The organism is Streptomyces sp. NPDC001443, assembly GCF_053597355.1.
Genome location: NZ_JBSFIA010000057.1, coordinates 1 through 41,749, shown reverse-complemented (window position 1 = coordinate 41,749; position 41,749 = coordinate 1). Strand labels below are relative to the sequence as shown.

At 70.5% G+C, this 41,749-nt stretch carries 36 protein-coding genes and 3 pseudogenes; 23 read left to right on the top strand and 16 right to left on the bottom strand.

All coding sequences use genetic code 11. The annotated features are described in order from the left end of the window. Window positions 1-502 precede the first annotated feature (502 nt). Both ACWC24_RS38085 and ACWC24_RS38080 read left to right on the top strand, forming a co-directional pair. A complete protein-coding gene (locus tag ACWC24_RS38085) occupies window positions 503-1,441 on the top strand; it encodes a DUF1918 domain-containing protein (RefSeq protein WP_450667493.1) in 939 nt (312 codons plus the stop codon). A 37-nt stretch (window positions 1,442-1,478) separates the two neighbouring features. After that, a complete protein-coding gene (locus ACWC24_RS38080; protein ID WP_450667492.1) occupies window positions 1,479-3,878 on the top strand; it encodes a glycoside hydrolase family 65 protein in 2,400 nt (799 codons plus the stop codon). Between the two features lie 379 nt (window positions 3,879-4,257). Here the strand turns inward: ACWC24_RS38080 and ACWC24_RS38075 are convergent, their stop codons facing one another. Beyond that, window positions 4,258-4,551, bottom strand: coding sequence for a hypothetical protein (locus ACWC24_RS38075; RefSeq protein ID WP_450667491.1), 294 nt, complete (start codon window positions 4,549-4,551; stop codon window positions 4,258-4,260). A gap of 166 nt (window positions 4,552-4,717) precedes the next feature. On the opposite strand from ACWC24_RS38075, the pseudogene ACWC24_RS38070 reads away from it, so the two are divergent. Both ACWC24_RS38070 and ACWC24_RS38065 read left to right on the top strand, forming a co-directional pair. After that, a pseudogene (locus tag ACWC24_RS38070) lies at window positions 4,718-5,083 on the top strand (class I SAM-dependent methyltransferase); the annotation flags it as partial. A gap of 182 nt (window positions 5,084-5,265) precedes the next feature. Beyond that, window positions 5,266-5,535 (top strand): hypothetical protein, encoded by a 270-nt coding sequence (locus tag ACWC24_RS38065; RefSeq protein WP_450667497.1) that lies wholly within the window; start codon window positions 5,266-5,268, stop codon window positions 5,533-5,535. A 30-nt stretch (window positions 5,536-5,565) separates the two neighbouring features. On the opposite strand, the gene ACWC24_RS38060 is transcribed toward ACWC24_RS38065, so the two are convergent. Then, window positions 5,566-5,937 (bottom strand): cupin domain-containing protein, encoded by a 372-nt coding sequence (locus tag ACWC24_RS38060; protein ID WP_450667490.1) that lies wholly within the window; start codon window positions 5,935-5,937, stop codon window positions 5,566-5,568. A gap of 137 nt (window positions 5,938-6,074) precedes the next feature. Between ACWC24_RS38060 and ACWC24_RS38055 the strand changes: the two genes are divergently transcribed. The 4 genes from ACWC24_RS38055 to ACWC24_RS38040 all read left to right on the top strand — a co-directional run bounded on the left by ACWC24_RS38055 (window position 6,075) and on the right by ACWC24_RS38040 (window position 9,562). Continuing rightward, on the top strand, window positions 6,075-6,332 hold the full coding sequence (locus ACWC24_RS38055) for a hypothetical protein (RefSeq protein WP_450667489.1): 258 nt from the start codon (window positions 6,075-6,077) through the stop codon (window positions 6,330-6,332). A 74-nt stretch (window positions 6,333-6,406) separates the two neighbouring features. After that, window positions 6,407-7,432, top strand: a complete 1,026-nt coding sequence (locus tag ACWC24_RS38050) for a hypothetical protein (RefSeq protein WP_450667488.1) — start codon at window positions 6,407-6,409, stop codon at window positions 7,430-7,432. 108 nt (window positions 7,433-7,540) lie between these two features. Next, the gene (locus tag ACWC24_RS38045) at window positions 7,541-8,431 is read left to right on the top strand and encodes a DUF6424 family protein (RefSeq protein WP_450667487.1); all 891 of its coding nucleotides are present in this window, start codon (window positions 7,541-7,543) and stop codon (window positions 8,429-8,431) included. A 15-nt stretch (window positions 8,432-8,446) separates the two neighbouring features. Beyond that, window positions 8,447-9,562 (top strand): DUF2235 domain-containing protein, encoded by a 1,116-nt coding sequence (locus ACWC24_RS38040; protein ID WP_450667486.1) that lies wholly within the window; start codon window positions 8,447-8,449, stop codon window positions 9,560-9,562. Window positions 9,563-9,602: 40 nt separating this feature from the next. On the opposite strand, the pseudogene ACWC24_RS38035 reads toward ACWC24_RS38040, so the two are convergent. The 4 genes and pseudogenes from ACWC24_RS38035 to ACWC24_RS38020 all read right to left on the bottom strand — a co-directional run. Further along, window positions 9,603-9,887, bottom strand: a pseudogene (locus ACWC24_RS38035) (M23 family metallopeptidase); the annotation flags it as partial. 108 nt (window positions 9,888-9,995) lie between these two features. Further along, window positions 9,996-10,310 (bottom strand): annotated as a pseudogene (locus ACWC24_RS38030) (peptidoglycan-binding protein); the annotation flags it as partial. After that, the gene (locus tag ACWC24_RS38025; protein WP_450667485.1) at window positions 10,268-10,960 is read right to left on the bottom strand and encodes a transglycosylase SLT domain-containing protein; all 693 of its coding nucleotides are present in this window, start codon (window positions 10,958-10,960) and stop codon (window positions 10,268-10,270) included. The pseudogene ACWC24_RS38030 and the gene ACWC24_RS38025, both read right to left, overlap by 43 nt. 131 nt (window positions 10,961-11,091) lie before the next feature. After that, complete coding sequence (locus ACWC24_RS38020; RefSeq protein WP_450667484.1) at window positions 11,092-11,772, bottom strand: peptidoglycan-binding protein; 681 nt, start codon at window positions 11,770-11,772, stop codon at window positions 11,092-11,094. Between the two features lie 650 nt (window positions 11,773-12,422). Here ACWC24_RS38020 and ACWC24_RS38015 point away from each other — a divergent pair. Both ACWC24_RS38015 and ACWC24_RS38010 read left to right on the top strand, forming a co-directional pair. Beyond that, a complete protein-coding gene (locus ACWC24_RS38015) occupies window positions 12,423-13,499 on the top strand; it encodes a M4 family metallopeptidase (RefSeq protein WP_450667483.1) in 1,077 nt (358 codons plus the stop codon). A 518-nt stretch (window positions 13,500-14,017) separates the two neighbouring features. Beyond that, the gene (locus ACWC24_RS38010; RefSeq protein WP_450667482.1) at window positions 14,018-15,241 is read left to right on the top strand and encodes a hypothetical protein; all 1,224 of its coding nucleotides are present in this window, start codon (window positions 14,018-14,020) and stop codon (window positions 15,239-15,241) included. Here ACWC24_RS38010 and ACWC24_RS38005 read toward each other — a convergent pair. From ACWC24_RS38005 to ACWC24_RS37995, 3 genes are all read right to left on the bottom strand, one after another. Then, the gene (locus tag ACWC24_RS38005) at window positions 15,228-17,036 is read right to left on the bottom strand and encodes an asparagine synthase-related protein (RefSeq protein ID WP_450667481.1); all 1,809 of its coding nucleotides are present in this window, start codon (window positions 17,034-17,036) and stop codon (window positions 15,228-15,230) included. The two genes, ACWC24_RS38010 and ACWC24_RS38005, sit on opposite strands and share 14 nt — an antisense overlap. A 1-nt stretch (window position 17,037) precedes the next feature. Beyond that, on the bottom strand, window positions 17,038-17,661 hold the full coding sequence (locus tag ACWC24_RS38000; RefSeq protein ID WP_450667480.1) for a lasso peptide biosynthesis B2 protein: 624 nt from the start codon (window positions 17,659-17,661) through the stop codon (window positions 17,038-17,040). A gap of 540 nt (window positions 17,662-18,201) precedes the next feature. Further along, window positions 18,202-18,945: a DUF4232 domain-containing protein gene (locus ACWC24_RS37995; protein WP_450667479.1), complete on the bottom strand. Its 744-nt coding sequence runs from the start codon at window positions 18,943-18,945 to the stop codon at window positions 18,202-18,204. Between the two features lie 608 nt (window positions 18,946-19,553). Between ACWC24_RS37995 and ACWC24_RS37990 the strand changes: the two genes are divergently transcribed. The 4 genes from ACWC24_RS37990 (at window position 19,554) to ACWC24_RS37975 (ending at window position 24,007) form a co-directional block, all read left to right on the top strand. Beyond that, window positions 19,554-20,624, top strand: coding sequence for an MBL fold metallo-hydrolase (locus tag ACWC24_RS37990; RefSeq protein ID WP_450667478.1), 1,071 nt, complete (start codon window positions 19,554-19,556; stop codon window positions 20,622-20,624). 213 nt (window positions 20,625-20,837) lie between these two features. Then, window positions 20,838-21,665, top strand: a complete 828-nt coding sequence (locus ACWC24_RS37985) for an alpha/beta fold hydrolase (protein ID WP_450667477.1) — start codon at window positions 20,838-20,840, stop codon at window positions 21,663-21,665. A gap of 356 nt (window positions 21,666-22,021) precedes the next feature. Further along, window positions 22,022-22,903, top strand: coding sequence for an RNA polymerase sigma-70 factor (locus ACWC24_RS37980; protein WP_450667496.1), 882 nt, complete (start codon window positions 22,022-22,024; stop codon window positions 22,901-22,903). Between the two features lie 237 nt (window positions 22,904-23,140). Continuing rightward, window positions 23,141-24,007, top strand: coding sequence for an endonuclease/exonuclease/phosphatase family protein (locus ACWC24_RS37975; RefSeq protein ID WP_450667495.1), 867 nt, complete (start codon window positions 23,141-23,143; stop codon window positions 24,005-24,007). 54 nt (window positions 24,008-24,061) lie between these two features. On the opposite strand, the gene ACWC24_RS37970 is transcribed toward ACWC24_RS37975, so the two are convergent. Then, window positions 24,062-26,326, bottom strand: coding sequence for a glycoside hydrolase family 3 C-terminal domain-containing protein (locus ACWC24_RS37970; protein ID WP_450667476.1), 2,265 nt, complete (start codon window positions 26,324-26,326; stop codon window positions 24,062-24,064). A 194-nt stretch (window positions 26,327-26,520) separates the two neighbouring features. Between ACWC24_RS37970 and ACWC24_RS37965 the strand changes: the two genes are divergently transcribed. Next, window positions 26,521-27,162, top strand: a complete 642-nt coding sequence (locus ACWC24_RS37965) for a TetR/AcrR family transcriptional regulator (RefSeq protein ID WP_450667475.1) — start codon at window positions 26,521-26,523, stop codon at window positions 27,160-27,162. A 20-nt stretch (window positions 27,163-27,182) separates the two neighbouring features. Here the strand turns inward: ACWC24_RS37965 and ACWC24_RS37960 are convergent, their stop codons facing one another. Next, on the bottom strand, window positions 27,183-28,904 hold the full coding sequence (locus ACWC24_RS37960; RefSeq protein ID WP_450667474.1) for an MFS transporter: 1,722 nt from the start codon (window positions 28,902-28,904) through the stop codon (window positions 27,183-27,185). An 84-nt stretch (window positions 28,905-28,988) separates the two neighbouring features. Continuing rightward, window positions 28,989-29,447 (bottom strand): MarR family winged helix-turn-helix transcriptional regulator, encoded by a 459-nt coding sequence (locus tag ACWC24_RS37955; protein ID WP_450667473.1) that lies wholly within the window; start codon window positions 29,445-29,447, stop codon window positions 28,989-28,991. A 279-nt stretch (window positions 29,448-29,726) separates the two neighbouring features. Between ACWC24_RS37955 and ACWC24_RS37950 the strand changes: the two genes are divergently transcribed. Continuing rightward, window positions 29,727-30,320 (top strand): hypothetical protein, encoded by a 594-nt coding sequence (locus tag ACWC24_RS37950; protein ID WP_450667472.1) that lies wholly within the window; start codon window positions 29,727-29,729, stop codon window positions 30,318-30,320. Between the two features lie 93 nt (window positions 30,321-30,413). On the opposite strand, the gene ACWC24_RS37945 is transcribed toward ACWC24_RS37950, so the two are convergent. Next, a complete protein-coding gene (locus tag ACWC24_RS37945; protein WP_450667471.1) occupies window positions 30,414-30,953 on the bottom strand; it encodes a 2'-5' RNA ligase family protein in 540 nt (179 codons plus the stop codon). 228 nt (window positions 30,954-31,181) lie between these two features. Next, the gene (locus tag ACWC24_RS37940) at window positions 31,182-31,499 is read right to left on the bottom strand and encodes a hypothetical protein (RefSeq protein ID WP_450667470.1); all 318 of its coding nucleotides are present in this window, start codon (window positions 31,497-31,499) and stop codon (window positions 31,182-31,184) included. Window positions 31,500-31,844: 345 nt separating this feature from the next. Here ACWC24_RS37940 and ACWC24_RS37935 point away from each other — a divergent pair, with 345 nt between their 5' ends. From ACWC24_RS37935 to ACWC24_RS37920, 4 genes are all read left to right on the top strand, one after another. Then, window positions 31,845-33,482 (top strand): multicopper oxidase family protein, encoded by a 1,638-nt coding sequence (locus tag ACWC24_RS37935; RefSeq protein ID WP_450667469.1) that lies wholly within the window; start codon window positions 31,845-31,847, stop codon window positions 33,480-33,482. Window positions 33,483-33,577: 95 nt separating this feature from the next. Further along, on the top strand, window positions 33,578-34,159 hold the full coding sequence (locus tag ACWC24_RS37930) for a suppressor of fused domain protein (protein ID WP_450667468.1): 582 nt from the start codon (window positions 33,578-33,580) through the stop codon (window positions 34,157-34,159). Between the two features lie 168 nt (window positions 34,160-34,327). Beyond that, the gene (locus ACWC24_RS37925) at window positions 34,328-35,071 is read left to right on the top strand and encodes a trimeric intracellular cation channel family protein (RefSeq protein ID WP_450667467.1); all 744 of its coding nucleotides are present in this window, start codon (window positions 34,328-34,330) and stop codon (window positions 35,069-35,071) included. Next, on the top strand, window positions 35,055-36,320 hold the full coding sequence (locus ACWC24_RS37920; RefSeq protein ID WP_450667466.1) for an amidohydrolase: 1,266 nt from the start codon (window positions 35,055-35,057) through the stop codon (window positions 36,318-36,320). The genes ACWC24_RS37925 and ACWC24_RS37920 overlap by 17 nt, the downstream gene beginning before the upstream one ends. 84 nt (window positions 36,321-36,404) lie before the next feature. Here the strand turns inward: ACWC24_RS37920 and ACWC24_RS37915 are convergent, their stop codons facing one another. Next, entirely contained in the window at window positions 36,405-37,427 is a 1,023-nt protein-coding gene (locus tag ACWC24_RS37915) for a DUF6215 domain-containing protein (protein WP_450667465.1), read from the bottom strand. A gap of 168 nt (window positions 37,428-37,595) precedes the next feature. On the opposite strand from ACWC24_RS37915, the gene ACWC24_RS37910 reads away from it, so the two are divergent. After that, entirely contained in the window at window positions 37,596-38,390 is a 795-nt protein-coding gene (locus tag ACWC24_RS37910; protein WP_450667464.1) for an amidohydrolase family protein, read from the top strand. Here ACWC24_RS37910 and ACWC24_RS37905 read toward each other — a convergent pair. After that, window positions 38,344-39,060 (bottom strand): TetR/AcrR family transcriptional regulator, encoded by a 717-nt coding sequence (locus ACWC24_RS37905; RefSeq protein ID WP_450667463.1) that lies wholly within the window; start codon window positions 39,058-39,060, stop codon window positions 38,344-38,346. The genes ACWC24_RS37910 and ACWC24_RS37905 overlap by 47 nt on opposite strands. Window positions 39,061-39,237: 177 nt before the next feature. Here ACWC24_RS37905 and ACWC24_RS37900 point away from each other — a divergent pair, with 177 nt between their 5' ends. Both ACWC24_RS37900 and ACWC24_RS37895 read left to right on the top strand, forming a co-directional pair. Further along, window positions 39,238-40,893, top strand: a complete 1,656-nt coding sequence (locus tag ACWC24_RS37900) for a CocE/NonD family hydrolase (protein WP_450667494.1) — start codon at window positions 39,238-39,240, stop codon at window positions 40,891-40,893. A 213-nt stretch (window positions 40,894-41,106) separates the two neighbouring features. Next, window positions 41,107-41,749: GAF domain-containing protein (locus tag ACWC24_RS37895; protein WP_450667462.1), on the top strand; the 643-nt coding region annotated here is incomplete at its 3' end.

The following is a 41,749-nucleotide window of genomic DNA, read 5'->3' as shown; positions in this document are numbered from 1 at the left end:
GCGGCGACGACGGCGGTCACGGTGAGGGCCTTCTTCGGGCTGGCGATGCGGCGGATGGCGGCGAGGGACACGGAGTACCACTTTCTTCGGGGACAGGGAGTCGCTCGCTCGCCGGGGGGCCGAGTGTGTTCCGGTCCTGGCGTGCGTCGGCACCGTGACCCTGGGGGGTCGTGGTGCCTGGCGACGTCCTCAAGACAAGCAGGCTCGAGAGGCGTCCGCAATGACCCCTTTTACTAGTTGTGGCCGCATTGGGGTGTTTGCCGGTTGGTGTGAGCTGGCTCTCAATCCGCAGGTCAAAGCGTGTGTGCGTGCCTAAACATGTCCCTTTTCGTCCACTATCGTGGTTAGTGGGTGACGTGGGTCATGTGGGGTGCTTCACCGGTTCCGCGACACTGTGCGCACGGGGGATCACGGTGCGGGTGCGCGTCTCGGCCTCGTCGGCGGCCCAGCGGGCGGCGGCTTCCCTCTCGTACGAAGCTGGAGACAACGGAGGGCGGTCATCATGCGAGCTCATCTCGGCGACCAGCTCGTCGTCGAAAGCACGAAGCCCGGCACGGCCCGGCGCGACGGGGAGATCGTGGGACTCCATCACACGGACGGCACACCGCCGTACGAGGTGCGCTGGTCGGACACGGACGAGGTGGTGCTTGTGTTCCCCGGGCCCGACGCGCACATCCACCGTCCTGAGCACGGAGAGCGCGGGACGGCTCATGGGGCCGCCGATTCAGGCACCAGTGCGGCGGAGACCGGTGCGACGGTGGCGGCATTGCTGAGTGACCCGACGGCCGGTGTCCCCGCCCCGGGTGACATCGGGCGGCGTGTGGCTGTCGAACGCCGCAGACAGGGACTCGCCGTCGAGGAGGCGGCCCGCCGCGCACGGATGTCGCCCCGCTACCTGTCGTACCTCGAGGAACACCCGGCAGACCCGACCACGGCGGCTCTCGTCAGGCTGGCCGACGCACTGGGCACGACCGCGGCCGTGCTGCGCGGAGGGGGAGTCGACCGACCGCCGGGGCAGAGCCACGCGCTGCTGCACCCACTGATCGAGGACCTCGACCCGGGTGAGTGCCGCGCCCTGCTCTCGACCCACGGTGTGGGACGGGTCGCGCTGTCGGCGCCCGACGGCCGCCCGGCGGTCGTCCCGGTCAACTACGAGGTCGTCGACGACGTGATCGCCTTCAGGACCGCCCCCGGCTCGCTGCCCGCGACGGCCGTCGGAGCGGAGGTCGCCTTCGAGGTCGACCACGTGGACGACTTCCTGAGCCAGGGCTGGAGCGTGCTCGCCGTCGGCCCGGCGAGCGAGGTCATGGATCCCGACGTCGTGCGCGGGCTCACCGAGCGGGCGCACACCACGCCCTGGGCGGGTGGTGGCCGCGGGATGTGGGTGATGATCCGGCCCACGAGCCTCACCGGCCGCAGGATCACCGCGGCGGACCGGTAGCGCGGCCCGGTGCTGCCGACCGGGAAGAGAGCGTGGGATGTCGGAGTGGACATGGGAGTGGGAGGGCTACGACCCGGGGAGCGAGCAGCTGCGTGAATCCCTGTGCACGCTCGGGAACGGCTACTTCGCCACACGGGGTGCGGTGCCCGAGTGCCGGGCGGGGCTGGTGCACTGTCCCGGAACCTATGTGGCCGGGTGCTACAACCGCCTGGAGTCGACGGTGGTGGGACGGCAGGTGGTGAACGAGGATCTGGTCAACCTGCCGAACTGGCTTCTCCTGCGCTTCCGCGTACGTCGTGACGGCGGAGCGTGGGACGCCTGGTTCACCCCGGACAGGCACCCGGTACTCGGCCACCGGCACACCTTGGATCTGCGCCACGCCACGCTCACCCGTGTTTTCCGCCACCGGGTGGACGGGACGGGAGTGCTCGCCGTCGAACAGTCCCGTCTGGTGCACATGGGGGAGCCCCACCTTGCCGCGCTGCGGACCGTCTTCTCGGCCGAGGGCTGGTCGGGCACGGTCGAGATCGAATCCGGTATCGACGGCGACGTGATCAATGGCAACGTGCACCGCTACCGGGACCTCGAACGCCGCCAGCTGACCGGTGTGCGCACCGGCTCCCAGGAGCCCGGCACGATCTGGCTGACCTGCCGCACCAGCACCTCCGGCGTCCAGATCGCCACGGCGGCCCGTACGGCCGTCGCCGGCCCCACCCCGGTCACGTCCGTGTTCCCCTCGGCCCGTCGCCGAGCCGCGCACCGTCTCGTGGTCCCGCTCGTCCCCGGCCGGCCCGTCACCGTGGAGAAGACCGTCGCCCTGCACACCTCCCGCGACACGGCGATCGGCGACCCGCTCGGCGCGGCGATCGACCGGGTGGCCACGGCGGCGGACTTCCCGGGGCTGCTGGACTCCCACGCCGCCGCCTGGGAACGGCTGTGGCGGCGCGCGGAGATCCAGGTGCCCGGCCGGGCCAGCCACGTCCTGCGGCTCCACCTCTTCCACCTCCTGCAGACGCTGTCACCGCACACCGCGGACCTGGACGTGGGCGTCCCGGCCAGGGGACTGCACGGTGAGGCGTACCGCGGCCATGTCTTCTGGGACGAGCTGTTCGTCCTGCCGTTCCTCAACCTGCACTTCCCCGAGGTCTCCAGGGCGCTGCTGGACTACCGCCACCGGCGCCTGCCACGGGCCTGCCGGGCGGCCGCCGAGGCCGGCCGGGCCGGGGCGATGTACCCGTGGCAGAGCGGCAGCGACGGCCGCGAGGAGAGCCAGGCGTGGCATCTGAACCCCGCGTCGGGACGCTGGCTGCCCGACCACTCCAGGCTCCAGCACCATGTGGGCTCCGCGATCGCCTACAACGTCTGGCAGTACTGCGAGGCCACCGGCGACACGGAGTACCTGCACACCAAGGGCGGGGAGATGCTTCTGCAGGTCGCCCGGTTCTGGGCCGGCCTCGCGATCCTGGACCCCGGCACGGGCCGCTACCGCATCCGGGGCGTGGTCGGCCCCGACGAATACCACGACGCCTACCCGGGCGCCGTCCGGCCGGGACTGGACGACAACACCTATACGAACGTCACCGCCGCCTGGGTCCTCGTCCGTGCCCTGGACCTGCTGCGGCGCCTGCCCGCCTGGCGCAGGGAAGAACTGTGCGACCGCGTCCGGCTGGACGCCGACGAACCGGCCCGGTGGGACGACGTCTCCCGCCGGCTGCGGATCCCGTTCCACCGGGGCGTCATCAGCCAGTTCGAGGGCTACGGCGATCTCGCCGAGCTGGACTGGGACACCTACCGGGCCCGGTACGACAGCATCCGGCGGCTGGACCGGATCCTGGAGGCCGAGGGCGACACGGTCAACCGCTACCAGGCGTCCAAGCAGGCCGACGTCCTCATGCTCGCCCATCTGTTCCCGCCCGCCGAACTCGGGCGGCTCTTCGCGCGTCTCGGCCACCACGTGGACGACGAGGTCTGGCGCAGGACGGTCGACTACTACCTGCGTCGCACCAGCCACGGCTCCACCCTCAGCGGGCTGGTCCACGGCCTGGTGCTGGCCAGGGCCCGCCGGGCGGAGGCCTGGCAGTACGTCCAGGAAGCCCTGGAGGCCGACATCGCCGACATCCAGGGCGGTACGACCGGTGAAGGCATCCATCTCGGAGCGATGGCCGGCACCCTCGACCTGATCCAGCGCGGCCTGACCGGACTGGAGCCCCGCGAGGACGCCCTCCGGTTCGACCCGGTACCGCTGCCGGCACTCTCCGAGTACGGCTTCTCGCTGCGCTACCGAGGCCACGGGGACGTGGGCGTACGGTGCCGGAGCGGACAGCTGGAGATCAGCGTGCCGGACCCGGAGGAGTCACCGCTGCGCGTGGTCCTGGCCGACCGGGCCGTGACCGTGACGCCAGGGAAGACCTGCACGCTCGTAGTCCCGGCGGACTGAGACACCCCACCGCCCCCGCCGCCGTCACCGGCCGCTACGGACAACTCGGCCGGCTCACGCTCTTGTTCACGGCCGGGGTTCCCTGCCCGGGGAGGTGCGGGAGGTCTCGGAAGCCGGGCGGGTCGGGGAGGGGGTGTCCGGTGCGGTGACACCGAAGAGGCGCAGTTGGAGGGCGAGGCCTGCAACGCACCGCCCAGCCGGGGGCTGGACGGCATGGCGTTGAAGGGGCCGTTGAGGTGCCCCTGGGTGTCGGTCAGGGCGAAGAGGCGGGGACCGGCGGCGCGCGGGCCGCCGGTGATCTCCTCGTACGGGGCTCGTTGTACGGGCGAGAGCCGGTCGGGGCGGAACAGGGACAGCCGGCCGCTGAGAGGTGTGGACGTCATCGCAGGCCGGCCGTCTCGCCGTCGTCCGTCGTCGTCCCGTCGTCCGTGCTCGTCCCGTCGTCCGTGCTCGTCCCGTCGTCCGTGCTCGTCCCGTCGTCCGTGCTCGTCCCGTTGTCCGTGCTCGTCCGGTCGGCCGTCGTCGTCCCGTCGTGCGCCGCCGTTCCGTCGTGCGCCGCCGTTCCGGCCGCCGCCACCTCGCCCGCCGGCGACGCCAGGTCTGCGTCGGTGAGCAGGCGGCCCTCGCGCGCCATGACCGCGCGGGCCCGCGTCAGCAGCGCCGCGCCCGGCACAGGCCCGGTCCCCAGCGAAAGGCATATCGGACCCGGCGAGCATTCCGGGCGCGCAGCCTGGGATTTGACGACCGGTCAGGCCACGCGTCGAGGAGTCGTCGTCAAACCGGTGGCGCTCCCGTGGACCGGTCTCATAGCTTGAGCGCCCGTGACCGACGACCCGCGGATGCGCCCGCCCCGCCCGAGCCGACATGACCTCGGCCGGCTGTTCGACGAGGTGCCGGACCTCTACGACCGGGTCCGGCCGGGATACCCGGACGAGCTGTTCGCGGACCTCGTCGCCGTCACCGGCCTGGACGAGACGTCGTCGGTGCTGGAGGTGGGCTGCGGTACCGGTCAGGCGACCCGCTCGCTGGCGGCGCTCGGATGTCCGGTGACCGCCGTCGAGCCGGGCGCGGGCATGGCCGCACTCGCTCGCCGGCGGATCGCCGCCCATGACAACGTCGAGGTCGAGATGTCGACGTTCGAGGAGTGGGACGACCGCGGTCGACGCTTCGACGTCCTCGTGGCCGCGTCGTCGTGGCACTGGGTCGACCCGTCGATCGGCTGGCGACGAGCGCACGACGTCCTCCGCCCCGGGGGCTGGACGGCCCTGCTCGGCAACGTCGTCGTCCGCCGACCGGGAGAACCGGAGGTCTACGCCGAGACGGCCGATCTCCACGAGCGGTTCTGCCCGGGGAACCCCGACTGGGGCATCCGCCCTCGGAGGACGACGTGCGCACGACCGACGAGGGCTGGGGGCTGGTCGACGACCCCGGAGGGCTGTTCGGCCCGACGATCGTGCGCTGGTACCCGGCCGTCCAGTGGTTCAGCGGGGAGGGCTTCGCCGATCACCTTCGCTCGACGTCGCCGTACCGCAGGCTCGACCCGGACGTCCGTGAGCCGCTGCTCGACGCCGTCGCCGAGCGCATCCGCACACGGATGGGCGACCGGGCGGCCCGCCGCTACCTGAGCGTCCTGCGGGTCGGACGGCGCGTCGGGTGATCCTGCCCGAGGCACTCGGGCGCCGTGAGATCAATCCAAGGGCTCAGCGGCTTTGGTCAGCGGCCCGCCCGAGTCACCTGTGTTGAGGACCCCGGCCGGCTCCAGCAGCAGAATGGCGGACTCCTCGTCCGCCACCGGGCAGTGTTCGGCGCCCCGGGGAACCACGAACAGCTCGCCCGGTTCGAGCACGACGTCGCCGTCCCTCAGCCGAATGGTGAGTCGGCCGCTGATGACGAGGAACAGTTCGTCGGTGTCTTCGTGGGTGTGCCAGACGAACTCGCCCTTCAGTTTGGCCAGCTTGACCTCGTAGTCGTTCAGGTCGGCGATCTTCTTCTGCGTCCAGAGCTCATCGAACTGCGAGAGCTTGCGGGCGAGGTTGATGGATGCACGGGGTTCGGTCATGCGATCAGCGTGCTGCCGCGGGTCGCCCCCGGTCTTGTACGTTCCTTGCATGCCCGGCCCCACGGTCAGAGGCATGGCGGGCGGTGGGCCGGAGTCGATCCCGACACCGTGCGGGACCAGCGCGCGTACCTGGTCCGGTGCTGGGGACACTCGCGCCGACCGAGCGGGCGGTGTTCGGGCTGCGGGAGGTCTTCGACCTCGGGCCGCTGCTCGAGGGGCCGGTGATCGTCTGCCTGGAGATGGCGGACGGGCAGTGGCGGGCCGGACTCAAGGGGATCCAGCCACGCACCGTCCCCGTGCCCGCGGCCACGGACCCGGCACAGCACATCGCCGCGCCCTCGAAGGACAGCGGCCCCCGCAAGGCCTCCCGCCGGGGTTGGCGCGACAGGGGCTGATCGGTCCTGCGTCGTGTCACCCCGGCGGCCCACCGCCGGTGGACTCGACCTGCCGCAAAGCCTCCATTGGTGTCATGACCACGGGAGAACCCGACGCCGACAATGACGTGGCTGGAAAGGGAAAGTCGTCCTGGGCGCAACGCGTCACCGCACATGTGGCCCATCTCCAGGCGATGCTCAACCGAAGGGAGGAGGTGTCCGACCTGTCGTCCGGGGATCAGAAGATCGCGGAGAAGGTGAAAATCCATCTGGCGGTTGCAAGGGACGCCGTCAGTGGCTGGAACACTCCTTTTTCGATGGTCACCGGTTCGCGCATCGACCGGGCGTACTCCAATGTGCACAAGGCCGAGGTGAAGCTGCTCAAACTGGTACCGGATGACGAAGGCGAGCTGAAATGGGTCGGGACCGTCGTCCTCGCTCAGGCCAGGCAGCACCTCGGTCCGAACGACCCCAGACTGGTGGCGTTGGAAGACCGGCTGCGGAACAGTGGTCAGGAACTGGGCCCGGACCTGAAAGAGTTGGCCATCGCCACACTGCTGGCCGCACACGAGGCGGAGGAGGTGGAGCGAGCCCAGGCGCGAAGCTTCCGCAACGTCCTTCTGGCCGCTGTCGTCGCCACGGGTGTCGTGGCCGCGCTGTTCATCATCTGGAACTTCAAGAGCAACACGGCGATTTCGTCGTTTCTCTGCTTCAGCCCCCCGAGCGGGCGGGTCTGCCCCACCGGCGGGGAAGCCAGTAAAGTCGATGCCCTGATCGTGGAGGGGTTCGGTGCCGGCGCGGCAGCCCTGGCGGGCTCACTCGCCATCAGAAACATTCAGGGTACGAACACTCCGTATTCGATACCGGCCATGCTCGTCCTTCTGCGGCTCCCCGTCGGGGCCCTCTCGGCCCTGTTCGGGATAGTGCTCATCAACGGTCAAGTCGTTCCAGGACTGTCGAACTTGGATTCCACCGCTCAGATCGCCGCCTGGGCGGTGATTTTCGGACTCGCGCAGGAATCCGTCACGCGCATGCTCGACACCCAGGGCAACAAGGTCCTGGGAAATATGCGCGGCCCGGAACGAGGCATCGGAAACGACGACGCGTCGGGGCGCTCTTGACCCCGGCTGCCTGAGTTGGCGTTGCCCCGTCCTCGGGCGGACGATGAGAACAGGGGTTTTGGCACCGTGGGTCCAGCACGGGCCACGGTCGGCATGTGGAGGTCTGAGATGACCCGCGCCGGTTCCATGGCATCGTCCCTCGATCCTGGCGCGCTTGAGCCGGGCGGGATCGAGTCGGAGAGCCATCCCTGGAAGATTCGGCTGGTCAAGCACCCCGAGCGCTTCGAGTCGTCGTTCTTCCGCGCCGCGAAGAAGACGGCACACAAGATTCTCGACGAGATGGGCGACACGGATCTGCCCTACGGCTCCCGGCCCGCCGGCGCCGGTCACTGGGAGATGCACCACGGAGGCAGTCTCTGGGTCAAGGCAGAGCGCGGCTGGCGGATGTACCGGGCCCGGGTGGGCATCGAGTGGAGCATGCAGTTCTGCGCCGAACCGGTCAAGGTCGACCGCCTCCGGCAGGAAGCCGCCGAACTCGTCGACGCCTTCCCGCTGACCCTGCCGGCCCTCGCCGACTTGGGGTACGAGGAGGCCGCGGACCTCCTGCGCACCCCCATCACGGACGCGGACGGTGTGGAGGCGTGGACCGACTCGCTGTTCAACGCGTGCGTGCCCATGACCCACGACAACCACCAGGGGATCCTGCCCAAGGTGCCTGGCGAGCACCACTATCCCTGGCCGGTCAAGGGGGCGGACTTCGTCCGGTACGACGACTTCCAGCTGTGGGTGACCCTGCCCGACGGCACCCACGGCGCGGTCGCTCCGGTGGACCGCAGGGGTTCCGGAGACGGGCACGTCCGCCTGATGCACGTCCCCGAGGGCAGCCGCGCGGCGGACGCCCTGGCCGAGGCGCAGGACCAGGGGCTGATGGCGGTCCTGCCGCCGAACAGCTCCGCAGCGCTCCAGGCGTTCGCCGGGCAGATCGACCCGGGCCGACGCACCGCGGCAGGCCCCCTGACCGCGGACGGGACGCGCCGTCGCGGCCCGGACTCCCGCTAGCGTCAGGAGCCGGACATGCCGCGCAGGATCGTGATGTGCCTCGACGGGACGAGCAACCAGGTCGGCGCCCGGAACCCCACCAACGTGGTGCGACTCTTCGAAATGCTGGAGGCGGACGACCCGGCCCGCCAGCTCCTGTATTACGACCCCGGTGTCGGCACCATGTCCTCGGCCGTCGCCCGCGGCCCGGTCGACCGTCGCCTGTCCCGCGTGTGCGGTCTCGCCTTCGGCACCGGGCTCAGGACCAATCTCGCCGAGGCGTACACGTACTTGATGCGGAACTGGCAGCCCGGCGATCTCGTGTACGTCTTCGGCTTCAGCCGTGGCGCGTACACTGCCCGTGCGCTGGTCGGGATGCTCAACAAGCCCGGACTCATGCGGGCCGGCTCGGAGAATCTCGTCCCCTACGCCGTGGCCAAGTACGCCTTCAACCAGGACATCGACAAGAGCGAGCGGGAGGTGGCGCGGTTCTCACACGCCTTCTGCCGGGTCATGGATGAGGAGCCGCTGTGGGCGGCGGTCAAACCCAACGATCCGAGACAGGTCTCCCGCTACGCGCTGCCGGTCGCCTACCTCGGTGTCTGGGACACCGTGAAGGCGGCGGGAATCCTCCGCCTGGGCAATCTGCAGTGGCCCTACACCCACCGGCTCCCCAACGCCGCTCGGATCCGCCACGCCGTCTCCCTCGACGAGAAGCGGCGACCCTTCCCCGAGTTCCTGGTGACACGCCGGCCAGAGCCGCTCGGCGCGACGGCGCAGGAGGTCTGGTTCGCCGGTGTCCACTGCGACGTCGGCGGGACCTTCGCCCATGAGAAGGGCGATCCCCTGCTCTCGACGGTCGCCCTCAAGTGGGTCACCGACGGGGTCTGCCAGGACCTGGTCTTCCGTCCCGGTGCGTACGCCGATGCGTGCGCCGTGACGGAGGAGTTCGCCCACGCGGCCGTCCATCACAACGGTCCGCTCTGGATCCTGGCCGGCGGCCGGCGCTCGCGCCGCGTACCGCAGGACGCCGTACTGCACACGAGCGTCCGACTGCGCCGGGAGCGAGACCCCGGATACCGACCGGATCTGGCGGAGGCGAGCGAGGTGCGAGTCTGGGCCGACCCGGACTGGGTCAAGCCCGCGCAGTAGCAGTAGGACTGACGTGACGTCAGGGGAAAGCGACCGGACGTCACCACAGGGGAGGCAGATCGGAGCCGAAGCGGCCATGGGCCGGGCGCTTCTCGAAGTGCAGATGGGGTCCGGTGGAGTTCCCGGTCGTGCCCACCGCGGCGACCTGCTGTCCGGCCCGAACGGGACCGCCGACGACATCCCGACGGGACAAGTGGCAGTACCAGTAGTCGAATCCGTTCGAACTCAGGACGAGATAGTTGCCGAAGCTCTTGTCGTACCCGGCGCGGACGGTACCGCTGAGGACGGCGACACACGGCGTCCCTTGCGGGGCGGCGTAGTCCGCGCCCGTGTGGTAGCCGAGACTCCAGTGGGGTCCAAGCTTGTGGTAGGCGGTTGTCACGGTGTACCCCGGCACGGGAGAGAAGACGCGCCTGCCCCCGTCCCGCGTCGCGGGGACCTGGAGCCGGTCCCAGGACTGCGGGCCGGGTATGCCGTCCGCGTCGCTCGCCGAGAAACCGATCTTGCCCTGCCAGGCTGCGTAGGACTGGCGGTCGACATCGGTCCATTCGGGGCCCGGCCCCGTCGTGTACTTCCCGCAATGCTCCTGGACCAGGCGTCTGCCCATGGCCGTGATGATCGGGCTGCGTCGGCCCGTACGGAAGAACGCCGCTCCGGGGAACGGCTCCAGCGCAGGCATGATTTTCCTCCTCGACGGGACGGAGATCAGTAGGGATGACGCGGGAGGTGCGGATTCGCCTGCTGGACTCGCGAGATGTCTCCGTACCTCTGCCAGATGTAGTTGATGGCGGCCGCCACGTTCGCCACCGGGTCGTAGATCCGGTTCGGTGTGCCCGCCTGATGATGCTCGGCGAACGTGCCGGGAATCACCTGTGCGTATCCGCGGGAGCAGTTGAGCCGCGCTCCGTCCGCCTGCCGCGGCCCGGTGGCGTTCACGTCCTTCTGGTTCACCGCGTTGGCGTCGAAGCTCGACTCCCGCCCGATCAGGGTGAGCAGGCTCGCACCGTTGCCCGCTCCCGTGACCCACGTCGCCGGAGCGCCGGTCCGCTTGCACGCCTCCAGCACGAACGGGCGGGCGATCTCCTCCTTCGTGCTGATCCCGGAGTTCCTGGTGCACAGGACCGAGTCCTTGGCTATCGCCCCGGGGTGCCGGCAGTCCACCTGGAATCCGGCTCTGGCGCCGAGTGCCGTCAGGGAGGAGCAGCCGGGAAATCCGTCCGCGGCCGAGCCCGTGAGGCCGATCGACCGCTGCCAGGCGGCGTACGCGGACTTCGTCTGCGGGCCGAACTGGCCCGTGGCGCCTGCGGGGAGGCTGAAACCGGCTGCGATCAGCGCGTGCTGTACGGCCTTCACATCGTCGTTCGTCTTGCCGAACCGTACGTTCGAAAGAGAGACCATCGCGTTCCTCCTCTGCTCGGAGGCCGATCCCGGTCCGGCACGGCACAGCTCGGTTCCAGCGTGCGCCGGCCGAACCGGTCCCGCAAACGGAGCAGCGCACGGCGGCCGCCGTGCGGCCCCGCGGGCCGCGATCAGACCTCAGGGAAGGGCCGGTCCCAACTCGCTTCCATGGAGACGCTGTTGGTGTCGGATTCAGAGAGTCCGGCTGCTGCCCTGAGCGGCTGGCCCTGCGCGAAGGCGGGCCAGGATCCGGGATCGACATGAGTGTTCTCAGGGACATGGGCGTGTGCATACCAGCCGCCACGCGCGCTCCAGATGTCCGGTGAACGGTGCGCGACGAAGTCGGTCGGACGCCCCATGGGCCAGTCGTCCGGGACGCCCCAGGAGCGTACCCACGCGTTGAGTTCGCTCCAGCCCTTGCAGGGAGAGTCGGTCAGCCTGGCGCATGCCCGGCCGTCGACACGGCAGTGCGGGAAGAACAGGGCCTCGATCTGGAGCACGACCTTGCCGGCCCGGTTGGTGCGCGTACCGCCCGGCCGGTCCTCGAGCGATTTGCTGCGGGAGGTGGCGGGGAAGAACTGCGCGAAGGCACCGGTGAAGGGGTCCCACAGGACATGTGGTGCCAGGTCTTTCCCGCCGTGGGTGAAGAAGCTCTGGAGGCGGGCGAAGGACAGGAGGTCCTGTGGGGCGTCCGCGGTGGCTTGCCGGTCCGCGGTGATATGCGCGATCGCCTTCGGCGGAAAGGCCGGGTCACACGGTGCGTGATCGCCCAGGTCCGCCTTGACGGCTTGTGTCATCCATACCTCGGGCATGTCTCCAGCATGCCGAATCGGGTCGTGTCGTGCGACCGGAAACAGGGTCCCGTCGGGATGCCTCGTGGGAACGGTAAGCTGGGGCAACTCATGCTGGTGCATGCGCAATTGCTGTCGATTTCGTCGACGGTCCGGCGTGACCTGCGCGGCGCGGGGCGGTGGCCTGAACCGCGTCGGCGCGGGATGGCCCCGGCGTGACGGCGAGCCGAGTCCGGAGACGCCGGACACGGAGTTGCAGGCTCGTGACGACGGGCGGAAACTGGGCTCATAGCACGCGCGCGCAGGAATCGCCCGTCGAAGCCGGAGCCGTGGTCCCCTGGAAGGGGAGAATTTCACGCTCACGGCAGCGCGACCGATCACCTTCCGAGTGGAGGCGCCCGCACGCCGTGGCATCCCGAATGACGGATGTGCGTGCCCTTCGGGTCAGTGATCACGTCGCCTTCGCAATGAGTCCCTGCCCATCGCGGTGTCCGCGCCCCTGTACGACGCGGGTGTCGACGGCTCGTAACGTCAACTGACGGACCGACAGCATCGTTTCCAGCGAGCTGACTTGAGATGCGCGCAGGGATGTGGGCGTCGGGCGGACCAGGTGCGCCGTCGCTGTCCACATCGTCACCCGCACCACCGCACCCCGAATCGGAGCGCACCCCATGAGCAACGACATCCGAGGATCCTTCCTCAGGCCCGTGGCCGCGACGCCGTGTGCGATCGTGCCACCGCATCTGCTCAACCATCTGGCCCGTGCCGAAAGCCCGTCACTGCACGAGCGTGCCCGCCACACCCTGGCACTCGACGCGGCACAGCGTGTCCAACGGAGGCTGACGGCCGAGATCGGTACGGGCGTCGCCCCGGAGGCCGGAGCGGCCGACCACCCCCGGCGCACCGTCTACGATGCCGAGCACCGGCAGAACCTGCCCGGCGAACTCAGGCGCGCGGAGGGCCAGGCGGAGGTGTCGGACACCTCGGTCAACCACGCCTACGACGGTCTCGGAGCCACCTTCGGCTTCTATCTCCAGATACTGTCCCGCGTGTCCATCGACGGGTACGGCCTTCCGCTGGTCGCCAGCGTTCACTACCTCGAGGACTACAACAACGCCTTCTGGGACGGCAGGCAGATGGTCTTCGGCGACGGCGACGGGCAGATCTTCGGCGACTTCACCCAGTCGCCCGACGTCATCGGCCATGAACTCACCCACGGAGTCACGCAGTACACGGCCAACCTGGCCTACATGGGACAGTCCGGAGCCCTGAACGAGCATCTGTCCGACGTCTTCGGGTCCCTGGTCGAGCAGTACGCCAAGGGGCAGACGGTCGAGGAGGCGAACTGGCTGATCGGCGAGGAACTGCTCCGTCCCGGCGTACAGGGCGTCGCGCTGCGCTCGATGAAGGCACCCGGCACCGCCTACGACGACGACGTGCTCGGCAAGGACCCCCAGCCCGCCCACATGGACGACTTCGTCCACACCTTCGCCGACAACGGTGGCGTGCACATCAACTCGGGCATTCCCAACCGCGCCTTCTACCTCACCGCGGCCCAGCTCGGTGGCCATGCCTGGGACGCGGCCGGCCGTGTCTGGTACGAGGTGCTCACCGGTGGAAAGCTCGATCCCGACGCCGACTTCAGGTCCTTCGCACGGCTGACGGTGGACACCGCCGACGCCCACGGGCCGCAGCAGCACGACGCGGTGGTCCACGCGTGGGACACGGTCGGCGTACTCACGCGCTGAGTCGGAACGAGTCCTGCGTTCACCGTGGCTTTCACGACGGCCTGCTGTCCGAGGCTGGAAGGGGAGGTTCGTCCCGGTAGGCCGTCCGGCGGCTTCCCGCTGGTGATCCGGATGATCACCGCGGACCATGGAGGCAGAGCCCGGCGCGGCGACAGCTCCCTTGTCTCCGGCAGGTTCCCTGCACAGTTGCGGCACCTGCCTCGCGACAGCACCGCGAGGCAGGTGCCGCCGCAGGCCGGCCGGGACTCACCGGACGGCGCTGCATCCGTGCGGCACCCAGTCATGCTCGAAGGAGTCCCCGTGGGCCCACTTGGCGTACGAAGATGCCGTTCGGCGGGACCTGCCGCAGGCCGACCACCGATACACGACCGGGCGTCGCCGCCCTCGACCCGGGCGCAGCCCGGGCCGGACCGGCCGAGCCGGGGGGCGGTCGGGTGAGGGCGTTCGGATGGTCCGGTGACACCTCCGCTCTGCGCAGGCTGCTGCTGCCCACGCGCACCAAACGGTCACCGGTCACCGTGGTACTGATCCAGTTGGTCCTGGTGGTGACGGCGTGCTGGCTGGCGGTGCTCGGTGCAGGGGACGTACTCGAGGCCCTGACCTACGCGGGCAGTATCACCGGCATCATCCTGCTGCTGGCCGCCGTCACCGTGCTGGTGGGCGCTGTCGCGGTCTGGGACCACTGGTTCCGCAACCGCATTCCTCACGCCGGAGTGATCGCGCTGATCGGTACGATCGCCGCGTTCACGACCAACGCGACACTTCTGCTGTTCACCTTCAAGGACATCGATCGCCCGGTCTTCCGGGTGCTGTGGTGCCTGATCACGGTGGCGTGCGCGTGGGCCGGCTACGCGGTGTGGCGGACGCTGGCCGAGATCCCCGCTCCGCGGCGGGTGGCCGCGACCGTGATCCTCGCCTCGGGTGTCACGCTGGCGAATTTCGGCTACGACCGCGTCTATCAGCCGAATCACCAGGGGGCCAGGCCTGTCATCGAGGTGGCCACGCGTACACCCGTGCTGACGAAGGACGGCAAGGCCTTCGCGGTACCGGTCGACATCAAGATCAAGAATGCCAGCGACGTGGGCTTCTATGTGCTCGGCACCGAGTTCCACGCCATGGGGGAACGAGCACGCATCAGCCCGAAGGACCGAAGACGTCAGCAGTGGCGCGGCGATGCCGAGCACTGGCGCGCGCTCCAGGAAGCCCACCCGCTCTCCCGCCGGGAGATCCAGCAGCCTGGCGAGTTGGTGGCGGCACAGCCGTGGATGCCTGCCGGAAACTACATCGAGGCGGGCGACACGTTCGTCACCCAGACGGTGGTGCAACTGCCCACGGCCACGCAGTACGACAAGTTGGCGCTCTACGCCAGCGGGACCTTCGCGCGCAAGGACAGGCTTCGCCTGGACCAGTTCGAGTTGAAGGGATACTCCTGGGACGGAAAGACGCGAGTTGCCCGGTGGGTGCAGCAAGTGCAGCAACGGTTGGCTGTCGACGATGTCGTCTACGAGGGCAGGTTGTACGAGAGCAACTCGATCGCCAAGCACACGAGGTACCCCCGCTACGTGCATGTGTACTGGGTGTTCGGCGTGCATGGGGCGCAGTTGCTGCAGACCATCCGGCGAGAGGGCGACGAAGACCGCGGCGGCACCAGTGAGGACCGTGAGACGGACCGCCGCTACGGGATCGTGGACGCCGTGACGGGTCCGATGGAGCGGACGCTGTGGGACGTCAAACGCCATTAGCGACCGGCAGGGGTGCGCGGGAGCGCCGGTCCAGTCGCTCCAGCCACATCACCAGGGCGAGAGAGCTGTTCAGGCGATCCCAGGAGTACGCGTCCCCGATTCCGTACTGAGCCTCCCGCACCGCCTGGCACAGCGCCTCGGTATCGAACATGTCCGTGACCAGCGGATGCCGTGCGGAGTGGCAGAGATCGATGAGCTCGGCGCCGTGGGTGCGCAGGCCGCGGACGTAGAGCTGGTCGAAGGGGATCTTGACCGTACGGCCGAGGACACCGGGCGGGAGCAGATCCGCCATGGCCTCGCGCAGCACCGCCTTCGGACGGCCAGGGCTGAAGGTGGCGGCGGCCGGGAGACGGCGCATCGTGGTGACGACCTCGGGGTCGAGGAAGGGATGCGAGAGGAAGAATCCGTCCTGCCGGGCGCGCAGCCAGGACAGCGGGTCCGGAGCCGCGGAGTAGTTGGCCGCGTCGTAGAGCGACTGTTCCGGCCGGCGTCCGAACACGAAGCGGCTCTCGGCGATGCTGGCCTCACGGTAGCTGTGAGCCCGCGCGAATCCGGAGCGCAGCCATCGGGGGCGGGCGAAGTTGCCGAGGCCGCCGAGCATCGTTCCGCGGCGGCGGGCGAGCGTCGTGAGCCGTTCGGTGGCCAGGGGCGCAGTGGGCTGGAGCACGCAGGTGGAGACGACGTCCCGCAGGCCCCGCTCGCTGCCCGCGGCCCAGGCGCGTGCCTCCTTCGTCAGCTGCCGGAGCCGTCCGGTGCGGGCCAGTCTGTGCAGGTGCAGCGGGTTGGCGTCGGCGATCGGATCGGCGCCGCAGCCGGTCAGGAGGATGTCGCAGCCCGATCCGGCAGCGGCGGCATGCAGGCGGCTCCAGAAAGGGGCGCGGAAGGCGTGCGCGAAGGGCTCGTCCGCGTGCCCCGCGTGGTGGTGGAAGTCGTCGAAGTCGGCCAGGTCCCCGGCATCGATCACCAAGGGGCGGGCCGCGGGCGCATGACGACGGATCTCCTCCATCGCCTCGTCGAGGTACGGCCGTTCCCCGGCCAGTTCTCCCCTGCCGAAGCACCCGGCGAGCAGGATGAGGTCTCCCGGGTCGCTCCCGCCCGCGGTCCGCCGCCGTGCCGCGAGCAGCGCGATGCTGGTGGAGTCGGCGCCGCCGGAGACGTGGCACGCCGTCGTCCGCCCCATGCGCTGCTCGACGGCGTTCTCCAGGGCGAGGCGCAACTCCTTCGCGGCGTCGCCGAGCCCGAGGCCGTGCACCGCAGGTACCGGCGGGTCGTCGTCATCGCAGTGGCGCCGCGTTCGGCCGCGTATCCGACCGGTGGGGGAGAGTTCCACCACCTCGCCGCCCAGCATCCGGTGCACTCCGGTGAACGGAGTCAGTTCCGTGTGGGGTTGCGCCGTGTTGCCGGTCAAATACCGGCAGAAGTAGCGGCGTTCGAGCTCCGCTCCGTCGCCCAGTCGGCGTGCCGAGGTGCTCACCGCGCTCACCCGGCCGGCGGACTCCCTGAAGAACAGGGGGATGCGCGCTTGTCGGTCCCGCATCAGCAGGATGTGGTCGCGGCACATCAGGACAGCCGCGTAGTCGCCGTTCGGCAGAGGTGCGGAGGATCCTGGGCGGCCGAAGTCGTCGAGGAGGGCCCGCGCACCCGCCTCACGCTCACGGTAGGAGCCGACCCAGCCGGCCACCACCGCCGTTCCGGCCGGTGAGGAGACCCTCGTGACGAGTCCCTGTTCGGCCATGGCCTCGGCCGTCGACAGCTTCGGGGTGCCGTCGGCCCAGTCGAGGTGGAGTGCTTCCACGTCACCGACCTCCGCCGTCGATCGAGAGGACCGGAGTGAAAGCATGCCCGCGTGGATCGGCGTCGGGGACCGACAGGCCGGCCGATGACGTCCAGGCGTGCAGGGCGAACGGGTGCTCGCGCGCACCGACATGGAGCACGGCCGGCAGACCGCGCCGACGCAGCAGGATGAAGGCCGTCACGGCCTCGGCCTTGCAGTCGTCGTTGACGAACCAGCTTCGGTGGCCGTGTGATTGCACGGAGCTTTTCAGCGGTGCGACGTCTGCCGCGGACGCGGGATCCGATCGGGCGTACGCCGGGGCCGCCAACGACAGGAGCCGAAGGACGCGGCCGAAGCCGACGGTCTGGATCAGCAGGTGCACTCCGCGCAACCAGAGTCCGACCTCGATGTCGGAGTGCTGCTTGCGGTGGTCCCTCGCGCACCCGGCCTGGACCAACCCGTCGACGAGCTCGGCGCGTTCCTCGGAGCCCTCGTCGGTGAACTTCCGCAGGTCCGCCGCCGTCATGCCCAGGAACCGGGTCCGCCGCCAATCCGCGATCAGCGCACCGCCGGATGTGCGGGTGACACGGCAGTGCGGTGACAGGATCCGCGTCATGGCCCTCAGGGCTTCGGTTTCCTCTGTCACCGCACATCCTCCATGGGCGGGCGCCGGCCGAGACGACCCCGGCGGCTGACTTGCTGTGATTCGCTTGATCCGATTCGTTCGTGGACGGCGTCAGGACAGATGTCCGTGACCGTCGTAGAGGCCGCCGCTGAAGCCCCGGATCAGACGGCCGTTGCCGAGGGCGACGAGACCACGCGGCCTACGACGCCGTAGCAGTCGGGCGAACATGACCTACCTCCAAATCAGGTAACAGTGGCCTAAATAAGGCTACTTACCTGCATATTGCGCTGCAACCCCGATCATGCCCGCCCCGAGCACTCCGAGGGGCGGGCATGCGCCGAAGGGTCCGTCGACTCCGTTGGACAGCCGTGGCGGGCAGGGGCACGATGGTGATCGGGTGGGTTCGGCGTGAGGACGCGTCGGCCTGATGCCCATGCCGTACGGTGGACCTGAGGGTCGCCTCGGTGGGTGTGCCGATCCATGTGCAGCGGGCGTCGGCGCCGTCGTCGTCGGGTGGAACCCACCGGTAACACCCACCGCGGTCAGATGCCTGCCGAACCGTCAGAAGTCGTACGGCTTCCTGGTGTTCCAGTTCAGCACATCGGCCTCGTTCCAGCTGAACTGCGGCTTCTGGCCCTTGGCGTCGACGGAGTAGAAGGGGCCGTAGTGGCCGTCCGCGCCGCGCAGCGCGATGGCGAACGACTGCGCCGTGCGGTTCTTCGAGCCGTAGTCGAAGAGGTTCACCGCGCTGTACACCTTGCCTCCGGGCTGAAGCGTGATGTGCTTGCCGCCGCCCGGGATGTCCTTCTTCGAGTGCGGCAGTGCGGCGCCGGCGCCGACGTCGATGTCTTCGCCGAGCTTCACGGCCGGGTACGAGGTGACCCAGCACGGCTTGGTGCTCTCGTTCGACGCGGTGACCAGCAGGTGGTCGCCCTGCTCTCCGGCGAACCGGTGCACCGCGGTGACCAGCATCTCGTCCCCGCGGCACGGCTGGGCGCCGGTCGTCGTGCCCTTGCCGGCGCCCTTGTCCGTCCCGCCCGCAGCGGTCGCCGAGCCTGTCCCCTCCTTGGTGTCACCACCACTGCCGGCCTGCTCGGTGCCGCCCTTGCCGTCCGCGTCGGACGCGGCCCGGTTCGCCGCGGTACCGGAGGCTTGGCTGCCGCCGGCCGCCTTCGCGCCGTTGCCGCCCGCCGCCTTCGAGCCGTCGTCGGCGCCGCCGCAGGCGGTCAGGCCCAGCGCCAGCGCGGCGGTGACGGCGGCCAGGGCGGCGCGACGGGCGGTACGGCGGGCACGATGCGTGGTCATGATGAAAGCTCCCCCATGGTCTGTCAGGGCGCGGCACCTCCCCCCGCTCCCGCAGGGCGACCCGCCGCATCCGCTGTTTCGCTGCACCCCATGAGATGACGCCGGGGTGGGGGCTGTTCCCCCAAGTTTGTCCGCATTCGGTAACAAGGGATAACGGGGCCGAGCCGCCTCGTCACTGGACGCGGCCGCATCGCTGAACGCAGTGCACCGATTGCAGTACGGCGTGCGGTCAGGGCGTGGACCGACCCGACTACCGGCGGCGTCTGCCCGAGGACGGCACCGCCGCCATCAAGGAACTCGGCTTCTCCGGGCAGCAGGGCGAGCACATCGTCGTCCGCGATTCCACCAGCGAGGGTGTCGGCCTGCCCGTTCCCGATCTGTCGCAAAGTCGAGTGGTGGGGGAGGGGACGGTAGGTCAGGATGGGCGCCGACCTGAGCCCGCAGTCGCTGTCCACAGGGGGACGTCGACGTTGTCGTACCGCCCGAGCGGGTGGCGGCACGACACCGCTCGGTGCCTGCGGCCGACGCGGCCACTGCGGACCTGAGGCACGTAACGGGACCGGTCCCCCGGGCGGCCGGTCGAAGCGGCGGGGGAGGGGTTTTCCAGCATGTGCGACGACCATGGACACTCGACGGCCGAGGCGGCGTGGTCGGCGCCCCGCGTCGCGGAGGGACCGGCCGTCGACCCGGTGACGCTGCCCGAGGTCGACGAGGTCAGGGTCACGACGATGGTCGACAACACCTTCGACGCCCTGCTGCCCTCTGCCGAAGGCGTCACCCGGGCGTCGTTGGCCGCCGGACGGACCACCGCGGCGCAGTTCACCGGCGGCGAGACCCTCGCCGGCCTGCGTGCCGAGCACGGCTTCTCCGCCCTGGTCACCGTCCGCAGCGGGAACGCGAGCAGCACGCTGCTGTTCGACACCGGCGCGTCGCCGGACGGGCTCGCGGTGAACGCCGAGCGGCTCGGCATCGATGTCGGAGGCTTGCAGGGCGTCGTGCTCAGCCACGGACACTTCGACCACGCGGGCGGCTTCGACGGCCTGGCCCGGCTGCGCGGGCGCTCCGGCCTGCCGCTGACCGTCCACCCCGCCGTCTGGACCCGCCGCCGCCTCGAACTGCCCGCCGGCCAGGGCCTGGAGATGCCCACGCTGTCACGGGGTGCCCTGGAACGCGAAGGGTTCGAGGTGATCGAGCGGCGGCAGCCGTCGCTGCTGGCCGGCGGCATGCTGATCACCGGCGAGGTGGACCGGGTCACCGAGTTCGAGCGCGGCATGCCGCCGCCGCACCAGGCCTGGGACGGACACGGCTGGCGACACGACCCGACCGTCATCGACGACCAGGCACTCGTCATCAACGTGCGCGGCCGGGGACTCGTCGTCGTCACCGGGTGCGGGCACGCCGGAGTGGTCAACATCGTCCGGCACGCCATGAGGCTGACCGGCGTCGGCAGACTGCTGGCCCTGATTGGCGGCTTCCACCTGAGCGGCCCCGCCTTCGAGCCGGTCATCGGCCCGACGGTGGCCGCGCTCACCGAACTCGCACCCGAGCTGATCGTCCCCGGTCACTGCACCGGCTGGCGCGCCCAGCACACCCTCGCCGCGGCCCTGCCGGACGCATGGGTGCAGACCAGCGTCGGAACCACCTACACCCTCGGCGCTGCCCGGGCGGCCGATGCCTGATCCCGCCGGTCCGGCCGCCGCGGGCCGCCCGGCGCGCCGGAGCGGGGCAGTGCGAGTAGCGTTGCTGATACGACGTGCTCATCGGCCGCCCCCGCCACCGGTCTCTCCGTCGTCTTTCGCGTCCGCTGCCGGTCGTGGCACGGCATTCTCCTTGCGGCCAGGGCGCCGAAGTCTCGCGAAGCAGAATTCCGGACCAGCGCTGGAGGGGCGATCATGGCCTTCGCCACTGCCGAGGACGGCACGCAGATCTACTTCAAGGACTGGGGATCGGGTCAGCCGGTGGTGTTCTCCCACGGCTGGCCGCTGACGGCGGACGCGTGGGATCCACAGCTGATGCTGATGGCGGACAACGGCTTCCGGGCCGTCGCCCACGACCGGCGCGGGGGCGGGCGCTCGGGCCAGCCCTGGAACGGGAACGACCTCGACACCTACGCCGAGGATCTCGCCTCCGTCATCGAGACCCTCGACCTCCGCGACGTGATCCTGGTCGGTCACTCGACCGGCGGCGGCGAGGTGACGCGCTACATCGGCAGGCACGGCACGGACCGGGTCGCCAAGGCGGTCCTGCTGGGCGCGATCCCGCCGCTGATGCTCAAGACGGACGCGAACCCGGAGGGGCTGCCGATCGAGGTCTTCGACGAGATCAGGAAGGGCGTGCTGACGGACCGTTCCCAGTACTACAAGGACCTCAGTGCCCCCTTCTACGGCGCCAACCGCGAAGGATCGACCGTCTCCCAGGGAACCCGCGACGAGTTCTGGCTCTGGAGCATGACGGTCGGCATCAAGGCCGCCTACGACTGCGTCAAGGCGTTCTCGGAGACCGACCTCACCGAGGACCTGAAGACCTTCGACGTTCCCACGCTGATCATCCACGGCGACGACGACCAGATCGTCCCCATCGTGGCCTCGGCGAACAAGTCGTCGCGGCTCGTCAAGGATGCGACCTTCAAGGTCTACGAGGGCGCGCCGCACGGCCTGTCGATGGTTCCCGAGTTCGCGGAACGGTTCGACGCCGACCTCCTCGAATTCGCCCGCGGCTGACCGGATTCGCGTCCCGAACCGGCGCCCCCGCCAGGTGAATGTCGCCTACGGCCTCCATCCGTCCCCCTCGCACGCCGCACGCCGCACACCGCACGCCGCACGCCCGCCGTCACGACGATGACGGCGGGCGAACGCTGCCCGGGCTCGAACGCCGGACGCTTCGCCTTGTTCCCGTTGTTCCCGGCCCCGAGGAAGGAACCGAGGCCGTCGACCGACCGCCGGGGCGGCCGGGGTGTCACATGTGTGGGCCGGGTGGTGTCTTCATGTTCGAGACTTCCACCGGGACATGTACGAGGAGGGGCACCATGGCAGTGCGCTCGCCGAAGGCCGGGCTTCCCGCCGAGCTCAGGGAGAGCATGACCAAGCGGTCCACGTCGTCGGAGCGGGACCCGTTCGTCGCCCACCGCGGCCTGCTCTTCACCGTGGCCTACGAGATGCTCGGGTCCGCGGCCGACGCGGAGGACGTGCTGCAGGAGACCTGGCTGCGGTGGGCCGACGTCGACCGGTCACAGGTCAACGACCCGCGGGCGTACCTCGTGCGGGCCGTCACCCGGCAGGCACTCAACCGCATGCGCACGCTCTCCCGCCGCCGCGAGGACTACGTGGGCGAGTGGCTGCCCGAGCCCGTGCTGACCCACCCCGACGTGGCCGACGACGTCGAACTCGCGGAAAGCGTCTCCATCGCGATGCTGACCGTCCTGGAGACGCTCCAGCCGGTGGAACGCGCGGTGTTCGTGCTTCGCGAGGTCTTCGACGTTCCCTGCGACGAGGTGGCCGAGGCCGTCGGCAAGAGCCCTGCCGCGGTCCGGCAGGTCGCCCGGCGGGCGCGGGATCATGTCGCCGCCCGCAAGCCACGCGTCAAGGTGAGCCCGTCGGAGCACAGAGTGGTGGTGGATCGCTTCGTCGCCGCGCTGCACACCGGGCGTGTCCAGGACCTCCTGGAGATCATGGCACCGGACGTGGTCCTGATCGCCGACGGCGGCGGGATCACGGCCGCCGCTCCGGCCCCCGTCCACGGGGCCGAACTCGTGGCGACGCTGCTGACCGGCACCGACCGGACCGCGCTCGCGACCACGGCGGTATGGCTCAACGGCGCACCCGCGATCAGGATCGGATCCGGCAGCGCAGCGGCCACGGTCAGCTTCGCGATCGACGACGGGCGCATCACCCGCATCTACGCGACGTCCAACCCGCAGAAGCTGACCCGACTTCACCGACCGGCCGATCTCACCAGGTAGCCGCGGTGCGGTGGGAGCGGAGCCGACGGAACCGGCTTCACCTGGTGGCCCGTCTACGTCGGCAAGATCAGGCAGAGGGGAGGCCAGGTGGAGCCAGGGACGGCTGGGGCCCGGCGGGCGCGAGTCCGGTCCGGGGCACGGGCTGTGGGCGGGAGCGGGCGAGGCGACTTGTGGGCCCGGTCGGTGTGGCGGCGGGGGTGGGTGTCTGCCGTGCTCGCGGTGCTGACGGCCGGACTGATGGCCCTGCACCGGGTGGTGCCCAACCGGGTGGGCCGTATGGGCAGTCTGCTGGAAGCCTTCCTGCCGTGGCTCGGCCTGGTGGCCGTGGTGCTGCTCGTCGTGGCCCTGCTGCGCCGTTCGGCCACCGCGCTGGTGGTGGTGCTGCTGCCGGTGGCGGTCTGGACCCATCTGTTCGGCGGGCTGCTCGGGACGGGGCGGGGCGCGCAGGACGACCTGGTGGTGGTGCAGCACAATGTCAGCGACGAGAACACCGACCCGGTGGGTACGGCCCGCGCGCTGGCCGGTGCCGGGCCGGATCTGATCGCGCTGGAGGAACTCCTGCCCGCGGCGCTGGCGGTGTACGAGCGGACCCTCGCCCCCGACTACCCGTACCACGCCGTGCGGGGCACCGTCGGGCTGTGGTCGAGGCATCCGCTGACCGGTGTGCGGCAGGTGGACATCAAGCCTCGGCAGATCACGGAGCCCTGGAGCCGCGGGCTGCGCGCGGTCGTCCGCACGCCCCGCGCCGACGTCGCGGTGTATGTCGCGCACCTGCCCTCGGTCCGTGTCGGGGTGAGCGGCCTCGCCTCCTCGTGGCGGGACGAGAGCGCCGGCCTGCTGGGCCGGGCCGTCGCCGCCGAGCCGGTGAACACGGTCCTCCTGCTCGGCGACCTCAACGGCACCGTCGACGACCGCGGGCTGGCCCCGCTGACCTCCCGGCTGAACACGGCGCGGCACGGCTTCGCCTTCAGCTTCCCCGCCGCCTTCCCGCTGGCCCGGATCGACCAGGTCATGGCCCGCTCGGCCACCGTCGGCCACATCCGCACCCTGTCGCGCACCGGCAGCGACCACCTGCCGGTGGCCGCCCGGATCGTACTGGGCTGACGCGGTCGCCTCGATGAGCGGGGGCGGGGCGGCCTCGCCGCCCCGCCCGGAGGGTCAGGACCGGGCCGCGGCGGTGCGGGCGGCGTCGAGCCGGGCGAGGAGCTTCTCCAGGTCCTCGCGGGTGACCGCGCCCGCGGTGAAGCCGAGCAGGCGGCCCACCGGGATGGACGCCATCATCCTGGCCATGTCGACGCCGAGCCCCTCGCCCTCGGCGGCAGCCTGCGGCATGGGCATCAGCGACCCGAGGATCTCGGCGGCGCCGGGTGCGGCCATCACCTCGCCCAGGGTGGAGTCGAGGGCGAGGGGGAGGAGGAACACGTCCCCTTCCACCTCGACGGCGGCGGTGGCGCGTATGTCGCGGCTGGAGGCGGCGGCGCGCACCTCGTAGCCGCCGCCCTCGACGATCCAGCGGTCGCCGCGGATGTCCCAGTACGCCAGGTCCTGGCGCTCGATCAGCACGCTCACCCGGTCCCTCGCACCCGGAGCGAGCGCCACCACGGTGTGGGCCTTGAGCTCCTGGGGCGGACGGGCGACCGACGAGCCGGGCTTGGCGACGTAGAACTGGACGACCTCGCGGCCCGCCCGCTCGCCGGTGTTGGTGACGGTGACGGACGCGGTGACGCCCTCGGCGTCGGCGGTCAGTTCGAGGTCGGAGTAGGCGAAGGTGGTGTACGACAGTCCGTGCCCGAACGGGTAGGTGACCTCCATCTTGCGGGCGTCGTACCAGCGGTAGCCCACGAACAGGCCCTCGCCGTAAGCGACATGGCCGTGCTCGCCGGGGAAGTCCAGGTAGGCGGGGGTGTCTTCGACGCGCGCCGGTACGGTCTCGGTCAGCCGCCCGGACGGGTTGACCCGCCCGAACAGCACGTCGGCCAGTGCGCCGCCGCCCGCCTGGCCCAGCAGTGCGCCGTCCACCACGGCCGGGGCCAGTTCGTCGACGTCGGCCAGTCGCAGTACGCCGCCGTGCGAGAGGACGACGACGGTACGCGGCTGGACCTCGACCGCGGCGGCCAGCAACTGAAGCTGTTCTGCCGGGAGTTCGATGTGCTCGCGGTCGAAGCCCTCGGACTCCTGGTGTGCTGCCAGACCGAGGAAGACGACGGCGGTGTCCGCCGCTGCCGCGGCTCGGACGGCCTCGTCCCGCAGAGCGGCCGCGTCGCCGGAGCCGTCGGTGGTGAAACCGGCCGCGTAGCTGACGGCACTGTCTGTGGCGAGCGCGCGGATCTCGTCCAGCGGTACGTCCACGCGCGTCGGGTTCACGTGCGAGCTGCCGCCGCCCTGGTAGCGCGGATTCTGCGCGAACTCGCCGATCACCGCGAGGGATCGGCCCTCCTTCAGGGGCAGGAGGGCCTGCCCCTGGACCGGGTCGTTCTTGAGCAGGACCACGCAGTGGGCGGCCACCTGCCGGGCCAGCCGGTGGTGCGCGTCGGCGTCGAACGCGGCGACCTGCGCCGCGCGGCCCGCCTCGGCCTTCGCGGCCAGCGCGACCATGCGCGCGGCGGCCCGCGCGACCACCTCCGCATCCAACTCCCCGGCCTCGACCGCCGCGACGACCTGCGCGTCGGTGACTCCGCCGGCGCCGGGCATCTCCAGGTCGAGGCCGGCCGCCACCGCCTTGACGCGGTCGGCGACCGCGCCCCAGTCGCTGACCACGACGCCGTCGAAGCCCCACTCCTCGCGCAGCACCTGGGTGAGCAGCCAGTGGTTCTCGGAGGCGTAGGTGCCGTTGACGCGGTTGTAGGCGCACATCACCGTCCACGGCCGCGCCGTCCGCACGACGTGCTGGAAGGCACGCAGATAGATCTCGCGCAGCGGGCGCGGGGCGATGTCGGAGCTGGAGCGCATGCGGTCGTGCTCGGTGTTGTTGGCGGCGAAGTGCTTGAGCGAGGCGCCGACCCCGGTCTCCTGGAGGCCGCGCACCCAGGAGGCGGCGAGCGTGCCGGACAGGTGCGGGTCCTCGGAGTAGTACTCGAAGTTGCGTCCGCAGCGCGGGTCGCGCTTGATGTTGATGCCGGGGCCGAGCAGTACGTCGACGCCGAGCGCGCGGCTCTCCACGCCCAGGGCCGTACCGACCCTGCCGGTCAGCTCCGTGTCCCAGCTCTGTCCGAGGCCGGCCGCCGGCGGGAAGCAGGTGGCGGGCTCGCTGCCCGCGAGGCCGAGGTGGTCGGTGGCGCCCACCTGGCGGCGCACTCCGTGCGGCCCGTCGGTGAGCACCAGCGAGGGGACGTCGCCGACCTGCTCGGTGCTCCAGAAGTCGGCGCCGCTGCCCAGGGCGGCCTGCTGCGCCGTGGTCAGGGAAGCGGGGGCGTTCGCGGTCACGGGAGTCTCCTCGGGTTGTGCGGTGCCTGCCCTGCGGGACGGCGGTGGAGCCGGTGGAGGCGCGTGGGGTGCTGTCGGCGAGCGCGCGCCGGGGAGTGCCTCGGCCACCCTGCCGACGCCAAAACAGTATGACACTCGGTTTTTGGCGACAAGGGGTCCCACCAGCGAATTTCCGGTGCCGTAGAGTCGTGTTCATGGCACGACGTGGTTCGTACGCGAAAGGCATCGCCAAGCGGGAGGAGATCCTCGACACGGCGCTCGACATCGTGGCGCGGGTCGGATACAGCCGCGCGACGGTGCGCGAGCTCGCCCAGGCGGTCGGCCTGAGCCAGACCGGACTGCTGCACTACTTCGGGACCAAGGAGCAGCTCTTCGTCGAGATCCTGCGCCGCCGCGACGAGGTCGACCGGCGCCTCCTGGAGGGCCCCTTCGGATCGACCGCCGACGCGCCCCCGGACCTGGGCCGGGTGTTCACCGCGCTCGTCCGGCACAACGCCGAGGTCCCGGGCCTCACCCAGCTTTTCTCGCGCTTCGCGGCCGAGGCGGCCGAGCCCGGCCATCCGGCACACGAGTACTTCCGCGACCGCTACGCGACCGCGCGTGACCTCGTCGCCGAGTTGGTCCGGGACCGGCAGGCGGCCGGGACCCTGCCCGTGGGCCTCGACCCCGACCGCCTGGCCGGTCTCCTCTTCGCCCTGATCGACGGGCTGCAGACGCAGTGGATGTACGACCCCGAGATCGACATGTCCGACCAGCTCGCCTACTTCTGGAACCTGCTCACCCCCTCGTCCACGGCTGCGACCGCCGGGCCGTCGGAGACCGCGCAGTCCGGGTGACGGTCGCGCCCGGTCGGCTGTCAGCGAGCGGCGGTCCGCAGTTGCGCGATGGTCCTGGCGGTGAGCTCGCGAGGGGTGTGCTCCGGGTCGACGAGGACGACCGTGCAGCGCGTGCCGTGGGCCAGGGCGGTGGTGAAGCTGCCGTCGGTGAACTGGGCGAGGGGGCCCCGGGGGGAGCGGCCGATGGCCACGGCGCGTGCGTGGACCCGGTCCGCGTGTGCGGCCAGGGCCCGGCCCGCCGCGGCGTGGTCGCCGACGCTGCGCAGGACCTGACCCGTGGCGCTGACGCCCTGGGCGGCCAGACGGGTCAGATGCGCACCGACCGCGGCGCGGGCCTGTTCGTCGGTCTCCGTGTCGACGGCCTGTTCCTCGACGACCGCTGTCTGCTGCACGTGCACGATCTCCAGGGCGCTGCTGGTGTCGTGGGCGAGCCGGGCGGCCGCGTCGACGACTGCGGGGGCGCCGGGGTGGTTGCCGACCGCGACGATGACGGAGGCTTCGCCCTGCGCCGTCTGCCTGCCCACCGGGATCAGGGCGGCAGCGAGGGGCGCGGCTTCCGCGGGGCGCTGCTCGGCCGCGCTGAGCAGCTTGTGGCCGCTGGCCAGGACCGGAATGGCGAGCAGGAAGGTGGCGGCGCCGACGTAGAAGGGGACGCCGAGGTCGGTGGCGTCCGCGATCTTTCCGGCCGCGTACGGGGCGAGGCCGCCGCCGATGAACCGTACGAAGCCGTACGCGGAGGAGCCGACGGGCCGCTCGACGGGAGAGACGAGCATGACCGCCTGGGTGGTGAGCGTGTTGTTGATGCCGATGAAGATCCCGCTGACGACGACGGCCGTGATGACCACGGACGGGGTGCCGACACCGGCGGCGATCACCGCCATGACGATGCCGAGGCCGACGAGGTTGGCGTAGAGCACGGGCGCGGTGCCGTAGCGGGCCTGGAGCCGGGGGGCGAAGAACACGCTGAAGGCGGCCACGAGCAGACCCCAGCCGGTGAAGACCAGTCCGAGCTCGTGGGCGTTCAGCTCCATCGGGTAGGGGGCGTAGCCGAGCATGGTGAAGAAGCCCCAGTTGTACAGCAGGGCCATGATCCCCATGGTCAGCAGCCCACGGTGGCGCAGGGCGGCCAGTGGGGCGAGGGGAGAGGTGCGCTTGGCCGGCTTGGGCAGCTGGGGCACGAAGGCGACGGTGGCGATCAGCGCGATGGCCATGAGCACGGCGACGCCGAAGAAGGGGCCGCGCCAGCTGATGGCTCCCAACTCGCCGCCGAGCAGCGGCCCGACGGCGATACCGAGGCCGAGAGCCGTCTCGTAGAGGATGATCGCGCCGCCGAAGCCGCCGCTGGCCGAGGCGACGATGACGGCCAGGGAGGTGGCGATGAACAGCGCGTTGCCCAGTCCCCAGCCGGCGCGCATGCCGACGATGCCGTTGATGGAGCCCGACATGCCCGCCAGGGCGGCGAAGACGACGATGACGGCGAGCCCGACGATGAGGGTGTACTTGGCGCCGATCCGGCTGGAGACCCAGCCGACGATCAGCATCGCCACCGCGGTGACGATGAGGTAGCTGGTGAACAGCAGCGAGACCTGGCTGGGCGTGGCGTGGAGGTTGTTCGCCAGCGCGGGCAGGATCGGGTCCACCAGGCCGATGCCCATGAACGAGATGACGCAGGCGAACGCCACGGCCCAGACGGCCTTCGGCTGCTTGAACGGGCTTGCGACCTTCTGGTGTGGAGCGCTCATTCGGTATCTCTTTCCGGACGTCGGCATGGGCCGACATGATGTGAGCGGGACGGGACCGGAAGCCGGAGGAAGCCGTCGGCGGCGTCAGACGGGGGTCTGCCGGTGCTGGACCGCGCGCGCCAGAGCGGGCAGGGCGACCTGTACGGCCTGCCGTTCGTCCGTGGTGAGTTCGTCGACCAGTTCCTGGAGGGCGTCCATGCGTTCGGCGCGGCGTTGCCGGAAGAGTTCGAGTCCGTCGGCGGTGGCCTCGACCAACACGCCCCGGCCGTCGCTGGCGTCGGCGGTGCGGCGTACCAGACCGTCCCGCTCCAGGCGGGTGACCAACTGCGTCATGTTCGGCTGCGACACGCCCTCGGAACGGGCCAACTCGGTCAGCCGGACGGCGCCTTCGCGGCCCAGCCGGGCCAGCACGGAGGAGGCCGCGATGCTCAGGCCGCCCGAGGTCGCGCTCTGCCTCACGTAACGAACCATCTGTTCCACGGCACTGATGAGGTCTTCGGAGACCTTCTCCCCGGTGCCGTGGTCCATAACCTGCTTATGCATAGGGGCATTATGCATGTAGGTGTAGCATGAATCAATCATGCCGGCGCAGGTTTCGGGCGCGCGGGCCGCGCCGCAGGCCCCTGAACCGCCAACTTTCCTTGGGTTGCTGACGAGCCGTCCGGTTCTGTCCCTCGGGGGTACGCCGATGCCCCAGGGGCCGATGCAGTCGGGCGCCACCGACCGTGACCTCGGACGTGACTGACCCCATCGCGTCGAGGCCTGTCGTGAGCTGCCTGGGAGACTGCCGCAGAACGGGAGGCCGTGGTCCAGAATCAGGGTATGGACGTCCCGAAGCTGCTGGAAGCCGCCTCCTTGCTGGTCCCCGAACAGGTCGCCACCGAGAACGACATCACGGTGAACGACGTCTGGGAGTACCTCACCCAGGACGAGTGGGAAGTGGCCCTCGGGCTGCTGGAGGAACTCGGCGACGTCCACCCGCTGCCGCTCGGCTTCTGGGAGACCTTGGCCAGGGCCGCCGAGCAGATGCGGCTGGAGAAGAGCCTGGCCTGGTGCCACTGGCGGTGCTGCGAAACCCTCAACGGGATCATTCGAGCCGACCTCACTCTCCGGCCGGCTGCCGAAGCCCGACGGCAGACCCCGGTCCCCGGAGCAGGTGTCCTGCGACCGATGTGGAACATCGGCAATCGAGCCCCGACCGGCGAGCCGGCCCTCGACATCGCCCGGCTCTGGGTGGAGTACATGCCCCTCCTGGAGCCCGGTGGACGATCCTCGGTGCGACTCGCACCGCTCGACCCCTCGCAATGGAAGGACCTTCGACCAGGCCAGGAAATCACCATGCACGAGGACCGATCCGTGGCCGGCACGGCGATCATCCTGGAGACTCGGCGTCCCCTGCCCGCGTCCACCGCGTAGATGGCGCGGCGCGTAGGAGATCGAAGCCGGCTGACCGACGTCTTCGCGCTGGCCCGCTGCTCGTGCGGCGAGTCGGCCGAGCTCACGTTCTGCTCATCCAAGCAGCGCAAACGACGCCCGCTCTTGCCACTTCGTACCGTCGTGCACCATCAGGTCGACTGACGCGACCCGGGACGTGAAGGAGAGCCTGCCGACCAGGTCGGCCTCGATCTCGTCCAGGACTGCGTCCTCCTGACCGTCGGCAACAGTCAGATGAGGCACGGCCTCGGTGAACTGGCCGCCATAGGGCGGGGCTTCGGGCCATCGGTCAGCGATCGACTCGGTGAGCCGCCGCAGTTGCACGTCAGGTTCAGGAGCGAGATACAGCACCCCAGGAAACCGTCCGCAGGTCTCGAAACGCAGGTCGATGGCCTGACGGCTGCCGATCAGGTCAGTCAGGTCCGAGCAGACGTGCGCGTCAATCCGGTCCCCCTCGAGGAATGGGAACAGCACCGTGACATGCGCTGGTACTCCTGCTGCAGCTGAGGGATCGAACCGTTCACGCCATGCACGAACGACCGGCTCCGCATCGGGGATCCTGACGATGAGTCCTGTCTGGCCTGCGTGGAACCTGCTGGTGCTGCCGTCTGTCATGGCATTGCATGCTGCCATCTCAGAGGCTGAGGGCAGCACTGGACACCCTTTGCAGTGGCGCCAGTTGGCACAGGGCCAAGTCTGCTGCCGATCGCAGCATCGGCCGTCGCGGGCTGTCGTCGGCCTCCAACGCGCAAGCCGTTTGCAAGGCTTGTCCCGGAGTCCGGCGGGAGGGCCTGGCGACTTGTGCAGCGACAAACGCAAGCAGTGGCACTGCCTCGCCACCCGTTACGACAGGTCCTGACCGCCCACGGTGTCGGGAAGGTCGGCGTCCTGAGTGTCGGCTATGAGCTCGGCGAGAGAGAAGTGTGCCTCCTCGACGGACCACCTGTTGTGGACGCGCACGAAGTAGCGCCGCTCGGAAACCTGGAAAACCTGCCTTCTCTGACGTCGGCGCCCTGATTCGGTGAAGGCCTCTGCGAAGGTGTCGATGATGTCTCGCATCGAGGCCAGTGCTTCGGCCTCGGTCCCTTCGAGCTCGCGGTGGACGGTGTACCGGAAGGCTTCCGCCTGGCCCTCGGCTCGCAGCACGGCCCAGTGGGGCAAGGCGTTCTCCACTTCGTGAGGCGGCGCGGGCCGGGAGGCCGCAGCCTTGTCTCCCAGCCGGCCCGAGCGTGTTGCCGGGCCCGATGGTCTCGGCGCGAGGAGATTATCCGACAGGGTGACGGCCCCGGACCCTGAAGCGCAGATCTTGCCGCGCCAGTCAGGGCCCCTGCCGCCCGAAGGGCCTGCCCGGTCCGGCAGGAACTCGTCGGTGTATCGAGATCCGGTGCCGACCGGATTCTCGGTCGAACCGCTCCACTGTCAGGCCCTCGAGCAGGGCCGTCGCGTTCCACACGGTTCGGTGTGCCGTCCTGGCCTGTTGGTCGATTGGGATTAGATTGCGGAGACATGAGCGAAAGTGGTGGGATCGGTCGTCGATCGGCACTGAAGGGCATCGTCGTCGCGGGTATCGCGGCGGTGCCCGGCGGAATCCTGGGGGGATGGCGGCGTGCGGCCGCGGCGACGTTGTTTCCGCAGCCTGCCGTGTCGACCCCGCGACTGATGCCGGGCTCGGCCTCGGGGGTGGTCGAGCAGACGCTCGACGTCCGGCTCACCGACGTGTCCGTCCCGGGCTACGGCCGGGTGTCCACGCGCACCTACAACGGAGCGGTCCCGGGGCCGACCCTGCGCGTACGCGGCGGGGACACGCTGCGGCTGACGCACATCAACGGCCTGCCGCCCAACCCGCCCCACAGCGGCGACTCCCACGCGCCGCATCACCCCAACAGCTTCAACCTGCACACCCACGGAATGCACGTCTCCCCGTCCGGGCAGGCCGACAACGTGCTGCGCGAGTTCCCGCCGCGCACCGCGGAGGAGGCCGCCGCCGGTACCGCGGAGCCGCGGTACGAGACGACCATCCAGGTGCCGGCCGATCATCCGGCCGGCACCTACTGGTACCACCCGCACCTGCACGGATCCACCGCCGAGCAGATCGTCGGAGGCATGGCCGGGGTGATCGTCGTCGAGGGCGACGTCGACGAGGTCCCGGAGATCAAGAAGGCCGCCGACGTCGTCGTATGCATCAACGAACTCAAATTCAAGGACGGCAAGGTCCCCGCATTCACCTCGGGCGGCTGGGTGGCCGGGATCCCCTCCACCTTCACCGTCAACGGCGCGGTCAACCCCACCCTCACGCTGCGCCCCGGCGAGGTCCAGCGGTGGCGGCTGGTCGCCGCGACCGCCTTCACCGCCCTGCGCCTCCAAGTGACCGGAGAGCGCGATAACCTGACGATGCATCAGATCGCTCAGGACGGCATCGCCTTCGACGCGCCTCGTGCGCTGAAGCTGCTGGACATGGCCATGGGCAACCGAGCCGACATCCTGATCCGAGGCGGCGCACCCGGCAGGTACGAACTGCGATCGGACATGGTGCCCGGCCCGCTGATGACGATCGTGGTGGCCGGGGAGCCCGTGGAACCACCCATGGAGCTGCCGGCCTCGCTGCCGCCGGGCAGGCCGTTCCTCGACGAGAAGGACATCACCGACCCCGGCGCGGACCGGGAAGTGGTCTTCCACGCCGACGGGCGCGCCTTCGCCGGGGCGTTCCCCAGCGCCTTCCGGATGCTGGGCACCAACGCCACCCCCGCGGCCGACCCCGACGGGGACCTCACCCGCGACCCGGCCTACGGCCTGTTCGACCCCCAGTACACCAACCACACCCTGCGCCTCGGCACCGTCGAACGATGGACCGTCCGAACCGACGAGACCGTGCCGGCGCACAGTCACCCCTTCCACCTGCACACCAACCACGTCCTGCTCACGCACAAGAACGGCAAGCGACTCGACCCGCCGGTCTGGCACGACACCATCGGTCTGACCGGCGGCAGACCCGGCGAGTCCGCCACCTTCCTGGTCAAGTACGAGGACTTCACCGGCCGCGCCTTCGCCCACTGCCACCAGCTCCAACATGAAGACCTCGGCATGATGCAGACCGTGGACTACGTCGCACCGGCGGAGTCCGCAGAGCGGGACCGGAGTCGCTGACCCCCTGTGGGCCCCACTCGCGCTCCGGGCCGGGTGCCCGGGGTCGCCCGGTGGTGGTTCGGGGGCCCTGACCGGCCCGTGAGATGCTCTCCACCATGATCGAGAGCGGGCGCAGCCGACGGGCGACGGCAGGCGTCGAGGCCCACGTCCGCGGCTTCTTCACCGGCCATGCGATCACGGTCGACGACTACGACCTGGGACCTGGGCGAAGGGAAGCGGTTCCGGACCTGAGGATCCTCACCATCAGCCCGGGACCACGCGCCGACAGCTGGGCCTACCTCACCGCCGGTTGCTGGTCCACGGCCGAGACGGACGGTCACGGCCTCGAATTCGTCCTCACCGCGCCCGTCCGCGACGAGCGCTTCGCTGATCTCCTGGCCATGATCGCGTACTACCACGCCGATCATCGCCTTGATCTCCAGCACAGCCTGCCGATCGGGGAGCCGTGGCTGCCCGGGTCGCACTGCGACCACCTGCTGATCAGCCTTCCCTACCTGCACGGCCCTGACCTGGAGTACTGTCCGTTGCCGGACGGCCGTGCCCGCATCCTCTGGGTTCTGCCTGTCACCGCAGCCGAGATGGCCTACCGCCGCGAACACGGCGACGAAGCCCTTGAACGACTCTTCGACGAGCACGCGATCGTCCCGACCGATCCAAGGCGTCCGTCCGTCGCCTGACCTCCGAGCCTCGCGGGCGTTACGGTCATCCGCCCTTCGGGCCGGGTCCGGCGTGCCGGATCGGAAATGGGTCCGTCCGCGGGCACGGTAGGAGGCCGGACCAGGGACGTCGGTGTCCCGCACATCGGGCCGGCCGCAGTCGCTGCGGCCGAGCAGGCGGGAGCACAGATGGCGTCGTGGCTTTCCCCGGCGGATGTGGATCAGGTCACCGGGTGCCTGGACCTGGCCGGGGTGGCGATCTGCGGTCTGCTGGGCGGGGCGGTGGCCCGGGCCCAGGGCCTGGACCTGTTCGGCTACCTCGCCGTGGGGACGGTGTCCGGGCTGGGCGGTGGCATCATCCGCGACACCCTGCTCCAGCGCGGCACCCCGGTGGCGCTCACCGACGCCGCCTATCTGCCGACGGCGATGGCCGGCGCGTTCCTGGCGTTCCTGTTCACCATCGGCGAGGCCCAGTGGAACCGGCTGTTCGCGTGGCTCGATGCCGCGGTCCTCAGCTTCTGGGCCATCGCCGGCACCCATAAGACCCTCGCCGCGGGACTGGCCTGGCCGGCCGCGATCCTGATCGGCACGGTGTCGGCCGTCGGCGGGGGAGCGGTACGCGACTTGCTGCTCAGCCGTGTACCTGCTGTCCTGGGAGGCAACGGCCTGTATGCCACCGTCGCGGCGGCCGTGTCCGGTGTGTACATCGTCTGCGCGCGGCTGGGTGCCCCCACGATCGGCATCGTCGTCGGCATCCTCGGCGGCATGGTGCTGAGACTGGTCGCCAACCACCGCGACTGGAGCCTGCCCGGCGGTCTGCCGCTGGAGCCCACGCGGGCACTGAGGCAGGTACGCGGCCGCACGAGCAGGCACCGCACCCGGGCCGCGCGCGAGCACACGAAGCAGGAGCCGCCGGATGACGAAAGCCGTTGAGAGCGTGCTGACCGGCCTGGACGCGATCCGCGACCAGGTGGAGGACTTCTACCGGGACCTGCACGCCCATCCCGAACTCGGACTGGCCGAGACCCGCACGTCCGCCCGCGTGGCCGAGCGGCTGCGGGCCTGGGGGTTCACCGTCACCGACGGCATCGGGGGAACCGGCGTGGTGGGCGTGCTGTCCCACGGCAGCGGACCCACCGTCCTGCTGCGCGCCGACATGGACGCCCTCCCGGTGCGGGAGGCCACCGGCCTTCCGTACGCCTCCACCGCCACCGCCACCGATCGGTCCGGCCGCGAGGTGCCGGTCATGCACGCCTGCGGACACGACGTGCACGTGTCCTGCCTGCTCGGATGCGCGCAGCTCATGGCGCAGGGCCGGCAGACCTGGCGGGGCACGCTGGTGGTGCTCTTCCAGCCGTCGGAGGAGAACGGCGACGGCGCCGACGCGATGGTCGAGGACGGCCTGACCGAGCGTGTTCCCCGCCCCGACGTGGCCTTCGCCCAGCACGTGCTGCCCTACCCGGCCGGATACGTCGGGGTGCGTCCGGGGCCGTTCCTCAGCGCGGCGGACAGCCTGCGCATCACCCTGCACGGGCGCGGCGCCCACGGCTCCATGCCCCAGTCCGCGATCGACCCGGTCGTCCTGGCCGCGCTGTGCGTCCTTCGGCTGCAGACCATCGTCTCCCGCGAGGTCGCGGCCACCGATCCGGCGGTGCTGACGGTCGGCAGCCTCCACGCCGGGTCCAGCCCGAACGTCATTCCCGACAGCGCCACCCTCGAACTGAACGTCCGCAGCTACAACGACGCCACCCGTGCCCGCATCCTCGACGCGATCCACCGGTGCGTGCGTGCCGAGGCCCAGGCGTCCGCGGCGCCGAGGGAACCCGACATCGAGACGCTGACCTCGTTCCCGCCCACGTCCAACGACGCCGAGACGGCGGCACGGCTCGACAAGGCCTTCCGCGCCCATTTCGGCGACGCTGCCGGCACCATCGCCCTGCAGACCGCCAGCGAGGACTTCAGCGAGATCCCCGACGCCTTCGGGACCCCGCTGTGCTACTGGGGCATCGGCGGGATCGATCCCGAGCAGTACGCCGAGGCAGAACGCAGCGGCACCGTCGACCAGGACATCCCCGTGAACCACTCACCCGCCTTCGCCCCCGTCGTCCAGCCCACCCTGGACACCGGCATCACAGCCCTGACCGTCGCCGCACTGGACTGGCTCGCCGACGACCAGGAGTGAGCGATGCCGGGCCAAGGGAGCGGAAGGAACGGTCGGACACTGCCCGGCACCGCCCCGGCGCCGTCGGCAGGAATGCCGTCGGCGTCATCGGACGGACCGTTCGGGGATCCTCGGAAGAACCTTCTCGGCGATGTCGAGGAGAGCGCTGTCGTCCGGGAGGGCTCCGGACGTGCTCCATACGGTGATGTCACAGTAGCCGCCTCGGTCTTCACGGTCCAGGGCCACGGTCAGCGTCCTGGCCAGGGGGCCTTGCCCGACCGGACCGCCGGATGCGCCGCTTCCGAGATCGATCTCGAACTTCATGGTGTGGTCCGATGAGAGGACGGCGGGCCGGCCGAGAACCGTCAGCGACTTGATGTCCGTCTCGTCCCCGAACTTCATCAGCTTCGCATACTGGTTCGTCGACATGTGGTTGTAAGTGACCGAGACATTCACGGTGTACGTGTCGAAGGTGATCTCGGCCTCCGGTTCGGGGACCTTTCCATCCGTCAGAGGAGCGGTGTTGTCGGTGCCTGAAGCGGTGTTCGCGGTCTCGCCGGGCGTGCCGAGGAGCTGGGCCAGGTCGGGCCGGTTGAGCGCGTTGCACAGCTCCTCACCGGTCACGGGCCGGGGCGTCTGCCGGTAGGACTTCGGCAGTGGCTCCGGTGACCCGTCCGAACACGAGGCGGGTTGCGCGGAGTCGACGTCGGACGGCATGAAGCGCGGGGCGACCCACAGGGCGGCCGCGAGTGCCCCGACCACGGCCACGGCCGCGACGGCCTGGCCCCATGGGTCGGGCTCCTTCGCCGCAGTGCTCGGGACGGGACGCAGCCCGGTTCCGACCTGGGCCTGGGAGCGGGAGGGGGTCTGAGGTCGGTCGGCAGCGTCGACTGCCGCCCCGTCTGCGGAGGTCGGCGAACTCGGGTCGCGCCGTGCGCGCAGGGCCCGGACCACCACGTGCACGCGTAATGCGGTGAGCACGAGAAACACCACGCCGAGACCGGCCGCGACCCGGTCGTGATCGTGGACGGCGAGATACATGATGCGTACGCCGAGAACGGACCCGACCGCGATGAGCAGGGGCTCGCGGACCCAGAACGGCAGAAGGCGAAGGAGGAATCCGAGCACCCGGTGATCTCACCAGGGCAAGATCACAACCGCCATGACGGAAGCCACAGTTCCGGGCAAGTGCAGGGATTACCGGTGCAGGAGAAGCCGAGCCGGCGATCCGAAATCGGCGATCGAGACGAACATGGACTTCCCGCTGATCAACGTGCACCGAAGGAGACGGCGACAGTGCTGGTCGATCTGATCGTCGAGAACGGGCGAATCCACACCGGTGACCCCCAGGAGCCCGTCGTGGACAGCCTGGCCGTCCTCGACGGGCGTGTGGCGGCCACGGGACACGAGGTGGACGGTCTCAAGGGCCGCCGGCGTGTGAACGCGCACCACCGTGTCGTTCTGCCGGGCTTCAACGACGCCCACGCCCACAGCGTCTGGTTCGGCACGCCCCTGTTCGAAACCGACCTCTCCCGAGTGGGATCCCTCGACGACGTGTACCGCACGATCGAGGAGCGCGCACAGAGCGCCGCGCCCGATGAAGGGACCATCGCGTGCGGGTACAACCCCGTCCTGCTGCACGGGGCCGTCCCCGACCGGGACGTCCTCGTCCGCGTCAGCGGCGGCCGTCCCGTCTGGATCAAGCACGCCTCCGGCCACTCCTGTCAGGTCAACGGCGAGGGCATGAGGCGTGCCGTCGGGCCCGACCGCAGCGCCTGGTCACACCGGGGACGCAGCCTCCTCGACGCGGGCCTGCCGCTCGGCTTCAGCTCCGACCGGCCCGTCGCCCCCGGCGCACCCCTTGCCGGGATCCAGGCCTTCGTGGAGCGCATCAGCGAAGAGGGCCTCTCCTGCGGCCCGGACGAGCGCCTCACCGTGGAAGAGGCGGTGCGGGCCGCCACCGAAGGCTCCAGCCAGACGGGACTCGATGCCCTCCGAGGAGTACCGCGTCAGCGGCCGAGACCACTGACGACGCGGAGCGAGCTCAGCCGGTGTCCAGGCCGTCGACCAGGCGGTCGAGGAACCGGGTGAAGGTGGCTTCGGGGGTGAGGGGGCGCCCGGGGGCGGAGAGGGCTTCGGCGAGTTCAGGGTGGCGGCCGTCCGCGGCGACAGCGGCGAGGTAACGGGCTTCGGCCGCGGCTCGGTCGGGGGACCGGGAGGCCGCGGCCTGCGCAATCTCATGTGCGACGTGTCCGGCCACGAAGGCGGTGAGTTGGGCGAAGATCTCCAGCTTCGCCGTGCCGTCCAGTCCGGTGGGCCGCAGGGCGGCGAGCGCGTGTTCCAGGAAGTCCAGGGTGTTGGGGCCGGGGACGCGGCGGGTGGACAGGGCGGCGGGCAGCCAGGGGTGGCGCAGCATGAGGGCGCGCTGGAGGTGGGCGACGGCCTTCAGGTCGGCGCGCCAGTCGCCGGTGAGCGTGCCCGTGGTCGGCAGTTCGCCGCTGACGTGGTCGACCATCAGGTTCAGCAGCGCCTCCTTGTCGGGGGCGTAGCTGTAGAGCGACATGACGCCGGCTCCGACCCGTGCGGCGACGTTCCGCATGGTGACCGCTTCAAAACCCTCCGTGTCCGCCAGGGCGACGGCCGCCTCGGTGATCACCTCTCGGCTGTAGGCGGGCTTGCGGCCTCTGCGGGGCTGGACAGAGGTCGGCCAGAGTTGCCGGGGGTCGACGCCCGGGGTGGCGGCCCCTTTGTCGCGGGACACGGTGCACGCTCCTTCCTTTGATCGCGGCGGCCCTTGCGGGTCTCAGTCAAGCATCCTCTATTCTCGTACAGTGTACGTAAATCAAGGAGGGGAACGATGGCATCGCGCGCACACGGATCCGCGCCGAGTTCGACCTGGGCACCGCCTTCCGGGAAGCCGCCCCGCGCCTCACGGATGATGAGGGCGTCGTGGCGCCGCCTCCCGGACAAGCTGCACGACGTCGGGTGGGAGCCGGGGCTGGTGGTGCCGGCCGCCGACGGCAGCCCGCTGATCACGGACCACTACTTCCCGCGCGCCGAGGGGGACTTCCCCACCCTCCTGGTGCGCTCGCCGTACGGCCGGGGCCTGCCGTGGTCCCCCATGTACGGCCTGCTCTTCGCCGAACAGGGCTTTCACGTGGTCCTGCAGAGCTGTCGCGGCACCGGCGGTTCGGGCGGGGTGTTCGACCTGTGGCGCAACGAGGCCGCCGACGGCCCGGCCACCGTGTCCTGGCTGCGCGGGCAACCCTGGTTCAACGGAACACTCGGGACCGTCGGCCCCAGTTACCTGGGCTACACGCAATGGGCCCTCGCCCTGGACCCACCGCCGGAACTCAAGGCGATGGTGGTGCAGGTGGGCCTGCACGATCCCTACGCCCTGTTCCACGCCCACGGTGCGCTGCGTCTGGAGACGGCCCTCGCCGTCGGCGTGGGCATGACGTACCAGCACCAGGGCATGGCAGCGTTCCTGAAGGCGACCCTGCGCCTGCGACGGCGCCTGCGTGACGTCACCACCGCGCAGCCGCTGCGCGGGGCGTACACGTCGGCACTCGGGGGCGAAGTGCCCTGGCTGGCCGACGTGTTGACACATCCGGACCCCCAGGACGCGTACTGGCGCGGCGCGTCGCTCGCGACGGCGGCGGAGCGGCTCGGCGTGCCCACGAGCCTGATCACCGGATGGCACGACCCGCTGGTCGACCAGACCTTCGAGCAGTACGACCGGCTGCGTCGGGCCGGCTGCGAGACCGCCCTGCTCGTCGGGCCCTGGACCCACACCTCCGCCCTGCAGCAGGGATGGCCCGAGGTGTTCGCCGAGAGCCTCGCCTGGCTGCGCGCCCACCTGTGCGCCGATCCCACCGGACTGCGTCCCACGAGGGTGCGCGTGCACATCGGCGGCGAGAACGCCTGGCGGAACCTCGACGACTGGCCGCCGGCCACGGCCGTCAGCCGGTGGTTCCCGACCGCGCAGGGACATCTCACCCGGCAGGCTCCCACGGACCGCGCACCACTGACGTCCCTCCGCTACGACCCGGGCGACCCCACCCCGTCGCTGGGCGGCCCTCTGCTCTCCCGTACCGCAGGTCCCCGCGACAACAGCGGCCTGGAGGCACGGGAGGACGTACTGACGTTCACCGGCCCCCCGCTGACCGAGCCCGTGGACATCCTCGGGCCGGTCTCGGCGCGCTTGAGCATCTCCACGGACACCGGCCATGCCGATGTCTTCAGCCGCCTGTGCGACGTGGACCCGCAAGGCCGCTCCGTCAACATCTGTGACGGGCTCGGCCGGCTGCGGACAGCCGGGCAGGAGCCGTCGCAGATCACCGTGCCGATGAGCTCGACCGCCCACCGCTTCGCCGTCGGCCACCGCATGCGCTGGCAGATCAGCGGAGGCGCCCATCCGCGCTTCGCCCGCAGTCCCGGCACCGGGCAGTCGCCGGTGGACGCCACCACCTTCACACCGGTACGCATCACGCTCCACGCGGACGCGGAGCTGACGCTCGCGATGCACGCGCGGAGCTCCGGGCTCGGCACGGCGGACGGCGATGGCGGCGGCGAGGCCACCTGTCGGCGGTGAGTGGCGACGCCGCGACGCTGGGGAGTGCCTGGTGCGGGATTCCCCAGCGTCGGGTGTACGTCCTGTCGGCGGGGTAGTCGGGGGTGACCGGGGCCCGGATCCGGGACGACCGATCGAGCACCTCTGCCGGAGGGCAGGTGCTGTGATGGGCACCGCAGGGGCGATCTCGCCGGGTCTGCGGGGAAGGTGGGGGCGGACCGCAGGGAGGCTGATGTGGCGCGTGATCGGATCGGGCTGTCCGACGTGCTGGCCGCGGCCGAGGCCGCCGCGCCGGTGGCTTCCCTCGATGTGGTGGCCCGCGATCTGCGTGAGCGGTTCGGCGCGGAGTACGCGTCGTTCCTGTTCGTCGACATCGTCGGCCGTCGCGTGGTGCGGGTCACCGAGGAGATGGATACCCAGCAGGGGCGGCGCGCCGACCAGATTCCCCTCGTCGGCAGCGTCTACGACGAGGTCCTCAGGACACAGCAGCTGGTGCAGGCTCCGGACGGCGGCCGGACGCAGCGGATCCTGGCCCCGGTCACCAACCGCGGCGACACCATCGGGGTCCTGGAGCTGTTCCTGCCCCGCGTCACGTCCGACGTCCTCCAGCAGGTGGAGGAGGCCGCTCACGCGCTGGCCTACATCCTGGTCACCGACCGCCGCTTCACCGACCTCTACCTCTGGGGCCAGCGCACCACGCCCATGACGTTGGCCGCCGAGATCCAGCGGCAGCTGCTGCCCTCCGCCCCTTCCTGCGAGGCGGCCGAGTTCGCCCTCGCCTGCGCCCTGGTCCCGGCCGACAGCGTCGCCGGGGACAGCTACGACTACACCCTCGACCACGACACCCTGCACCTGTCCGTCACCGACGCGATGGGCC

What these genes read in the sequence shown, in the direction of transcription:
- ACWC24_RS38085 (WP_450667493.1), top strand. Translation starts at nt 503, where the DNA reads ATGCGAGCTCATCTCGGCGACCAGCTCGTCGTCGAAAGCACGAAGCCC.
- ACWC24_RS38080 (WP_450667492.1), top strand. Translation starts at nt 1,479, where the DNA reads ATGTCGGAGTGGACATGGGAGTGGGAGGGCTACGACCCGGGGAGCGAG.
- ACWC24_RS38060 (WP_450667490.1), bottom strand. Translation starts at nt 5,937, where the DNA reads ATGACCGAACCCCGTGCATCCATCAACCTCGCCCGCAAGCTCTCGCAG.
- ACWC24_RS38050 (WP_450667488.1), top strand. Translation starts at nt 6,407, where the DNA reads ATGACCACGGGAGAACCCGACGCCGACAATGACGTGGCTGGAAAGGGA.
- ACWC24_RS38045 (WP_450667487.1), top strand. Translation starts at nt 7,541, where the DNA reads ATGACCCGCGCCGGTTCCATGGCATCGTCCCTCGATCCTGGCGCGCTT.
- ACWC24_RS38040 (WP_450667486.1), top strand. Translation starts at nt 8,447, where the DNA reads ATGCCGCGCAGGATCGTGATGTGCCTCGACGGGACGAGCAACCAGGTC.
- ACWC24_RS38025 (WP_450667485.1), bottom strand. Translation starts at nt 10,960, where the DNA reads ATGGTCTCTCTTTCGAACGTACGGTTCGGCAAGACGAACGACGATGTG.
- ACWC24_RS38020 (WP_450667484.1), bottom strand. Translation starts at nt 11,772, where the DNA reads ATGCCCGAGGTATGGATGACACAAGCCGTCAAGGCGGACCTGGGCGAT.
- ACWC24_RS38015 (WP_450667483.1), top strand. Translation starts at nt 12,423, where the DNA reads ATGAGCAACGACATCCGAGGATCCTTCCTCAGGCCCGTGGCCGCGACG.
- ACWC24_RS37995 (WP_450667479.1), bottom strand. Translation starts at nt 18,945, where the DNA reads ATGACCACGCATCGTGCCCGCCGTACCGCCCGTCGCGCCGCCCTGGCC.
- ACWC24_RS37990 (WP_450667478.1), top strand. Translation starts at nt 19,554, where the DNA reads ATGTGCGACGACCATGGACACTCGACGGCCGAGGCGGCGTGGTCGGCG.
- ACWC24_RS37985 (WP_450667477.1), top strand. Translation starts at nt 20,838, where the DNA reads ATGGCCTTCGCCACTGCCGAGGACGGCACGCAGATCTACTTCAAGGAC.
- ACWC24_RS37980 (WP_450667496.1), top strand. Translation starts at nt 22,022, where the DNA reads ATGACCAAGCGGTCCACGTCGTCGGAGCGGGACCCGTTCGTCGCCCAC.
- ACWC24_RS37975 (WP_450667495.1), top strand. Translation starts at nt 23,141, where the DNA reads ATGGCCCTGCACCGGGTGGTGCCCAACCGGGTGGGCCGTATGGGCAGT.
- ACWC24_RS37965 (WP_450667475.1), top strand. Translation starts at nt 26,521, where the DNA reads ATGGCACGACGTGGTTCGTACGCGAAAGGCATCGCCAAGCGGGAGGAG.
- ACWC24_RS37960 (WP_450667474.1), bottom strand. Translation starts at nt 28,904, where the DNA reads ATGAGCGCTCCACACCAGAAGGTCGCAAGCCCGTTCAAGCAGCCGAAG.
- ACWC24_RS37955 (WP_450667473.1), bottom strand. Translation starts at nt 29,447, where the DNA reads ATGCATAAGCAGGTTATGGACCACGGCACCGGGGAGAAGGTCTCCGAA.
- ACWC24_RS37950 (WP_450667472.1), top strand. Translation starts at nt 29,727, where the DNA reads ATGGACGTCCCGAAGCTGCTGGAAGCCGCCTCCTTGCTGGTCCCCGAA.
- ACWC24_RS37945 (WP_450667471.1), bottom strand. Translation starts at nt 30,953, where the DNA reads ATGACAGACGGCAGCACCAGCAGGTTCCACGCAGGCCAGACAGGACTC.
- ACWC24_RS37935 (WP_450667469.1), top strand. Translation starts at nt 31,845, where the DNA reads ATGAGCGAAAGTGGTGGGATCGGTCGTCGATCGGCACTGAAGGGCATC.
- ACWC24_RS37930 (WP_450667468.1), top strand. Translation starts at nt 33,578, where the DNA reads ATGATCGAGAGCGGGCGCAGCCGACGGGCGACGGCAGGCGTCGAGGCC.
- ACWC24_RS37925 (WP_450667467.1), top strand. Translation starts at nt 34,328, where the DNA reads ATGGCGTCGTGGCTTTCCCCGGCGGATGTGGATCAGGTCACCGGGTGC.
- ACWC24_RS37920 (WP_450667466.1), top strand. Translation starts at nt 35,055, where the DNA reads ATGACGAAAGCCGTTGAGAGCGTGCTGACCGGCCTGGACGCGATCCGC.
- ACWC24_RS37900 (WP_450667494.1), top strand. Translation starts at nt 39,238, where the DNA reads ATGAGGGCGTCGTGGCGCCGCCTCCCGGACAAGCTGCACGACGTCGGG.